This window comes from Dyadobacter sp. OTU695 (assembly GCF_038440355.1).
In the GTDB taxonomy this organism is placed as follows: Bacteria; Bacteroidota; Bacteroidia; order Cytophagales; family Spirosomataceae; genus Dyadobacter.
This window is the reverse complement of record NZ_JASATN010000032.1, coordinates 1-47,694: the sequence shown is the minus strand read 5'-3', so window position 1 is coordinate 47,694 and position 47,694 is coordinate 1. Positions and strand designations below refer to the sequence as shown.

Below are 47,694 nucleotides of genomic sequence, written 5' to 3'. Positions count from 1 at the left end.
CCCCCCCCCCCCCCCCCCCCCCCGGTCAGCGTGAAGGGTCCGATGAAAGTACCGGTAAAATGATCTCCCTTTTTTCGGTAATATTTGAAGCGCATGTCTTTTCTTAGGCATTATCTGAAATTTAATCGCTCCAATCCCGGCCTATCCGATGAAGATCAAAACACTTGTTGCGGCACTTCTGCTCGTTTCTTTCAACGTTTTTTCCCAGAACAAACTAAGCATTGTTTTTATTGGTAACAGCATCACCCAGGGCAAGGGAGGCGATAGCGGCTTTCCGCCACCGACGCATGCCGTCAACTATCTGAAGAAACAAAAGGGCGTCGATAATGTTTTGTATGCCAATGTCGGCCGGAGTGGTTCCACCACTGTCGACTGGCTTCCGGAAACAGGCAGGTATTTCACGCTCGCCACTACGGCTGCCGACAGTTTATATCTTAAAAAAGACCATCAGTTGCTGTTTTCGATGAAATTAGGCACAAACGACAGTGCGATCGAAGGGCCGAACGGCTCGCCGGTTTCGAAAGAAAACTATAAAAAGAATGTACAAACCATCGTCTCGGAGCTGCTTAAACGATATCCGGGCAGCAAAGTGATGATTCACCACCCGATCTGGTACAGTACCAACACCTACAACCGTTCGAAATACCTGGCAGAAGGGTTGGAGCGGCTTCAGACCTATGTTCCGGAGCTTGATGCGCTGATCCGCGAATACAAAACCGCCGAGCCCGGCCGGGTTTTCAAAGGGGATACCAAAGCTTTCAAATATTTCAAAAAACATCACATCCAACTCTTTAAGCCTGAAAACGGGCAGCAGGGCGTGTTTTATCTGCATCCTAATGTCGAAGGCGTGGCGGTACTGGGCGAGTTTTGGGGAAAAGCGATTCGTAAAAATCTGCTTTAACCTGTAATGTACTTCGAAACCGACCGATACCAGGGTAACGGATATCGTTGATTTTCAGTCTTTCCTGACAGGCTTCAGTCCTTTCATGGCCTTCAACCCGATGGCCGGGCTTTGCAGTGGAATGGACAGTAGCCTCTCTTCGGTTTCAGGCTCGATATATTCGCGATAGCCGGCCAGGTAGCGTTCTATGATGAAATTCTCTTCCCGATCGAACTGGACTGAGGGCTGGTTGATGAGGGCGGAAATGTTGTACAGCTTTTTGTGCCAGATCAGGGCGTTCAGGTTGCCGTTGAAGTGATAATGATTTTCAAAGCCACGATCGAATTTGAAAACGATTGGCTTACCCGCGTTGGCGAGCAGGCTCTCCGGCGTGCCCGTGAGCGTGATCGGGATGTAGGTCTTTTTATCGTAAATAAACCCTCCGTGGGTGTTTTTAATATATTCCCGCATTTGTCGCGGGGCGTCGCCTACCAGCAGCACATCCACAAGCAGGATATGCTCCGCGGCGTAAAACTGTCCTGGGTTCTGGATAAGCGGAAGTTGGGAGATTCGGATCATGAATGACTATTCCTTGATGTCGGCGTAAAATTAGTGAACATTACCATCGTCCCAATGATCCCCCAAGGGTATGGATTAAGGATAACAATTTTTATAAAATCATTTGTAGCAGTAAATCCGGCGGAATATATTGAGCGGAAATAAAAAGTCACTATGGTAAAAACATACAGATTTATCGCCCTCCTCGGCGACGGTCGCGAACGGTATAGCGACAAGGAATTGAATGCAGAATGGCCCACCGAGCCGATCGTGATCGATGCTTTCGGGTTTTCGGACGTGTACCGGTATTCGGGAGTGGTTTTTCTAAGCGAAGAATGGTTTGCGAAGTATAGCAAAAACTGGCGCAACGATACAACGGAGATCGATAAGTTGCTCGTGAACCTGATTAAATATTCTGCCAAAGAGGTGCATTCAGAGAACCTGGCCAAAATAAAAAGCTACCTGGCTTCCCCGCCCGAGACGGTGGAAGAGGCCGTGGTCCTTTGGAAAAGCTTTTATGATCCTTCCTTAAAAACGATTTAAATTTTTAGCCCCGGATTGAAACCCCGGGGCTAAAAATTTAATGATTCACCATTTTCATCGCGCCCTCGCTGTAACGTGCCCCGGTGTCGGGGTAGCGGGCTATAAGGGCGTCGATGGCTGTCAGGTCTTCAGCTGAAAGGCTTACTTCGATCGCACCGGCATTTTCTTCGAGGTATTTGCGCTTTTTGGTGCCGGGTATCGGGATAATGTCGTCACCTTGCGCGAGTACCCACGCGAGCGCGAGCTGCGCGGGCGTACATTGTTTGCCCGCGGCAAGTTCGGCAAAGCCGCTCACCAGTTTGGCATTGTTATCCGCCACGTCTCCCTGATACCGGGGCAAGCTGCGACGGAAATCGCTCTCTGAAAGTGCTTCGGTGTTTAATGTATTGGTAACCAGTCCTCTGGCTAGTGGTGAGTAAGGGACAAGCGAAATGCCAAGTTCGCGGACGGTATCGAGTATCGTTCCTTCCACATCCCGGGTGATCACCGAGTATTCACTCTGCAATGCGGCGATCGGATGCACGGCGTGGGCTTTGCGGATAGATGCTGCGGAGGCCTCGCTCAGGCCAAGGTAGCGGACTTTGCCTTCCTTCACAAGCTCTGCCATCGCGCCTACCATTTCTTCTACCGGTACATTGGGATCGACCCGATGGGCATAATAGAGGTCGATGGTATCAATTTTCAGTCTTTTCAGGCTGTTTTCTACGGCTATTTTCATCCAGGCGGGTGAGCCGTCGAAATACGCGCCTGCTGAATTGCGCGGCGTGTTGGCGCTTTCACCGTAGCGGAAACCGAATTTGGTGGCGATAAAAATCTTGTCGCGGTTCGGTACGAGGACTTGTGATATCAATTTTTCGTTCTCACCATCGGCATACATGTCGGCGGTATCCCAGAAATTGATCCCCAGGTCGAGGGCACGGTGTAGTGTGGCAATGCTTTCGGCGTCGTCGGTGGGGCCGTAGGCAAAGCTCATGCCCATGCAGCCCAATCCGATGGCTGACAATTTTTCTTCTGTTTTTCCAAGGCTTCTGTATTTCATTTGTTTGTTGGCTATCGGCCAGGCATTCCCCCGCTTTAAACGGCGGCTTCCGGCCGGGTGGATAATGCATTTGCTCAGGGTAGTCCTGACGATACAAAACTACCTGTTAGTTCCTGCCGCCGGTTTATATTATTCAAACAGATCTTTATAAAAATCACACAGCCCTGGCGCGCATGTTTCCGGGTGTCAGGCCCGTCTGTTTTTTGAAGAAAATATTGAAATAGGCAGGGTACTCGAAGCCGAGGCTGTAAGCGATCTCCGATACGTTCCAGTTGGTATGGTTCAACAATGCCTGCGCTTCCTTGGTAATGCGTGCCGAAATGTGCTCTGTCGTGGTCTTTCCCGTAATTTCTTTTACCGAACGGTTCAGATGGTTGGCGTGCACCGAGAGGCTCTGGGCGTAATCATTAGCGGTTTTCAGGCGTAATGCATTTTCGGGCGTGTCGATTGGAAACTGTCTTTCAAGCAGCTCCATAAACAGCGAAGTAATGCGCGCCGAAGCGTTGGTCTGTCGCTCAAATGTCTCGGCAGGCTGCATTTTCATCGCTTCGTGGATGATCAGGTGCAGGTAGTTGCGAAGCATACCATATTTATGCGGGTAATCCGATTCGATTTCCGCCATCATCTTTTTGAAGATCATCGAGAGCTCCAGTTGCTGCTGTTCATTCACAAAATACACCGGATTTGCTCCGATTTTGAAGAGCGGTGAATCCTGCAAAAAGTCCTTTCGCTCGGCGGGATTGACAAAAGTTTCCGTGAACAATGCAAACCAGCCCAGTTGCGATTCCGAGATCGCTTCCCACGAATAGGGTACCATCGGGTTCGAGAAAAGCAATGCGGGACGGTCTATTTCGATCCATTTGTCGGCATAATGCAGGCGGCCCGTTCCAATGATGAAGGATACTTTGTAAAAGTCGCGGCGACTGTAAGGTGTCTTTTTGTAACACGAGTTTCTTTCAAACACATTAAAGTGCCCGATGCCCGCATTGTTCAGCGACAAGTCCGCCGGATTCGCCTGTGGCACGCGACGGTAAAATTCCTGGATTGATTCGGTATGGCTCATATCGCAATATTATAAAATTCAAATAGCAGATGCCAAGGTGAAAGTTTCAGAAATGCCGGAATTAATTACTTTTTAATTTCGAAGTAAGCGTCTTTTTGGAAAGATTGGACTATTTAAAATATCCCAGAATGGATCACGCCGGTAGTCCGGGTGGGGGTTAATTTTGAATGATTGAATGATTGAATGATTGAATGGTTAAGGAAGTCAGGGTTGTCAAGTATTGTCAAACTTTTTTGTCTTATTTCTCTTCCATAGGCTCATCAAGTTAATAAATCTAACATGACACACTTTTTTGAACACGCTCGTCAAGTGTTGTTTAGATATTTGTTCAAAACCTACTGGTCTACATTAAATCACTCATTCAATCATTATCATTTACTCATTCAGTCATTCAATCATTCCCCGTTCCACGGCGGCTCATTCAATCATTCAGTCATTCAATCATTCAATCATTAAAAATGTCCCACCGCAAACCAACCAGTGAATTGACTCCCAAGGCCTTCGCGGCTGTTCGGGAGCTTGAAAAGTATGTTGCCTCGACGGGGCTTGATAAGGTGCATTATAAATTAATCAAAATCCGGGCATCGCAGATCAATGGATGTGGGTTTTGCCTGGATATGCACGCGCGACAGGCCCGTGAGATGGGCGTGAGCGAGCAGCGCATATATATGTTAAGCGCCTGGCGCGAGGCCAGTATTTATTCGGATGAAGAAAAGGCGATTCTGGCGCTTACCGAGGAAGTGACGCTCATCAGTCAGGGCGGGGTAAGCGACGCAGTGTATAACCGGGCCGTGGAGTTGCTCGGCGAGGAGTATACCAAAGCCGTGGTGATGGGCGTCGTTGCGATCAGTGCCTGGAATCGCATTATGATCACCGATCAGGTATCTGTCGCAGCATCGGTAGCCGTTGAGAGCCATGTTTAACAGTCGTACTATCCGGATGAGCAGTCAGTCGGAGAAGGCCGATTTGCTCAAAAAGCTGCACCACAGCGGTAAAATGCTCGTCCTGCCGAATATCTGGGACGCTGCCGGTGCGGTATTGCTCGAAAAACTGGGTTATCCGGCGGTGGCGACGGCCAGTGCTGCCATTGCCGGTGCTCACGGCTACGAGGATGGCGAGCGGATTCCTTTCGATCTGCTCGTGGCGATTGTGGCACAGATCGTGAAATCTGTGAATGTGCCCGTTACCGTGGACATGGAAGCGGGTTATGCGGCCGATAATGAGACGCTGAAATCAAATATCCGTCGCCTGATCGCTGCCGGTGTAGCAGGTATTAATATCGAAGATACTGATGTCCTGACGCGTGAAATGGTGCCCGTCGATGAGCAGGCGGAAAAATTGAAGCTGATCGGCCGCGTTGCAGACCGGGAAAATACCAGGTTGTACCTCAATGCCCGCACGGATGTTTTTCTGGTGAAACCCGACTTGCCGGAAGACCAGAAGCTCGCCCTTGCGATCGAACGCGGGCGCACGTATGTAGAGGCGGGTGCCGACTGTATTTATCCAATCTTCGCAGCCGAAGAAGAAACGGTCAAAACGCTGGTAAATGCATTGAAAGTGCCCGTAAATGTACTTGCTAAAAGCGGTACGCCCGATCTGGATGTGCTTCAAAAACTCGGCGTGGCACGTGTGAGTTTCGGTCCCAATGTGCATCGCGCAATGCTGCTGTCAATGGAAATGTTACTTAAAAATGTAAAGGAAAGCCTGAGTCATCATCCGGTGACGGGGCTGCTGGCATGATCAAACCATTATTTTACGTATACTATTGAAGTCTCCCGGTCGCCGCAACCGGGAGATTTTCTATTTTTAGACCAAAATTAGGACTTACTTTGTGCCTATATTCAACGAACGTAACCGGTTATCACGCTCAGCGCTATGCAGGAGGACATTCTTTTTCAGATCAGCAATAAGTTAAAAGAGGTCAGAAAGGGTAAGGGCGTTACCCTTCAGGAGATTGCCGATCAGGCAGGTGTGACGAAAAGTCTTGTTTCCCAGATCGAAAACAGCCGTACGATTCCCTCGTTGCCGGTTATGCTGGGATTGATCAAAGCACTGGATATTGACCTGAACGTGTTCTTCAAGGATATCATCTCAACTGCCCCCGGTGAAAGCGTGCTCGTCCGGCGGAAGGAAGAATATCAGCCTTTTACCAAAGAAAATGCGAAGGGTTACTTCTACCAACGGATATTCAGCAAACAATTCAAGGATAACCATATTGATGTCGTGCTGCTGCGCCTTGAAAAAGACGCCAAACGGCCGATGGTTCGTACGAATGCGTTTGAATTCAAATATGTGCTTTCGGGTGCGGTGGAGTATACCGTCGGGAAAAATAAATATATCCTGAACCAGGGCGATTCGATGTTTTTCGATGCCAACGAGCTGCATAACCTCAAATGCCACGAATGCGACGAGGCGGTGTTGCTGGTTATCTACTTCTTCAACGAGGCCCAGTAGGGCTTTTCAATAAATTCTTCTTGTTAAATATTAATTAACATTTGCTTAACTTTTGGCTGGGCTTAGTTCGCTAGTTTTGCGGTGATCAGGGTTTTCCAATGCCTTGTTTTAAATATTAGTTAACTTTTTCTTGTGATTTAAAAGATTTTCGGGTATTTTTCAGCTGTAAATCAATGTCAGCTCCGTGCGCGGGAAATGTTTAAGTTAAATTTCACTAAACATTTCGATATAAAGAGCGCTTGCGGCAAACGGATGGCATGGCTTATGAAAAAGTTCAGTATTAGTTCACCAATTATACCAAGTGAGATGTCGATAGAACTGGTAGTTTTCGATATGGCAGGTACGACTGTCAAAGACAAAAATTTTGTAGGGATCGCGTTTCAGCAGGCCATGCTGTCGCAGGGATATGAAATTGCGATCGAGAATGTGAACCCGCTGATGGGTTACGAAAAGCCGCTGGCCATTAAAATGATGCTCGAAGTACGCGAGCCCGACAAATCGAAGATCACCGAAGTGCTCGTGGATGCCATTCACACGCATTTTGTAAACGGGATGATCGACTTCTATAAAACCACGACCGAAATCGCGCCGCTGCCGCATGTGGAAGAAACTTTCAGCGCGCTTCGCGAGCAGGGGATCAAAATTGCATTGAACACAGGTTTCTCCCGCGATATCGCCGACGTAATTGTAGGCCGGTTGGGCTGGGAAGATAAAATAGATTGCCTCGTAGCGAGTGACGAAGTGCCTTACGGACGGCCTTATCCTGATATGATCCGTAAAATCATGGCCGAATTAGGCGTTGCATCTGCCGAACGCATTGCCAAAGTAGGTGATACCGAGGTTGATATCAATGAGGGAATTAATGCAGGATGCAAATATGTGATCGGGATTACGACCGGCGCATTCACGCGCGAGGAGTTGCTGCCTTACAAACCCACGCATGTCATTGATGATATTGCAGAGGTGCCTGGCATCATTTCGGCAAGCCACGCAATGGCTGTGAACGGTTAATTCACTCACATTCATATCAGATTGAAAAGCATGAGCAAATCTGCGATTGTTATAGGAGCAGGGATAGTGGGCTTGGCAACGGCAAGGGCTTTGGCCAAACGAGGTTATCAGGTGACGGTTATTGAGCGCTCTTCGAAAGCGGTGGGTGCGTCTATCCGCAATTTCGGGATGGTATGGCCGATCGGCCAGCCGGAAGGGGCATTGTATGAAAGGGCATTGCATGCCAAAAGTATCTGGAAGGAAATGCTTGCGGGAGCCAAATGCTGGTCGCAGGAGGCCGGAAGCCTGCATATGGCCTACCAGCAGGACGAGCTGGAAGTAATTCAGCAGTTTGTGGAGGTGAGCCCGTACCGGCCTGTCAGTTTCCTGAACGCGGAAGAAACGCTGGCAAAATCGCCGGCGGTTAACCCCGACGGATTGCTGGGCTCGCTGTATTCGGCGGACGAAATGATCGTGGACCCGCGTGAGGCTATTGCCGCGATCCCGGGTTACCTGCAAGCGGCATTGGGTGTTACATTCATCTGGAATACAGCTATTTCCAAAGTGGCATACCCGGCGGTGTTTTCAGGCGAAAAGAGTTGGTCTGCGGATGAAATTTTCGTTTGCAGCGGGCAGGATTTTGAAACGCTTTATCCTGAACAGTTTTCGTCGGCGCCTTTGACCAAATGCAAGTTACAGATGATGCGTCTCGAGGCTCAGCCCGACGACTGGCGCATCGGTCCTGCATTGTGCGGCGGATTGTCATTTATCCATTACCACGGATTCAAGGCGGCGGCATCATTGCCGGGCCTGAAAGCAAGGTACGAAAGCGAATATGCCGAATACCTCAAATGGGGCATTCATGTAATGGCATCGCAGAATGGTATGGGCGAGATTACAGTGGGCGATTCGCATGAATATGCGCTGACTTTCGATCCGTTCGATCGTGAATTTATCAATACGATGATCCTCGACTACCTGGGCACTTTCGCGCAGTTCAAATCGCCGAAAGTGTTCCAGAGCTGGCACGGGATCTATCCTAAAATGACCAATGGGGCCACGGAGATCGTGATCAAACCGGAAAGCGGCGTGACGATTATCAACGGACTCGGCGGAAACGGCATGACCCTTTCTTTTGGTCTTTGCGATGAAGTAGTTGGCGGAACTTACCGATCCTAAATTCCTGATATATGCTTGCAAAAGTCTCCTGCGTGCTCGCGGCGCTATCGCTGACGCTGGCCGCATTTCATTCGCCAATCGAAAAGGTCCGGTTTGAAGAAGCCGGGCTTGAACAAAAGCGGCTTGACAATAAACCGAAAGGCATCGAACACGTGATCGTGATCGGCGTCGATGGACTGAGTCCGGATGGTATTCGAAAGGCTGAAACGCCCAATATCGATCGAATGACGACCGGCGGTGCTGTGAAATGGAATGTGCGCACGGTATTGACTTCGGCAAGCAGCCAGAACTGGGCGTCGATGATCATGGGTGCGGGCCCGGAGCAGCACGGCATTATCAACAACGATTGGGAACTGGACAAGCATACGCTCCCGCCCATTACGCAGGAGGCCGACGGTCGCTTTCCGACGATTTTCAGTATTTTACACAGAGCAAAACCTAATGCGGAAATCGGTACGGTGTACCATTGGGGCGGTTTCGGGAGGTTATTTCAAAAGAATGCCGTGAATTACGACAAGCATTTCTCAACCGAAGACTCTACTGCGGCTGATTTTATTCAATATGTCAAAAACAAAAAGCCGGTACTAGGCTTCGTGCATTTCGACCACGTGGACCACGCCGGCCATCACGACGGGCACGGCTCCAAGGTGTACTATGAGTCCGTTGCGAAGGCGGATTCGTTGATTGGTAAAATTCTGGCGGGTATTAAAGATGCCGGTATCGCGGAAAAAACGCTGGTAATCCTCTGGGCCGATCATGGCGGAATTGGTAAAGGCCACGGTGGCGCCACACCGCAGGAGGCGGAGATAGCGGGCGTGTTTTATGGTGCGGGTGTGAAGAAAGGCTATTCCATTCAACAGCAGGTTTATACTTACGACCTTGCCTCGACGATCGCGTTTGCACTGGGCGTAGAGCAACCTTATGCATGGATCGGTCGTCCGGTGAAGCCGGTTTTCAAAGGGTTTGACGAGCCTGAAAATCTCTGGCTCGGAGAAAAACCTTAAATTGGTTCGAAAGCATTTAATCCTTAACCCTGCGAATGGCAGCTGTACACAGCCGAACGGAAGGCGACATTAACTTATCATCCGCGCGTCAGGATTGGTATGCGGTCATCAGTGACCCGGAAACATCCGGTTACCTGCATGAGGATGCGGAGTATTTTCTGCACCAGTCGCTGTCCACGCCCTGCCTGGATGTGCTTGCGTCGTGCGAGGGTATTTACCTGACCGACGTGCAGGGCAAGCGCTACATGGATTTTCACGGCAATAATGTACACCAGCTCGGCTACCGGCACCCGTACGTGATCGAAAAGCTGAAAGAACAGCTGGACATCCTGCCGTTTTCGCCGCGCAGGTACACCAACCTGCCGGCTATTGAACTGGCTAAAAAACTGGGTAACCTCATGCCTGGCGATCTCAACCGCGTGTTGTTTGCGCCGGGAGGTACCTCGGCGATTAGTATGGCATTGAAACTTGCCCGCATTGTGACGGGCAAACATAAAGTGGTGTCGCTCTGGGATTCGTTTCACGGTGCTTCGCTGGATGCGATTTCGGCAGGCGGCGAGCTGGATTTCCGGAAAGATATGGGGCCGTTGATGCCCGGCGTGGAGCGCATTCCGCCGCCGATGACCTACCGCGGGCCATTTGCAGCAGCCGGGAATGGTGATGTCCCCTATGCCGATTACCTGGAATATGTGATTGAAAAAGAGGGTGATATTGGTGCATTTGTCATCGAAACCATCCGCAATACCGATGTGCAGATTCCTTCGCAGGCCTATTGGAAGCGTGTGCGCGAGATTTGTACGAACCATAAAGTACTCCTCATTCTGGATGAAATCCCGATCGCATTCGGGCGCACGGGCAAGATGTTCGCGTTCGAGCATTATGGCCTTGAACCCGATATCGTTTGCCTGGGAAAAGGGCTCGGCGGCGGTGTAATGCCAATGGCCGCCATTGTGGCAAGGGATAGTTATAATGTAGCACAGAGCGTGTCGCTCGGCCATTTTACGCACGAGAAAAGCCCGCTTGGAAGTGTGGCCGCATTGGCTATGCTGGATTTCATCGAGCAAAACGACTTGCTGGCCAAGGTAAATGCCGATGCAGAGTTCATGCGGGAGGAATTGGGGAGACTGAAAGACAAATACCCGCTCATCGGCGAAGTGCGTGGAATCGGGCTGCTGTGGGGTGTGGAACTGGTACGGCACCGCGATACGAAGGAAAAGGCTGTGCAGGAAGCGGAAACCGTCATGTATGAATGCCTTAAAAATGGTTTGAGCTTCAAAGTGTCGCAAGGGAATGTGGTCCAGCTTTCGCCGCCACTCATTATCACCCGCGAACAACTGACAGAGGCATTGCAGATCCTGGAAAAAGCCATCGAAACGGCTTCGGTTTTGATATAGAAAACTCAACACTTGACCATATGCGCCTGAAAGAAGCACTTACGCGATCGAATACGTTTTTTATCAGTTGGGCTGTTATTGCATCATTCGGGGCTTATTTCTGTATGTACGCTTTTCGTAAGCCGTTCAATGCCGGACTTTATCAGGGGCTCGAACTTGGTGAAGTGAGCTACAAGGCCGTCCTGATCATTTCCCAGGTGGCGGGTTACACGTTGTCGAAGTTTGCGGGGATCAAAGTTATTTCTGAATTGAAGCATAATGCGCGGGTCAGGCTGGTGATCGGGCTCATCCTGGTGGCGGAATTGGCGCTCCTGTTTTTCGGACTGGTCCCTTATCCTTACAATTTCGTATTTCTGTTCATGAATGGCCTGCCGCTGGGCATGGTTTACGGCGTGGTATTCAGCTTCCTGGAAGGCCGCCGGTTTACGGAAATGCTGGCAATGGGGTTGAATATCAGTGTGGTGGTAGCTTCGGGCATTCTCAAAACGACCTACATCGAAGTGCACGCTATATTTCCCGGGATCCCGGAGTTCTGGATGCCGTTTTTTATAGGCTTAATTTTCCTGCCGCTGTTCCTGATGTTTGTATGGATGCTCTCGGTAATCCCTAAGCCAACTGCCGAGGACATTGCCTTGCGCACAGAGCGCGTGCCTATGACCCGAGAAGACAAGCGGCTGGTAATGCGGCAATTTGGCTTCCCGATCGTCTGCCTGGTTATTTTCTACGCTACGCTGGTAGTCGTTCGAGATTTCCGCGACAATTTTACCATCGAAATCTGGAACGAGATCGATTCGCATTGGGGCAGTAGCGTGCTTACGACCACGGAAATGATCACGGGTATCGCGGTGCTGGTGATCATCGGGGCCCTGGCATTCGTGCGCGACAACCTGACCGGGTTCAAACTTACCTATCTCATACTTTACGGAGGCATTACCCTGATCGGAGTAGGTACCTTATTATTTGAAAAATCGGTGATCAGCGGCTTCGACTGGATGCTGATGGTGGGACTGGGGCTTTTTCTCGCTTACACGGTGCTTCAAACTGTCGTATTCGAGCGCATGATCGCGTTGTACCGTATCAAGGCCAATGCTGGATACTTTGTGTACCTCTGCGAAAGTATTGGTTATATGGGGAGTGTGGGGCTGCTGCTCTACAAAGAGTTTTTTATGAAGGACCTGAGCTGGTCGCGGGTGCTGATGCAGTTCTCCTACCTGCAATTTTGCCTCGGGCTTCTGCTGCTGGCTGCCAGCAATATCTACTTCGATAAATACCGGTCCGGGCGCTCGGCACCGCGAAGCGGTACCCCGTTTGCTGCGGCTTGATCTGTTGGCGGACGGGCATAAAAAAAGGAGGTGCAAGTGCCCTCCTTTTTAACATCTCAATTTCACCTTTTCAATTTTACTAAAACCTATTTCGTCGTTTTAAGCTCCACGATGGCCGCTTTCTGAGCTGGCGTCTGTGTATTATATGGGTTCACTTTTGTCGCTTTCGGGGGCGCCGGCGTTTCGATTACTGGGGTCGATGCTGGTAGCGCGTTTTTGATTGTATTGGTTGATTTATTGTCGTCGGCAAATGCAACTGAACTGGTCAATGCGATAACGCTAACGAGGGTTGTGATCAAAGTTTTCATAGCTCTATTTATTTTTGTTTCTTGTCTTTGTCTTATTTGATGATGCAAATATAAATGGGATTTTATGAATGGTAATATATTTATTCAATGAGTGATCAAACGGTCATATGAATGGTTTTTATTGGTGATGAGTGATTTAATGGCTTTTAGGCTCTTGTTTGGTTTTGAAATATTCAAATATAAACACACATACTAATGAGATGGTTTTTATTTGAAAAGTACAATGTTTGATAAAATTGCATTTCCTGTTGATTTGCTATATTGTCGGCATGGCTAAAATGATCAACCTCAAACCTTTCAAAGAATTTGTACAGTCGGAGTCGCTGGGTGGCCTTATACTGATTGTCTGTGTGATTGTTTCCCTCATCATTGCCAACTCGTCGCTTGCCGGTTCGTTCGAAAACCTGCTCGCTACCGAGCTGGGCTTTCATACCGAAAGCATTCATTTGCGATATCCGGCGCTCTTGTGGATCAACGACGGGCTGATGGCCGTTTTCTTTCTGCTCGTAGGATTGGAGATAAAACGGGAGCTGGTCGAGGGTGAGCTGTCTTCGTTTAAAAAAGCGGCTTTACCCATTTTTGCGGCAGTAGGGGGTGTGCTGGCACCTGCGGCGATCTACTTTTTGCTCAACAAAGGCACGCACACCGCGGCGGGTTGGGGTATTCCGATGGCTACCGACATTGCTTTCGCGATTGCTATCATCACAATGCTGGGCAAAAAAGCACCGGCCTCGCTCAAAATTTTCCTGGCAGCTCTCGCCATTGTCGACGACCTGATGGCCATTCTGGTGATCGCTGTTTTCTATTCTTCGGAGCTTCATTACGATTACCTGTTGTATGCGGGCGGTATTTTTGCTGTATTGATGGTCATGAACCGGGCAGGTGTTAAAAATCTGGTCGCTTACCTCATTCCGGGCATGTTCATCTGGTATTTTGTGCATCACTCGGGCATCCACGCGACCATCGCTGGCGTGCTTACAGCCTTTGCGATACCCACCACGCCCGACGCGCAGGAGTCGCCGCTGGAAAAGCTGGAACACATCCTGATGAAACCGGTAAATTTTATGATCATGCCGGTTTTCGCATTAGCCAATACCAACATCACTTTCGAGGCGGGTATGCTTGCAGGTCTCACCACCACGCTCGGCATGGGTATCGTGCTGGGGTTGGTGATAGGTAAGCCTTTGGGCATTAGTCTGCTGTCGTGGATTACGGTGAAACTGGGCATCAGCAGCATGCCCAGCCAGGCTGGTTGGGCGCATATTATCGGCGTGGGGATGCTGGGCGGGATCGGGTTTACCATGTCGGTTTTTATCGCATTGTTGTCCTTCCCGGGCGAGCAACTGATCCTGTCGGAAGCAAAATTCTCCATTCTTACCGGCTCGGTCCTTTCCGGTATTCTTGGCTATCTGATGCTAAGCAGCGTGAGCAGGAGGTCGGCACGGTAAGCGCTATTCGGCTTTGCTTTTAATGAGAATGTAATCCAGGTGACCATTTTTGGAAAAAGCGGTAATCTGGGTGTATTTCTGGTAGTTATCCCAGGTTTTTACACCGTCCTCGTCAATATTCGGCGCGATGTTCTCGGTCAGGTTAAGTAAGCCGAGAATACTACGGTTTTCGAACGGGTAGTCCGACAAGTTGTTCAGCCTGATCTCGTCGGCGATGTCGCTGATGTAGGTAATTTCCACTTTCCCGTCGCGGTAGCCTACGCGCGGACATTTTTCACAGCCGGCTTTTGCGTCTGTATAATAATTCAGCAGCTGGCCTTTGCCGAGGATCGCTGCCACTTCCTGCTGGTTTCGCATGGCAACCTGCGGCAGGTCCAGCTCGACAATAACGGTCGCGTTTTCGTCGTGTTCTTCGAGCACGTAGAATTTGACAAAAATGGCAATGAGTATTACGATGAACGAAATGAATTTCCAGTTCGCCCATTTGCGTCTGACAGAGGTCTGTTCCATGGAGGTGGCGTAGTTTTTGAAATAGGGTAAATAACTTTCGTCTACAACCACGAAATATCATGCCAGACTCATTGAACCGGATGGTTATCACGCCCGAACTGAACTACGACCAGCTGACGATCGCCGAGGCGACGCTGGTTCAGCAGCAACTACGCGGCCATTTAAATTTGGAACCATTGCAAAAGCAGGTCAGGACGATCGCAGGAGCGGATATTTCCCTGGCCCTTTACAGCGAAACCGTCTATGCGGGACTGGTAGTGCTAAGCTATCCCGAATTGCAACCGGTTGCTTATTCGCTCGATAAAAGCAGCACGATATTCCCCTATGTGCCCGGTTATCTCGCATTTCGCGAAATCCCGGCTATTCTGAAAGCCTATGAACAGTTACCGGTAAAGCCTGACATTGTGATGTTTGATGGAAATGGCATTCTGCATGCGCGCAGAATGGGCATCGCGTCCCATTTTGGTGTGCTTACCGACACCGTCACGATGGGTTGCGCCAAGAAGAAGCTCGCCGGACAATATGCCGAACCAGGCACTTCAAAAGGAGAATACACGCACGTGACCGACAAAGGCGAGGTAATCGGCTACGCATTAAGAACCAAGGATGGTGTCAAGCCGGTATTCATATCACCGGGCCATCAGATGAGTCTCGAAGACAGCCTCACGCTGGCGCTCAAATGCACCGGCAGGCACCGCCTTCCCGAGCCCACGCGTCACGCGCACGAGTACGTGAACCGGTTCAGGATAGGCGCGCTAACCGAAGGCTACCACGAAATAGACAGCTGGACGCTCTTCTGAAAACAAAAAGGGCAGTGCCTGCGGAACGCCCCATTTCTTCCAACCAGGGGTTTAAACCCCTGGCCAGTAAGCAAGATGTTATTTTAACGACTTATCAATCTCGTTGAGCAAGTACTTTTTGGGGTCTGAATCGTATTCCCAGAACATCACCCCACCCAGTTTGTTCGCAAGTACATATTTGCATTTTTCCCGGACTGATTCCTCATCGTCATAGCTCAGGACATCGCCCGTTTCTGCATTCAGGAGGTAAGGCGCTTTTGCCACCGTGTCGCGGTATTCCTTATAACCTTTTTTATTGACCAGACTATCCTTGATATAGGAATAGCCATCAATGTATTGTTGTTTGATCTGCTTTTGTCCCAGCCCCTTTTCCAGTTTGGCGACCGTGAACATCCGGCCATAGAATGGCAGGCCCACCACCAGTTTCTCCATGGGTACGCCCGCGGCATGGAAGCCCTTTACGGCATTATCCACCGATTTGGCCGTTTTGTAGATTTTGGAGGGGTATAAGCTCGCGTGGTGAACAGCTGTGTCGCCCTGAAACAGGTCGTAGGTCATCAGGTTTACGTAATCCAGGTAACGCTGGGCCTTGCCCATTTCTGTTGCTTTCAGGAATTCTACCCAGCCGGCTACGGCAGTGGTGAGCAGTTTTTTCTTGCCTGTTTCTTCTTCCAGCAGATCCAGTTCATTGCGGATCGCGTGGAACATTTCGGTATAGTTCTGCTTGTCTTCGGGACGGAAAACATTGCCTTCCTCACCTGGTAAGCCGGGATATTCCCAATCGATATCTACGCCGTCGAGATTGTATTTTTTGATGATCGCGACACTGCTTTTCGCAAATACTTTACGTGACGAGTCGGTGAGTACCGCATCGGAGAAGTCCTCACTCCAGGCCCATCCGCCGATCGAGATCAGGATTTTCAGGTCGGGATTATCGGCCTTGAGCAGGTTAAGCTGGCGGAAATTGGTCGTGTCGGTTTTTTCATTGCTCAGGAACGCCTTGCCGTCTTTGATGTCGACAAACGCATAATTAATGTGCGTCAGCATCTTGGCTTCGATATTACCGGTGTTGAGCAAGCCGTGGAAGCCGCCGACATAGCCGATCACTACCGGGCGTTTCGTGGTATCCGACGAGCCTTCTTCCTTTTTATCGGCCGAGCAGCCGTTCAGAAGAAGCAAAGGGGCAAGGAAAAGGACCATCAGCAGGGCAATGCCGATGTTGTTTTTAAAAGGGATCAGGCGCATGGTATCAATGTTGGTTTAAAGGGCTAAATTAAGCACACCTTCAAATCATCTCCTAATCCTGCTCTGGTACAGACAACTTTTGTAATACTTTGTTTAATTGAATACCCTTGCCCAGCACGCCCTTGAAAAGATCACCTTTCTTTTCGAGCCGGTCGAAAATGTTTTTGATCGTGAAGTCTTTCGGGCTCAGGCCGTGGGCAACTTCACTCCATTCCAGTGGTGCCGAAACCGTGGCGCCGGGCTTTGGGCGGGCGCTGTATGCACATGCGAGCGTCTGGCCGATGCGGTTTTGCAAATAATCGACGTAAATCTGGTTGTTTTTGCGTTTCGAAAGCGATCGTTCCAATGTGGTAATTTCCGGCAGCCGTTCGGTAACCATGTGCGCAAGCATTTCAGCGAAGTCGCGGGCCTGGTCATAGTCGTATTTTTTTCCAAATGGAATGTAAACATGCATGCCGCTTGCACCCGAAGTTTTGCAGAAGCCTTCCGCACCCATTTCGTCCAGAAGTTGCTTGATGGTCAACGCCACATCGATGACGTCGTCGAATGTATTTTTGTCCGACGGGTCGATGTCCATTACAATATAGTCGGGGTTGTCCAGCTTGTTGATGGTCGAATTCCAGGGGTTCATCTCAATGCACCCCAGATTGGCAATGTACAGCAAGCTTTCCACATCGTTGACCACGTGGTAGTTCACCATTTTCCCCGTCGACTCAGCCAATATTTCAACGGTTTTGATCCATTCCGGTACCGAGTCGCCGGCATCTTTCTGGAAAAAGCCCTCATCTTTCACGCCATTAGGCTGCCTGCGCAGCGAGAGGGGCCTGTTTTTCATGTAAGGCAAAATATAAGGGGCGATATTCCGGTAATAGTCTATCAGCTCGCCTTTTGTGATATGTTCGTCCGGCCAGTATATTTTCTCCGGATGGGTGATCTCCGCTTTCTTTTTCATGATGCTTTTCTTTTAGGCGCACTCAGGCTTTCTTTCAACTGTGCCATTAAATCACGGCTTTTCGAATGCACGACTTTCATTTTGGTAGCAGCCGGTTTTTTGCCTTTGGCTTTGGCCATAATCAGTTTCAGCAGCTTTTCATTATAGGTATCCTTGTAATTCGTAATGTCAAAATCGGTAGTCAGTTGTTCTATGAGCTGCACGGCCATGTTCATTTCGGCGGGCTTGATCTTTACATCGGGGATATTCAACTCGTCGGGGTCCCGGATTTCTTCGGCGAAGCGGATTTTGTTGAGGATCAACAGATCATCCTGCGGCTTGATGAGCACCAGGCTTTCTCGATTGCGCAAAACATAAGTGCCCAGTCCGCATTTACCGGTTTTTTTCAATGCGTCGCGAAGTAGTGCGTACGGTTTAACACCCGATTTTTCGGGTTGGAGATAATAGGGCGTTTCGTAGTAAATGCTGTCGATCTGCTTTTCGTCCACAAACTCGGCGATCTCGATGATCTTCGATTTTTCGGGGCTGGCCTTTTCAAAATCGGTTTCATCAAGGACCACATAGTTGTCTTCCACTTTGTAGCCGCGAACAATGTTCTCCCATTTCACTTCGCGGCCGGTATTGGCGTTGACGCGCTGGAAATGGATGTTCGCGTGATCTTTCTTGTCCAGCATATCAAGGTCGAGCTCGCTAGCCTGGACGGCGCTGAAAAGTTTGACGGGGATATTCACAAGGCCGAACCCGATCGCCCCTGACCATATTGCTCTCATATATCTTTTCGGTTGAAAGTGCATGGTGAGCAAAATCTGTGCCGTGGTATCCGGCCTGACCTGCTTCCGGTGTGATCAAACTGATAGTACTTCCTCAAAAACGGACAGTCCGCCCAATTTTTGAAGTTCAATTTCCACGGTGCCGTTAAATTTTTTGAAAAAAAATACAAATTGCTTGTAATCAACTATTTGAATTTCTATATTCCTTAAAAGTTATCACGTAAGCCTCCCAAAGTTATCCTTATACGTTAGTGGGTTTCCCGAACCTGGCATATTTCTTTCATGTATGCCTCGCGAAACCAATTTCACAACAAGACTAACTCTTAAATCGGATATAACTATGGTAGCGACATTAGGTAACAACCCAGCGAAAAGCTTGAAACCAGGCGCAGTGCTTACCGTTACAGGTGCCACATCTGAAACGGAAGCGCAAAGAGAAGTGGCTGATTTTCTACAATTAAGTAACCGGACTGACCTTGGCTATTTCCTTATTTCGAAGGATTATTTCCTGCTATACCTGAAATCGGGGAATTCGATTGGTGGAATTGCGTAAGCATTAACTTTTCATTCAGGAAGAATTATGGTACAGAAGGGTACATTCAAATTGTTTGGGCAAAAGCTCATTAATATTATCATCCACAAAGAAGACGTTTTGAAGATTACCCCCAATAGAAAGGGACAGGGTTGCATCATTTATCTCAAAAACAAGGTTCCTTACACGGTAAGTGAGAGCGAGAGAGAGGTCTATAAGAAACTGAATTGGGTCGCAGCATGATCTTCGGTCTGTTGCCATGAAAATAAGGGCGGGCTCCGGTGTACAACCGGGGCCCTTTTTGTTGGAACCCGGCCGCCGGGAATGATGTTACCATTGCTCTGAAAGCTCCACACCACAAATCTCATGTCTAAAAAGACTTACTTTTTCCTGATCCTCATTCTGGGGAGCCTGACCGCGCTTGGCCCTTTTTCAATCGATATGTACCTGCCGGGCTTCCCGGCCATTGCGCGTGACCTGAACACCACCGCCGCCAAAGTCTCACAGTCGTTGTCAGGCTTTTTCGTCGGTATTTCGTTGGGACAGTTGCTCTACGGGCCATTGCTCGACCGGTTTGGACGTAAAAAGCCGCTGTTTATCGGGTTGACAGTTTACATTCTAGCCTCGGCAGGCTGTGCTGTTGCGACAACCATCGAACAACTGATTTTTTTACGTGTGATACAGGCGGTCGGCAGTTGCGCAGCAACGGTGGCTTCGGTAGCCATGGTGCGTGACCTGTTCCCGGTGAGCGAGAGTGCCAAAGTGTTTTCGCTATTACTGCTGGTAGTTGGTTTTTCACCGATGATCGCTCCAACGGCCGGTGGTTATGTGACCGACGCATTCGGTTGGCATGCCGTCTTTATCATATTGACGATCATGGGAGTTGCGATTCTCGCAGCCACTGCATTATGGTTGCCGGATAGCTACAAGCCCGACAAAACGATGTCGCTGAAACCGAGGCCGATCATCATGAATTTCCTGGAAGTGTTTCGCCAACCTCAGTTCTATACCTATTCCATTACGGGCGCCATTGCGTTTGCGGGGCTGTTCGCCTATGTGTCGGGCTCGCCGATTGTGTTTATGGAAGTGTTCCATATCGATGGAAAAGTATATGGCTGGATTTTCGCGTTCCTGTCCATCGGTTTTATTGGTTCGGGACAGATCAATACGCTAATGTTGAGGAGGTTTACCAGTGAGCAGATCATCAATGTGGCGCTGATCTGCCAGGCGGTGATCGGTCTTACCTTCCTTGCCGCGGCCCTAATAGACATGCTTACGCTCACGTCCACGCTGGTTTTTCTGTTCCTGTTCCTCTGCTGCGTAGGTTACACCTACCCGAACGCGGCTGCACTCTCGCTCGCCCCGTTCAAGCGTAACGCGGGCAGCGCGTCGGCGCTCATGGGCGCATTCCAAATGGGTGCGGGTACGCTGATCTCCATTGCGATCAGTTTGTTCGAAGTGCCGTCGGTTATACCCATGGTGACTGCCATGGCCGGATCGGCTACGCTCGCCCTCATTGTGCTGGTAATAGGCAGGCGTTTCATTACCGAGAAAGTGGACGTGCAGCAGGCAGCCGATGCCGGTGTGATGCATTAAGCTGCCGGTTTATTTAATTTGTAGATGGATTACTTCAAGCGACTACTCGAATTACTGAAAATAGAAAGGGAAGAAGACAAGCAATCGTATCAGCGATTGATCGAACGGTCTTCCGTTTCCGAGCGCCGGGCCGGTGGGCTGGCGTGGTATCCGATCGCCATCCGTGGCCAGGAAATGAGCCGGGGCGATTACCTCACTGTCGAGGTGGAACGTACTACCCACCAGGACCTTCCCCATCAGCTCCGGTTTGGGATGCCCGCTGTCCTATTCAGCAACCATGAACCCAAAACGGATCGTGTCGAGGGTGTAATTTCTTACCAGGGCGGTAATCGGTTGAAAATTACCCTCCGCACCGACGAGCTGCCCGAGTGGTCGCGCGATGGCAAGCTGGGCATCGATCTGCTCTTTGACGACAACAGCTACGATGAAATGCAAAATGCATTGAAAGCGGCGGATTCGCTCGGCGAGTCGGACAAAGATGGGCATTTGGTCAGAGTGCTTACCGGCGGGAAAGCTCCTTCATTCGACAATGATATTTACCCCATTACCCTCCCCAAACTGAATCCGTCGCAGCAGCGGGCGGTACAGCAAATTCTTTCGGCGAACGAGGTGGCCGTGGTGCACGGGCCTCCGGGTACGGGCAAGACCACCACTTTGGTGCAGGCTGTGAAGGCATTGGTGAAGAAGGATGGCAAGCCGATCCTCGTGGTAGCCCCGAGTAATGCGGCAGTGGATTTGCTGAGCGAAAAGTTGAGTGAAGAAGGGCTGAATGTCCTGCGCGTAGGAAATCCGGTGCGTGTTTCCGAGCGGTTGTCGGCATTGACACTGGACGCCAAAATGGCCTCTCACGCGGGTGTGAAGGATATTAAGGCATTGAAAAAACAGGCCAATGAATTCAAAAACATGGCGCACAAATACAAGCGTCATTTCGGGAAAGCCGAGCGCGACCAGCGGAAAGCGTTGTTCGATGAGGCGCACCGCATTATGAAGGACGTCGCGAATATGGAGCAGTACGTGATCGACGACCTGCTTACCAAAACGCAGGTAGTGACGGCCACGCTCGTCGGCTCGAACCATTATACCGTTCGGAATATGAAGTACCGCACCGTGGTGATCGACGAGGCGGGCCAGGCACTGGAACCGGCCTGCTGGATACCGATCCTGAAAGCGGAGAAAGTGGTATTGGCCGGCGACCATTTGCAACTACCTCCGACGATCAAGTCGGAAGAGGCGGCCAAAGGCGGACTGAGCACTACATTGCTCGAAAAATGTATAGCGCTGCATCCGGAATCGGTGGTATTGCTTGAAGAGCAATATCGTATGAATGAGGCTATTATGGGCTATTCTTCCAAAGTTTTTTACCATGATAAACTGAAAGCCCACGAGTCGGTAGCGGCCCGGGTGCTGTTCCCGGGAGAGGCGCCGTTGGCGTTTATCGATACTGCGGGCTGCGGTTTTGATGAAAAGCTGGAAGGTACCAGCTCGACCAACCCGGAAGAGGCCGCATTTCTTTTCAGGCATTTGACGCAACTGGCAGCAGATTTTACCACAGTTAACCCCAAACAAGAGGAATTCCCCAGCATCGCCATTATTTCACCTTATAAAGAACAGATCAATGTTCTCAAAGACCAGCTTGCACACGCTGCCGATCTGAAACCCTATCTCGACAAAATTGCAGTCAATACCATCGACAGCTTCCAGGGACAGGAACGGGACGTGGTGTATATCAGCATGACGCGCAGCAATACGGAAGGGCAGATAGGCTTCCTCGCGGACATTCGCCGCATGAACGTCGCTATGACCCGTGCGCGCAAGAAACTCGTTGTAATAGGTGACAGCGCAACGCTTTCGGTATTGCCTTTTTATGAAAATTTCATTGCCTATGCCGAGGGCTTGAATGCCTACCAGAGTGCCTGGGAGTTCTCGGATTTGTAACAATATGATGAGCGGATTTTCTTTTCAAAGCAACCGGATTATCTTTAAAAGCATCTAGCTGAATAAAGACGTTCATCCGACCTGCTGAAAACCGTATGCCTAAACAATACCTTTTTACGCTTTACCTCGTTCTTGCGACCTCTTTTGCAGCGCTTGCACAGACGCCCGCCAGCGGGTCGCCGCCCGGCGGATCGTCGCCCGGCGGGATCAGGGGCGTCATTAAAACCAAAAAAGGTGAGCCGCTTCCGTTTGCAGCCATTATAGTCAAGGGGACGAGCATCAGTACTATTTCAAATGAGGAAGGTCGCTACCAGCTTGACCTGAAACCGGGTTACTACGAAGTGATCTTTCAATACCTGGGTTACAAAACCGGGCAGAAAAACTTTACCGTCGAAGGGAAAATGGAAACTTTCGACCTGACGATGGAAGAGCAGGCGCTGAACCTCGGTGAAGTCCGCATTGGTGCCCGCGACGAAGACCCGGCGTATACGATTATGCGGAGCGCCATTGCCAAAAGCCGCTATCATTTCCTGCAAGTGGATAGTTACACGGCCAAAGTGTATTCCAAATCGTCGTTTGTAATCACCGACCTGCCTTTGGAATTTCTTTATAAAAAGGAATTGAAGGAAATGGAGAAGGAGGCTAATTTCAAAAAGGGCGTTCCAATGCTGAACGAGACCGTTTCGGAGGTTACTTTCCGTCAGCCCAATGTGTACAAACAACGGGTAATTGCTACACGGAGCAGTATGGATAAGAATATCGCCGATCCAAATATGTACCTGCTGGCGAGCTTCTACCAGCCGGAAGTGGTGAAAGCCGTTTCGCCTCTTTCTCCCCGCGCATTTGCCTATTACAAGTTCGAATACCTGGGTGCATTTCGTGAGAATGGCATTGAAGTCAATAAGATCAAGGTGACCCCGCGCAACTGGGGCGAAGGTGTTTACCGCGGTACGATCCAGATCATCGACGGTGAATGGAGCATTTACAGCCTCGATCTGCAAACGGTCAATACGGGTTTCCGGCTCGACATCAAGCAGGTTTACAGCCCTGTTCAGGGTGTCTGGCTGCCGATTAATCAGCAATTCCATGTGGAGGGAGGTATTTATGGTTTGAAAGGCAAAGGCGATTTCGTGATCTCGCAGTCGTTCTCGAATGTAAAAATCAACCCAACATTCAAGCCGGATATCGTCGTGATCGATGATAAGAAATATGCTGAGGAAGCGAAGAAAGTACGATTGACGGGGCGGGAGATCAAGACGCAAAGCATGGAACAGGTCGTGAGCAGGCAGAAAGAATTTTCAGCCAAAAACCTTCGGAAAATGATGAAGGAGTACGAAAAGCAGGACCTTAAAGAAAAAGAAAAGAAAGGGGAGGATATCGATCTGAAAATGAGCCGGGAAGATTCGACACAGGTGGACTCAATGGCTACCAGGCGGACTATGGCATTCTGGGATTCGTTACGGACCGTGCCGCTCACGGTGGCGGAAGTAAAAAGCTACACGCGATTGGATAGCCTGGTGATCATCCATGAAGGTTCGGAAAAGCAGCGGGATAGTTTGAAAACCAGCAAGAGCGATACGACCAGGTCGAAAAAGGGGAGCAAATTCGGTTTTGGCGACTTGTTTACCGGGCGTCATTTCCGGCTGGGTAAGGAGAGCCCTTTTCGGTTGGACTATATTGGCCCGTTGCCCGGAGTGCAGGTAAATACGGTCGAGGGGCTGGTGCTGAACGGTATGGGACTGAAACTGCGGCATTCGGGCATTCGCAAGAAGCCTACCGGCGACGCTGGCGGTAAGTCAGAAGTGGTCAGGAATAGTCAGGCGTGGTCATTGGGAGCATTGACACGTTATTCGTTCGGTCGCAACAAACTTCTCGTGACCGGCGTGGGCGATTATGGTTGGACCCGCAATGTGATCAGCGTTTCGGGTGGGCGCGGTATTGCTCAGTTCAATGGGGAAAGCCCGATGCATCCACTGCTGAATACGCTTACGACGCTGTTTTTGGAACAAAATTTCATTAAAGAATATCAGAAAGATTTCCTCCGTGTTGACTTTAAGAACAGTCAGGAAAACGAACATTTTGAAATTAAAGCCAGCATTGAATATGCCGACCGCACCGCATTGTCCAATCTCGAAAAGACTTCGCCGTACCGATGGATCGATTGGAAACGGCGGGAATTTACTTCCAACATCCCCGATAACGCAGAGTATCGGACCGATGCGGCCGTGTTGCCGCCGCCGATGAAAAGCCACCAGGCACTGACCGTCGGAATAGCAGCTTCCTACAAACCCTGGCAGAAATACCGGACGCGGAGCGGCAAGACTTCCTATTACGACGACGATTCACCAAAGCTTTCAATCGGCTACCGAAAGGGAATCCACAATGCATTCGGCAGTGACGTCGATTTCGATTTTGTACGGATCGGCATTGAACATGGCTTCGAAACGGGTATACGCAGCAAATTGCGTTATAAGCTTGCGGTTGGCAGTTTTCTCAACAGCGACAGCCTTCAATTTCCCGACTACCAGCATTTTGCGGGCAACCGTTTCTTCTTCCAACTTGGCGACCCTGTCGGTACCTTCCGCATGCTCGATTACTATAAATACAGCACTTCCAAGCGTTTTTTCGAAGCCCACGTCCTCACCGAACTCCGCCAGTTCCTGCTCACGCAAATTCCGTGGTTCCGCATTCTGGGTGTGAAAGAGAATTTTTTCCTGCATTACCTGGCCACACCGTCGTCTGACAACTATACCGAGCTCGGATATGGGCTGGACATTGGCATCCGCTTCCCGCTGCGTGTGGAGGTGGTCAACAGTTTTGAAGGGTTTAAATACAAGAGTACTGCGTTCCGGGTAGGGACTACGATGAATATTAGTTGGGGAAAGAATTAGAGGATGAACACTTTTCGGGAATAGATTAATAAAAAGTTAAACTCCTCAATTTTTTTTTTACGCGGTATTGGGGACTTATGCCGCCCGATGATTTATATTTAACCCATTAAAATCTCCTGATAAAATACCAGACAAAACCACAGAATCGAGCATCGCTCTTCTGTGAATGCCCGGGTTCTTCGCCCGGGACACTTTGTTGTATTCCAAATTTTATCAAAGAGAAATGAAAGCAATGCAAAAAATCGCTGTGATTGGCGGCGGGGGGCGTACGGGCCAATATCTTGTCAATCAACTCATTGAAAAAGGTTATTCACTGAAATTGTTGCTCCGGCATCCGGAGAAGTTTACTATTCACAGTCCGCTGATAGAAATTGTGCATGGCGATGTGCTTGATCAGGAAGCTGTCCGGATGCTGCTGGATGGCTGCGGCGCGATTTTGAGCACGGTGGGGCAACGAAAAGACGAGCCGCTGGTGGCGAGCCAGGCGAGTTTCAATATCCTGAATGCGATCGGTGACCGGCCGATGCGGTATGTGGTACTGGCTGGTTTGAATGTGGACACGCCGACGGACCAGAAAGGCGAGGAAACGTTGAAGGCTACGCAGTGGATGAAAGTGACGTTTCCTACCATCCACAACGATCGGCAAAAGTCCTATTCGGTGCTTGTCGAAAGCAATACGGAATGGGTGATGGTGCGGGTGCCCTACATTGAATTCAATGGAAACCGTGCCGGGGTGAAAGTAAGTGCAACGGAGTGCCCCGGAAGCAAAATTGACGCCGCGGATATTGCCGGATTTATGATCGGTCAGCTCACGGATGATACCTGGCTGCGCAAGGCGCCGTTTATCTCCAACTAACAGCAATGGCCGGCAAAATTTCGTTTGCCGGCCATTTTTTATTTAATCAAATCTCTTTAAATCAATGCATTCCAAAGTATTTCTGCCGGGTGCAGCGCCTTCCTGCCTGTTCCGTCGTGGATCTGGTGGCGGCAGCTGGTGCCGGGCGCCGCGATGATCACTTCTTCGGGTTGCTGGCGAACCGTGGGGAATAGTACCAGTTCACCGATTTGCATCGAAATATCGAAATGCTCTTTTTCATAGCCGAATGAGCCCGCCATGCCGCAGCATCCCGATGGAATAAGTTGTACCGTATAATTTTCAGGCAGCGAAAGCATTTTTTTCGTCGGTATCACGCTCGAAATGGCTTTTTGCTGGCAATGGCCGTGCAGCTTGATGAGCCGTTTTTCTTTCGTAAACTGGTTTTTCGAAATGTTTTTCAGCTCGATTTCACGGGCAATAAACTCATCGAATTGGAGTGCATTTTGCGCCACCATTTTGGTGTCTTCTACCAGTTCGTCGCTTACGAGGTCAGGGTATTCGTCGCGGAACGTCAGGATCGCCGATGGTTCAATGCCTACCAGCGGCGTATCGTGCGAGATAATGTCTTTCAGCAATCGGATATTCTCTTCCGCGATTTTCTTCGCATCTCTTAGTAAACCTTTCGAAAGCTGCGGACGCCCGGAAGGTCCGTGATTTGGAATAATTACCTCATAACCCAGCTTTTCCAGCGCGAGAATGGCAGTTTTACCGATCTCAACATCGTTATAATTGGTGAATTCATCGCAGAACAAGTATACCTTCCGTTCCGATTTCGGTGCGTTTTTCTTGCGCTGATCGTACCATTTTTTCAAGGTCGTGCTATGCAGCAACGGCATCGTGCGCTCCGGGTGGAAACCCACGACGGTATTCGCGATTTTCCGGAGCGGGGCATTCTTGAAAATCAGGTTATAGGCCCACGGCACGTAGCTGGCAAGGCCGGTCATTTTGGAAAAATTGCCAATCAGCCACGACCGTACCGGAATGCCGTTGGCGTCGTGATATTGCTGCAAAAACTCCATTTTCAGCTTCGCGACATCCACATTGGAAGGGCATTCGCCTTTGCAACCCTTGCAGGCGAGGCAGAGGTCGTACACTTCCTTGATCTCCTCATTGTCGAAGCGGTTTTCCTTGGGCGAGCGCGTGAGCATCTCGCGCAGAATGTTCGCACGGGCACGGGTAGTATCCTTTTCATTGCGGGTAGCCATGAAGCTGGGGCACATGGTACCACCGCTCAAATGCGTTTTCCGGCAGTCGCCCGAGCCGTTGCATTGCTCGGCGTGCTGCAAAATGTCCTGGTCGTAGAAACGGAAGTTCGTTTTGAATTCCGGCGTTTTTTGGTCGGCCTCGTAGCGCAGGAATGTATCCATAGGCGCCGTATCGACGATTTTACCCGGATTGAAAATGTTATTCGGGTCCCAGGTTTTCTTGATATCCTTGAAAAGCTGGTAGTTATGCTGGCCCACCATTTTCGGGATAAACTCCCCGCGCAGACGACCGTCGCCGTGCTCACCTGATAGCGAGCCGTCATATTTTTTTACAAGATCTGCAATCTCCTCCGCGATCATCCTGAACTGGCGGTGTCCTTCGCTGGTTTTCAGGTTGATAATGGGCCTTAAATGCAGCTCGCCGGAGCCCGCGTGCGCATAATGCACGGCCGACATTCCGTGTTTTTTCAGGATTTCGTTGAACTCGCGGATGTATTCCGGCTGGTCGTACACGTCGATCGCCGTATCCTCGATCACCGCTACGGCCTTTTCATCGCCGGGGATATTGCCCAGCAATCCCAGTCCTGCTTTTCGAAGCGTCCATATCTTCTTCGTATCATCCCCGAAAAGGAGCGGGTAATGGAAACCGATACCGGCTTCCCTGAGTTCTTTTTCCATATCCGCAGCAAGCTGCTCCACTTCCTCTTTCGTTTCCCTCGAAAGGTCGACCACCAGGATCGCAGGAAACTTGCCGTCGGGCTTATTCTTTACAAAAAATGCGTTTTTCCGCTGTTCGACATTGGTGGCCGCGCATTCGAGAACGTACTCATCGATAAGCTCCACCGCGTGCGGGCCGTATTTGAGCGTCAGGATTGTTGCCCGCAGTGCCTCGTCGATGGTATCGCAATGCACACACACCAGCCCCTGCGTTTTGGGCGGCAGCGGCACGAGGTTGACTTTGATCTCCGTAAGAAAACACAACGTCCCTTCCGATCCTGCGATAAGGCTGCACATATTGAAAGGCCTGTCCGAAGCGGTGCCTGTGGTGTAAGGCGCCATGTTCAGCAGCATATCGAGGGCGTAACCCGTATTACGGCGTTCTACGGAAGGTTTCGGGAAGTTTTTCCGGATCTCGGCCTGGTTTTCAGGTGAGTTCAGGATGGCGTCGGTTTTCAGGTATATTTTGTCCAAAAGCGATGCGCTGCCGTTTTTCTGGCGGGCATTGCTCAGGAGTGACTGCAATTCGTTACTGTTTACATTCTTGAATTCCGCATCGCTGCCGTCGGCCAGAATTGCCTTTACTTCCAGCAAATGCTCCCGCGTGCTCCCGTATACGATGGAGTTAGAGCCGCACGAGTTGTTGCCGACCATCCCTCCGATCATCGCGCGGTTTGCGGTGGAAGTTTCGGGGCCGAAATACAGTCCGTAGGGTTTCAGGGCCATATTCAACTCGTCGCGAACAACACCCGGCTGTACGCGCACCCAGCGTTCTTTCGCATTTATTTCGAGGATTTTATTGAAATTTTTCGAAACATCTACGACAATACCATTACCCACAACCTGGCCCGCGAGCGAGGTACCGGCGGTGCGGGGGATCAATGAAACTTTCTTTTCCGTAGCATACGAAATGAGCGTTTTCAGATCGCCGATCGATTTGGGTATCGCCACGGCAATCGGCATTTCGCGATAGGCAGACGCATCGGTTGCATATAACGTCCGCATGGTATTATCGTAAAAGAGGTCACCATCAAGGCGTTGGGCAAGCAAGCTCAGATCGGCATCTGATACTGGAGACAGGGATGTCATAAATGCAATTAACTGGAAAAATATCGGATTCAAAGTTACGCACAACCGGGGTGGAAGTCCAGCAAAAAGTTGGGCAAGTGCGATAAACTAGCAGGCGACAGATTAAAAATGCCTGGTCAAGTGCCCGTATTTGTACTTCTCAAATATGTGATTTGGACTTAAAATGGATATGTGATCTTAGTTTAAAAATAAATGGCTTTCCGGGCACATATGTGGTTGTTTTGTATTGCATTATCCGAGTATTTTATATTATTTTGTACAAGGTGTGGTGTGAAATTCACATTTTTTCGTGCTAAAATTCAGTAAAAATGCTTTTTTAAGTTGTTAGTGGCATTTTTTCGATGAAGTGTAGAGAGAATGTCAAAATGATACAACACTATCGCCTTACAGACCTAATTATATATAACCTATGATGAATTTATCCTTTCATGTACTTCGTCAGCATGAGCTGCCTGCCGCGCGGGCTCCTCGCTCAAAGACAAAACCATTTCATTCGAAACTGAGAATTTTTGCCCTGCTGATTGCTCTCTTCACGATGAGCGCGGAACTGCGGGCGCAGGACGTAAATGTGACCGGTAAGGTTACAGACCCTAAGACAGGCGGCATTCCCGGTGTGACCATTACGGTAAAGGGAACGACAAAAGGGACGAATACGGATGTGGAAGGAAACTACCAGATCAGCGTGCCCAGCAGCGCAACCCTGACCTTCAGCGCGATCGGCTATGAAACGAAAGATGTTGCGGTTGGCAGCAAATCTGTGATCGATGTGGTACTCACAGAAGATATCAAGGCTTTGGAAGAAGTCGTGGTGGTAGGTTACGGTACAGTGAAGAAAAAGGACGCGACCGGTGCGGTTTCTGCATTGGGTTCGAAGGACTTCCAGAAAGGTATCGTAACATCGCCCGAGCAGTTGATGCAGGGCCGGGTGGCGGGTGTGCAAATCACCCAGTCGAGCGGCGAGCCGGGGGGTGGTATTAACGTGCGCATCCGGGGTACGTCGTCTGTGCTAGGGGGTAACAACCCGCTATTCGTCGTCGATGGTGTGCCTTTGAGTGGAGACAACACCTCCAGTGGTGGCGATAACCAGGGTGTAGGTCGCCAGCCTGCGAAAAACCCGTTGAACTTCCTCAACCCGGACGATATCGCCAGTATGGATATTTTAAAAGATGCCTCTGCGACAGCAATTTACGGTTCCAGGGGTGCGAACGGCGTTGTTTTGATTACTACTAAGAGAGGTAAGGGTAAAGGAACACTCGACTACGGGTATTCGGTAGGTTTCAGCAAAATTACTAAAAAATATGACCTGCTGAATGCAGCAGAGTACCGCGCGGCAGGCGGTCAGGACCAGGGCGCAGATACCGATTGGCAGGACGAGCTGTTCCGCACTGCATTGACGCACCAACACAACCTGTCGTACGGCGCAGGTGATGCTTCAGGCAACTACCGTTTCTCATTGGGTTATCTCGACCAGGACGGTATTGTGAAGACCTCTAATGTGAAACGTTACAGCGTGGGTTTTGCAGGTACTAAGAAGTTTATCAATGACAAACTGACGATCGGCAGTAACTTCAACTTCGCCAACACTTTGGATACCGGCGTGCCTATTTCTGAAAACATCGGCTTTGAGGGTGATTTGATGGGTAGCATTCTGAAAGCAAATCCAACTCGGCCGGTTTATAAAGGCGATTCCCTGAATCAGATTTCCACTACAGAACCGAACCCGGTTGCTTTTGTGAACTTGTCGCAAGATAAAAGCAATACACTTCGCGCTCTGGGCAACATCAATGCGGAACTGGAAATCTTCAAGGGTTTGAAATTCAAAACTGTACTTGGTTTTGACAAATCAATATCCAGCCGTAAACAGGCATACTCAAGGGATCTCGTGGTATCGGGTATCCAGAACATCGGCCGCGTGTACATCCGTGACGTAGAAGCCAATAACCAGTTGTGGGAAAACTACTTTACATATGATAAGGAATTCGGAGGTGTCAGCCTGAACGCATTGCTTGGGTATTCTTACCAAAGCTTTGAGCAGGGCAGCAAAAACGTGGCGGCAGCCAATTTCCGTACAAGTGATCTCGACCTGATGATCAACAATCTTGGTATCGCCGGTACAACGGAAATTAAGAATGAGACCTCGCTGAAAAGCGTAGGGTCGGTGGTTCAGAATTCGAGCTACTCCAAAGATGAGCTCCAATCGTACTTCGGCCGTGTCAATCTGGGCTTTGGTAACAACAGCAAATACCTTGTGACGGGAACGTTGCGTATCGATGGTTCTTCCAAATTCGGGGGTAACAATAAATATGGCTACTTTCCGTCGGGAGCAGTTAAATGGAAACTGGTGGAGGAAGAATTTATTTCCAAAACAACTTTCACAGATCTCTCTTTGCGCGTAGGTTATGGGGTTACGGGTAACCAGGCCATTCCCCACAACGTGTATGACCGTCGCGACCGTTACAGCGACTATGTGATCAACCAGGCTGGCGACGGTATCACAGGTGGTGGTCTGAATGCCGTGGCCTTCAACAATCCCGACCTGAAATGGGAATCGACAGCTGCATTGAACATCGGTCTCGACTTCTCTATCCTGAAAGGACGTTTGGGCGGTAGCATCGATGTGTATCAGAAAAGTACCAAGGACCTGCTTTTCAAAGTGGTAGCAGCACAGCCTGCACCCAATCCATTCGTTTACCGCAACCTGGATACCGATATTCAAAACAAGGGTATCGAACTTTCATTGAACGCGGCGATTATCGACGGCAAAAAATTCTCCTGGGAAGTACTGCTGAATGCATCTTATAATAAAAACCTGGTGAAAAACCTGATCGGTACTTACGATACAGGGGAGATCAACGGTCAGGGACTTTCAGGTGCGTTTGCGCAACGCCTGGCAGAAGGTCAGCCATTGTTTGCTTACTTCCTTCGCCAATTCGGCGGGTTTGACGAAAACGGAAACTCGCTTTATCCAAACGGGGACTTTCAACAATTCCTTGGAGGTAAAAGCCCGCTGCCGAAAGTTACCGCCGGTTTGACGAACAACCTGCACTATGGAAACTTTGACCTGAACCTGTTCTTCAATGGTGTTTTTGGACATTACATTTATTCCAACACCGCGAACGCATTCTTTACACAGGGATCATTTGCCAACGGACGTAACGTAACCAAAAATGTGATTGGCAATGGTGAAGGAGCATTGAATGCACCTGACGTATCAACGCGCTTTCTGCAAAAAGGAGACTTTGTTAGATTGCAAAACCTGACGCTGGGTTACCGGGTGCCTATCAAGAGCAGCAAAATTATCAGTAGTGCCCGGCTTTTCATAACTGGACAAAACCTGTTGACGTTCACTAAGTATGATGGTCAGGATCCGGAAGTAAGTACCAACAAGTCGTTGAACGACATTCCTTCGTTCGGAATAGACTACACAGCGTATCCAAGGGCGAGGACCTGGACAATCGGTGTTAATGTTTCCTTCTAATTCCTAACTAGTTATCAAATGAAAACGAGTAAAATATATAGAATAGTAGTTGCAGGGGTGAGCATCGCTATGCTTTCTGCATGTACCGACCTTGTGACTGACGAGAAGGATTCTGTAGTGAACAAGTCAGCTGACGGCAAATTCGCGCCTGTGAATGTGGTGGAAGCGCTCGCATCTGCGTACAAGGATTTATCGACGTATTCCGATCAGGCAGGTATTTACGCGCTCGGCGAGCACGTAACGGCCGAAATGATCCCGCCTACCCGCGGCGTCGACTGGGGTGACAATGGTGTCTGGCGTACGCTCGACCAGCATACCTGGGATGCTTCACACTCCTACATCCTCAGCGCATGGAACGCATTGAACCAACGCGCCTATAAAGCCACTGAAATCCTCGCGTCCAATCCTAATGCCAGCCAAAAGGCGCAGGCGCAATTTCTCAGGGCATATAATATGTACTGGGTAATGGATTACTGGGGATCGGTCCCTTTCCGGGAAGTAACACAAGGGGTGAACGACCTGCCGAAGGTACTTACCCGTTCGGAAGCATTTGACCTGATCCTGAAAGATCTGGAAGAGGCATTGCCAAACCTGCCCAAAGCCGGACCGTCGATTTCAAACGGTACCGCAAGCAAAGCCGCAGCGAACTTCATGTTAGCTAAAATGTACCTGAACAAGGGCGTTTACAAGTCTGCAAAGGCAGAAGGACCCTACACGTTCGACAAGGCCGACATGGATAAAGTTGTGGCACACGTAGATGCGATCACTGCCGATGGCTATGCTTTGGAAACCGATTACTTCAACGCATTCTCAGCTTCCGCGAAATCGGAGGTGATTTTTAACGTTCAGGAAGGTACTGCCCAAAACCGTTGGTTTATGACTTTGCACTATGGGCAAAACCCGTCGGGCTGGAACGGATTTGCGACCCTGGCTGATTTCTACGACACATTTGAAGCTAAGGATTCCCGTATTGGTAAAGCTGCGAAGAAAGATGGCTCGCAATACTCCGGTATTGGTTTGGGCTTCCTGATCGGCCAGCAATACGACGACAAGGGTAAGGAGATTATTGACTCGCGGACGCTGAAACCGCTTAAATTTACACGCGACGTTCCTTTGGCCGGTGCTGCTACCGATAAAGGTATCCGCGTGATCAAATACCACCCTGCAAACTCCGGTAAATATATCCTGATGCGCTATGCAGAGGCTTACCTGATGAAGGCGGAAGCAACCTTGCGCGGTGGAAATGCTGGGGGTGCATTGACGCAGATTAACGCGCTTCGTGCAGCTCGTGGTGCTACCGCACTGGGCGCACTCAACGAGGAAAGCCTTTTCGCGGAAATCGGTCGTGAGCTCTACTGGGAAGGTTTCAAAAGAACCACTGAGGTTCGCTTTGGCAAGTTTACGAGCGGCGCAGGCGTTTCTGTGAAGGAAGCATATACCGTGCTTTATCCGATCCCTTCTGCGGCCTTAGTTTCGAACTCAAACCTGGTCCAAAACCCGGGTTACTGATAATTTAATTTTGAAATACCGTCAAAAATGCTCGATTATTCGAGCATTTTTGTTTTTTAATGTCTGAATGAAAATTGTAATACGATTAGCAGGGATGTTTTTTTTGCAGGCTGTTATGGCTGGCTGTCAGACGCGAGACGGGTCGGCGAAGGAGGAGGCGGAAAAATATTTGGCCGGATTGAATGATAACCAGGCTCGTATTGTTGCGACGATCGGCGGGAAGCCTTTTTATGGCGATGAAAGTATTTTTGCCGGTCAGGTGATTATGTCGGGAAATGTGCTGAATGTAACGCTGACCGACCAGTTCGACGGGCGGACGATCATTAACCTTGCGGGCGACAAATGGTACAGTCGACGCCCGGTCGCCGACAGGATTGAGAGTTACCAGGAAAGCGCCAGCAGTCTGAAAATGGGGAAACTGGTCGACCGCGAGAAGTTGATTGGTGAGGGGTATATGCTCACCAAAGGTGATATAGTTGCTGTTACATTTGAAAAGGACAAGATGGTTTTCGAAATCAAAGGCGAGGTGGCAAAATACAGTGATTTTGCTCAGCCAGACCAATATTTACCTTTTGATGGACTGATAGTGTATAAAAAGCCGGCTATCAGTCTGGGCGGCATCAACGAACAAACAATTTTTGGTTCCACTCATTCAAACTAATGACGACAATCCGTTCAGCTATGTACAGGGCCTCATTGTTTTTTGCCCTGATCTGTTTACTGTTTTCGTGTAAAAAAGACGAAGGAAATCCCGATGGCCTTTTTGAGGAAATGAACGCCTCCGAAATTGGCGTAGATTTTGTAAATAAAGTCGAAGACCGCGAGGATATCAACATATTTAACTACCGCAACTTCTACAATGGCGGAGGAGTGGCGATCGGCGACATTAACAATGATGGGCTGGCAGACATTTATTTCACCGCCAATATGGGTGAAAACAAGCTGTATCTCAACAAAGGCAATTGGAAGTTTGAGGACATTACCGACAAAGCCGGCGTAGCGGAGCCCGAAAAATGGAGTACCGGAGTGGTCATGGCCGATGTAAATGGCGACAACCTGCTTGATATTTACGTATGTAATGCCGGTTACCAGAAGTTTTTAAACAAGCAGGGCAACTCGCTGTATATTAACAACGGCGACCTGACTTTCACTGAATCGGCCAAAAAATATGGCCTAGACGAAACTGGTTACTCCACTCATGCCGCATTTCTGGATTATGATCTGGATGGTGACCTGGATTGCTATGTACTCAACAACAGTTTTATCCCGGTCAACACCCTTAACTATGCTAACGACCGCAATCTCCGCGCCAAAGACTGGCCCGTGAAAGATTTTCTCAAAGGCGGCGGTGCCAAGCTGTTTCGCAACAATGGCGGAAAATTCGAAGATGTGAGCGAGGAAGCAGGCATTTACGGCAGCCTCATCGGCTTCGGACTCGGTGTCACGGTGGGCGATATCAACGGCGACCTTTACCCCGACATCTACATATGTAATGACTTTTACGAGAAGGATTACCTGTATATCAATCAGAAAGACGGGACTTTCTCCGAGGAACTTGAAAAGCGTATGAAGCACACCAGTCTCGCTTCGATGGGGGCTGATCTTGCAGACATTAACAACGACGGCTATCCCGAGCTGTTTGTCACGGACATGCTCCCACGCGACGAATACCGCTACAAAACAACGACTTCATTTGAAAACCATTACCTCTTCAACCTCAAAAAAGAAAAGGGTTTTTATAACCAATATATGCAGAATAGTCTGCAATTCAATAATCAGGACGGGACGTTTAGCGAGATAGCCAACTATTCAGGTGTGGCGGCGAGCGATTGGAGCTGGGGCGCATTGCTCTTTGACGCCGATAATGATTCCAAAACGGATATTTATGTCTGCAATGGCATTTATCATGATATCCTGGATCAGGACTTTATTGACTTTTTTGCCAACGAAGTGACACAAAAAATGGTGATGTCGGGGGAAAAGCAGAATATGCAAAACATCATCGACCGCATGCCTTCGACGCCCATCGCCAATAATTTCTTCCACAACGAAGGCAACCTCCAATTCAAAGAGAAAGGGAAGGAATTTGGTTTCGGTAAGGCCTCGTTTTCCAATGGTGCTGCCTACGCCGACCTGGATAATGACGGTGATCTCGACCTGGTCGTGAACAATGTGAACGAGCCATGTTTTGTTTATAAAAATAAATCCGAAGCCGCAAAAGAAAGAAACCATTACATCAAGCTAAATCTGAAAGGGCAGGGGATGAATACCCGCGCCGTAGGCTCCAAAGTGGAAGTGTATGCGGGTGGACAGGTTTTTAGCAAACAAGTGAACCCATCGCGTGGATTTCAGTCGAGCACGGAATATCCGTTGACGATTGGTCTGGGCAAAATCTCCCTCATCGACTCCATACGAGTGTTGTGGCCGACGCAGAAAGTGACCAGCATGCGTAATGTGAAGCCGGACACGTTACTGACCTTTGCTATTAATGATGCCGTGGAGGATTACATTGTCCCGTCCGGCAAGCGTGAGGAAATGCTTACCAACGTGACGCCTAAAGGCTTGGGCGCCCATATGGAAAACAAATACGAGGATTTTTTTAATGAACGGAATATCCCGGTCATGCTTTCCCAGGAGGGGCCTAAGATGGCGATCGGCGATGTGGATGGCGATCGTGCAGACGATATCTATATTTGTGGCGGTAAAGGGCAGGGCGGGCAGTTGTACCTCCAAAAAGGGGGCCAGTTCGTGAGATCCCAGCAGAAAGTATTCAGCGATCTGGCGGGCTTTGAGGATACGGCCGCGTTGTTTTTCGATGCAGACGGCGATGGTGACCGCGACCTTGTGGTAGGCAGCGGTGGTAACGAAAGCCTCGTATCAAGTCCTGATCTGCCTACGCGTTTGTACCTGAACGATGGCAAAGGGAATTTTGTAATCAATACGCGCGCATTGCCGCCTAATGCTATGAATACTGCGGTGATTGTGGCGGAAGATTATGACGCCGACGGGGACTTTGATCTTTTTGTGGGGAGCCGGAGTGTTCCGCGCGAATATGGTTCAACACCAACGAGTTATATCTATGAGAACGACGGTAAAGGCACTTTTAAGAGTGTTGCCAAAACGATCGCACCCGAACTGGCTAAGGCTGGCATGGTAAGGGATGCAAACTGGGCCGATATAGATGGCGATGGAAAGAAGGAGTTGCTCGTGGTAGGCGACTGGATGGCACCTTTGGCGTTCAAGTTCTCTGCCGGGAAGTTTCAGCGGATTAATACCGGATTGGAAGCATTCACTGGTTTCTGGGGCTCGTTGAAAATCGCAGATTTCGACGGCGACGGCGACCAGGATATCGTGCTCGGCAACATCGGGGAGAACTTTTCGCTGAAAGCGAGTGCCAAAGGGCCGTTGAGAATCTGGATCAATGATTTCAACAAAAACGGGACTATTGAAAAAGTAATTTCCAAAACGGTCGATTCTAAGGATCTTCCTGCGCTTTTGAAGCGTGAATTGACTACGCAATTTCCTTTCCTCAAAAAGAAAAGCATCAAGCACTCGGAATATGCTGTGCTGACGGTTCAGGACCTTTTCCCCGAAGAACTGCTGAAATCCGCAGTGGAGAAATCGGTAACTTATTTGCAATCCGGCATTGCAGTAAACGATGGTAATGGTCGGTTCAAGCTGGTACCATTGCCCTATATGGCCCAGTTCTCCTGCCTGAATGCGATCGAGAGCGAGGACGTGAATGGCGACGGAAAGCTTGACATTATCGTGGGTGGGAACTTCACCCATTTCATACCACAACTGGGAACCTTAGATGCCTGTCGGGGCAATGTCCTGATCAACAAAGGCAATATGCAGTTTGACGTTTTACTGGCCAATCAGAGCGGTTTTTCGCTTGATGGTGAGGTGAAACAGATCAGCCCTATCAACATAGAGGGAAAACCTTACCTGATCAGCCTTATCAACAACGCAGCGCCGGTTTTATTCAAAATCAACAAACTGTAATTGTTTTGCCGAACTTCCTTTCATTTAATGGCTTACTGAAAAAACTCTGGCTCGTCGCGTTCATAGGGGCTGTATTAGGCTGTTCACCGCAAAAGGATGATGCGGATTATGACTTCGAACTCCTCACTTCTGACCGTACCGGGATCAATTTTTCGAACACGCTCAAACCGACCAGGGACCTTAATATATTCTATTATATGTACTTCTATAATGGGGGAGGCGTTGGAGCCGGGGATTTGAACAACGACGGACTGATCGATCTTTGTTTCACAGCCAATCAGGAACCCAACCGCATTTATCTCAACCGATCGGGACTGAAGTTCGAAGATGTGACAGCTAAAGCAAATATCGCCGCGGACAAGGGCTGGTCGAATGGTGTTTCTGTGGTAGACATCAATCAGGATGGAATGCTCGATATTTATATTAGTCAGGTGGGCAACTTCGAGAATATGAAGGGGCACAACCTCCTGTTTGAATGTCAGAAGATTACACCGGAGGGCATACCGGTTTATGAAGAAAAATCCAAAGATTATGGGCTGGATCTCGTCGTTTTTGGAACTCAGGCGCTTTTTTTTGACTACGATCTCGATGGCGATCTGGACATGTTCCAGCTGAATCATTCAGTGCATCAGAACGGAACTTTCGGCCGTCGTGACCTTTTTAAAGGCACTGTCCATCCACTTGCGGGCGACAAACTATTCAGGAACGACGACGGGAAATTTACCGAGGTTTCCCAGCAGGTCGGGATCAACAGCACCGCGCTGGGCTACGGGCTGGGGCTTGGTGTAGGAGATGTCAATTTCGACGGCTATCCCGATATGTATATTGGGAACGACTTTCACGAGAACGATTATTTGTATATCAACCAGCGCAACGGCCGGTTCAGCGAGCAGCTGGATTCGTCGATGATGCATACCAGCCAGTTCTCAATGGGCGTCGATATCGGCGATTTAAATAATGATATTTTCCCGGAAATCGTGTCGCTTGATATGCTTCCGTCCGATTACGAGATACTGAAAAAATCGGAAGGGGAGGATATGTACAGCATTTTCAGATACAAAATCAGGCAGGGTTACAACTATCAGTTTGCCCGAAACAACCTTCAATTCAATAATGGCAACGGTACTTTCAGCGAGATTGGCGCCTTTGCGGGCGTGCATGCGACGGACTGGTCGTGGGCAGCATTGTTTGCGGATTTTGATAATGACGGGTTAAAGGACCTTTTCATTTCGAATGGCATTCCGAAGCGGATGAACGATACCGATTATATCAGGTTTGTGTCCGATGATGTGATACAGGCCAGAATTCGTGATAAAAATTTCGATGAAAACGATCCCGGATTGGCTGACAAGCTCCCGGAAATCAAGCTTCCTAACAAGTTTTTTCATAACGAGGGCGACCTGGCATTCGACGATTTGGCCAAAAACATCAAAAATGACCAGATTTCTTATTCCAATGGTTCGGTTTATGCAGACCTCGATAACGACGGCGACCTCGACATTGTCACGAACAATATCAATGAAAAAGCATTTGTTTACGAAAATCTCAGCAGTGGGAGGTCTTCCAAAAACGGTTTTTTGCGGCTCTATCTAAAAGGCAAGAAAGGCAACCTGAATGCGATAGGTGCCAAATGCCTGGTATTCAGGAAAAGCAATGTGCTCAGCTATGAAAAATTTCCCGTCCGTGGTTTCCAGTCGAGCATGGAAGTGCCATTGAATGTAGGTTTGGGAAAAAAATCGGAGGTGGATTCGATGATTGTGATCTGGCCTGACAACCGCTATCAGGTGGTAAACACTGCGAATTTGAAAGATTCCCTTTCCCTTGCTTACATGGAAGGCCTACCTGTTTTCGATTACCAGAAATTCAAAGAACAAAAGGCAAGTAAATCTTATGCATTTCGCGATATCGCTGCACAAGTAGGACTGGATGTGCGGCATGAGGAGAATAATTTTGTTGAATTTGACCGTAATTCCCTCATTCCATTCGAAGTGACTGCGGACGGTCCGGCACTGGCCATTGCCGATATTAATCACGATGGACTGGAAGATGTGTTTGTAGGTTCATCCAAATTGCTACGCAGCCATTTGTTTGTTCAGAATGCTGATGGAAGGTTTAAAGAATCCGTTCAGCCTGCTCTGGCGCTGGATAGCGCTTACGAAGAGGTGGACGCCGACTGGGTGGATGTGAATAGCGACGGGCACCCTGACCTCGTCGTAGCAAATGGGGGCAACGAATTCAGTAACAATTCGCCCTACCAGATGCCGCGCATTTACCTGAACGACGGCAAAGGAAACCTGTCAGCCAAAAGCGACGCATTCTCCAATATTTTTGTGACGGCTTCCTGCATTGTCCCATTTGACTTTACCGGCGACGGGCATGTCGATCTGTTCATTGGCGGAAGGGCTGTCCCTTTAAATTATGGCGAAATACCGCATTCCTATTTGCTGCAAAATGACGGGAAAGGAAAGTTCACTGACGTTACTGACCGCTATGCACCGGATGCGGGTTCAATGGGTTATGTTAAAAGTGCACGGCTCGCCGACATGAATAAGGATGGAAAACAGGATCTGCTGTTAGCATTGGAATGGGGAGGGATAGGGGTTCTTGAAAGGCAGGGTAATGTATTCCGCGAGAAAATGCTGACCGACCGCAAAGGCTGGTGGAATTTTGCCATGCCTTACGATTTCGACGGAGACGGCGATTTGGATATTCTGGCTGGAAATCTGGGGCTGAACAGTCGGCTGAAAGCGACCGAACAGGAACCGGTAAAGATGTATATCAATGATTATGACGGAAACGGGCGCACAGAACCATTGCTGACCACTTACCTCAGTGGCAAAGAAATGCTCTTTCCGACCAAGCAGGAAATGGAAAAGCAAATGCCGGCGATTCGCAAAAAATACATTTACGCATCCGAGTTTGCCAAAGCTACATTGGCCGAACTGGTCGGGAAGGACAAGCTGGAAGAAGCACAGGTGCTTGCAGCCGATTATTTCCGGAATGCGATACTCGTCAATAACGGGAACGGAGATTTCGAAATCAAAGCACTGCCTTACCGTGCGCAATGGACGCCTTTTTACGATGCTCACATCATCGATGCCAACGGCGACAAGCTGCCAGACGTGCTGCTGATGGGCAACTTCTACGGCTGCAACATCCAGATGGGCCGTTACGACGCCGATTATGGGACTGTGCTCATCAATAAAGGCAACTGCAATTTCGCCCCGGAGCCAATCAATGGCCTGCCAATTCGCGGCGAAGTAAAGCGGTTGAAGGAAATCAATCTCAAATCCGGGAAAGCGATCATAGCCGCCCGGAATGATAATAAACTGGTGGTAATAGCTCGAAAATAGCTGAGATTATAATCTGAAATAGTTATTACAAACTCTCCGTCCTCCCCCCATCCACAGCCAGACTCACTCCACTAATACTACCCGCTGCCGGACTGGCCAGAAAAGCAACCGCGGCGGCTACTTCTTTGGCTTCGCTGAAACGGCGGATGGGAATGGAGGCCTTCAATTCTTCGGCGACCTGTTCTCTGGTTTTACCCTGGTTTTTACTTCGCATTTCGAGGACAGCGTCCAGTCGCGCCGTTTCGGTGTAACCCGGAAGTACATTATTGACCGTTATGCCGTATTGCCCGAGTTCCAGCGACAACGTTTTGGCCCAGCTCGCAACGGCGCCACGAATGGTGTTGGATACCCCGAGGCCGATGATAGGCTGCTTCACCGAGGTGCTGATGATGTTGATAATGCGGCCAAATCCCTCCTTTTTCATCGAAGGTACCACTGCTTGCGCCAGAAACTGGTTGTTGATCACATGCATTTGAAAGGTCTTCAGGAACTGGTCGGATGTTGCCTCGATGATCGGACCGCCGGAGGGACCGCCGGTGTTGTTGACAAGAATATGTACCTCCGGGCAGAGACGAAGGTAATTTTCAATCGCTGATTTGACGCTTTCATGATCGGCGAAATCGGCCACCACGTACCGGTGAAGCTGCCCGAGAGAGGTGTCCAGATCTTCGACGGCTTCCCGCAGCTTTTCTTCATTTCGGGCCACGAGAGTCACATTTGCACCCAGCAATGCGAGTTCAACGGCGGCGGCGAGCCCGATGCCCTGCGTGCTTCCGCATACCAATGCTGTTTTTCCGGTCAGGTCGAGGTTCATGGTTTTGGCTTTTTAAACTTGGTTTCAGAATGATAACGTTTTGATTTTCGTCTGTTCCGCTGCCGACTTCGTTGATTTTTCGGCTATCTTTGCGGTTTATTTTCAACATGGGACAAGCCGAAATGCCGAATGTAAGCAAAATCCCGCATTTGTAATCTTAGAGCAAACGTTGCACAATGTCTAAAAAAATCCAATCCGCGCTTATTTCTGTTTATTACAAAGACGGTCTTGAGCCTTTGGTCCGCCTCCTGCACGAGAATGGCGTAAAGCTGTACTCTACCGGGGGAACTCAGACTTTCATTGAAAATCTCAACATCCCTGTGACCGCAGCCGAAGAGCTGACCGGTTACCCATCGATTTTCGGCGGGCGTGTTAAAACGCTCCATCCGGCCATTATGGGCGGTATTTTGTACCGTCGCGACGATGCAGGTGATGTAGCGCAGGCAGAGCAATACAATATCCCGGCTATCGACATGGTGGTAGTGGATCTTTACCCTTTCGAGGAAACGGTGGCATCTGGTGCGAGCGAGGAGGATATTATCGAAAAAATAGACATTGGCGGCATCTCGCTGATCCGCGCAACGGCGAAGAACTTCAAGGATACATTGATCGTTTCATCGCGGAGCCAGTATGCGGAAGTTGTTGAACTGCTGAATGCGAAAGCCGGCTCTACGGATATTCAGGACCGTCGTTACTATGCCGGTCTGGCGTTTGGGGTTTCATCGCATTACGATGGCGCGATCAACAGCTTTTTCACCTCCGGAAAAGAAACGACGGATAAAGAGCTGTTTGATTTTACCAATCTTGCTTCGCAAACGCTGCGTTACGGCGAAAACCCGCATCAAAGCGCTAAGTACTATGGTGACCTCGAAGGCATTTTCGAGAAACTGCACGGAAAGGAACTTTCATACAATAACCTCGTGGACGTGGATGCGTGCGTGAGCCTGATCGACGAGTTCACTGATGCCCAGCCTACATTCGCGATTATAAAGCATACCAATGCCTGCGGTATCGCCACGGCGCCGACGGCGAAAGAGGCGTATGACAATGCGCTGGCCTGCGATCCGGTTTCGGCATTTGGTGGGGTGGTTATTACCAATACAAAGGTCGATCTGGCTACTGCCGAGGAGCTGAACAAGCTGTTCATGGAAATCCTGATCGCCCCTGCTTATGACGAAGACGCATTGCAGCTTTTGAAATCGAAAAAGAACCGCATTCTGCTGAAACGCAATGCTGTTGAATTGCCGCAGATTATGTTCAAAACCATTCTGAACGGCGTTTTGGTACAGGATAAGGACCTCGCAACGGAAGTTGCGGCACAGTTTACGACTGTTACGGAAAAGGCACCGACGATCGACGAGGTTTCAGCATTGGAGTTTGCATTGAAAGTCTGTAAGCATACCAAATCGAACACCATTGTACTGGCTAAGGAAAACCAGTTGCTGGCGAGCGGTACCGGCCAGACTTCCCGCGTGGACGCATTGCGTCAGGCGATTGAAAAGGCGAAAGCATTTGGTTTTGATCTGAATGGAGCGGTCATGGCGTCGGATGCATTCTTCCCGTTTGCTGACTGCGTCGAAATCGCACACCATGCGGGCATTACCGCCGTGGTTCAGCCGGGTGGTTCTATTCGTGACAAGGATTCTGTGGATTATTGCAATGCGAACGGGCTTGCGATGGTGACTACGGGAGTTCGTCACTTTAAACATTAATTTTTATGTTGCCACTGCAGCCGCGGACTGTGAGGGCACGGATGAGCACGAATTCGTGAATCTTCGTGTCTTCACGGTCCGCCGCTGCGGTGGCAAAAATAGATTCCCTTGAACCCACTCCGGAAAGTCACCAAATTCCTTCTGACCGGATTAATAGTCCTGGCGGGCAGCCTCTTTTTTCTCTACCCGCAAATCTTCTACTGCGAGCTTATCGCATTCTCCAGTTTCAAGTCGAGCGATAAAAAGGTCTATTTCAGTCCGGATATCCACGCCAATAAATACAAAGTCCTCAAAAATACCGTAACGCTGGCAGAGGCGCGCGTTGACTCCTTTTACCAGGGGAAAATGTCCAACCCCAAAATCATCATTTGTCAGACAGCGCAACAGTACAAAAAATATTGCAGCAGCACAGAAGGTGCCGGTTGCAGCATCGGCACGCCCTGGGGCAGTTCTTACGTGATCCTGAATGCACAAGGCATGAACACGGACGTGATCGCCCATGAAATGAGCCATATCGAACTGCTGAGGCGTATTGGCTGGTGGCGCACCACCAACGACATTCCACAATGGTTCAACGAAGGGCTTGCATTGATGCTCGACCGACGCTTCGTAAGCGAAACCAGCGCGCGTGATCGATACCGCGCGTATCGTTACGAGTGGCGGTACTACACGCGCAACGGCCGCGACCTGCTACTTTTGAAGGACATTTCCACTATGCGCGAGTTTTTCGGAGGCGACCAGAAACACGTCATGACAGCCTATATGACGGCCGGAATGGAGGTTTCTTACTGGCTCTTGTTACGAAAAGAGGCTGGTTTGCAGCGTTTTATCAGCCAAATGCGGGAAGATATCCCTTTCCAGGAGGCTTATGGCCCCATTGGCCCTCACCATTTTAAAGATTCAAAGAAAATATCAGAGTAAAGCATTATCAATATGTGCTTGTAGGCTATATTTATGGGCTAATCGAGCTGATATCTCATTCATTCATCTATTTTATTATTTGAAATGCAACAATTACAAACCCTGGATTATGTCGTCTTCTTCTTTTACTTCATTGTAGTCTCCGGTTACGGTTATTGGATTTATCAGCGGAAAAAATCAAAAGTTGAATCTACAAAAGACTTCTTCCTCGCAGAGGGCTCGCTGACCTGGTGGGCGATCGGCGCATCGTTGATCGCTTCGAATATTTCGGCGGAACAATTTATAGGGATGTCGGGGAATGGCTTCTCGATGGGTCTCGGGATCTCCACCTACGAATGGATGGCGGCGGCGACACTGGTTATAGTAGCCGTTTTTTTTATGCCTATTTATCTCAAAAACAAGATTTACACCATGCCGCAGTTCCTGAGCCAGCGATATAACCAATCGGTGAGCTTAATCATGGCGGTGTTCTGGCTGGCATTATATATTCTTGTTAACCTTACTTCGATCCTGTACCTGGGTGCCCTGGCGGTTTCAGGGATTTCAGGGCTTGATTTCCAGTTCTGTATGATTGCGCTGGCGGCTTTTGCCATTATCATTACGATCGGCGGGATGAAGGTGATCGGTTTTACAGATGTAATTCAGGTGTTTTTCCTCGTGATCGGAGGTTTGGCTACTACTTACCTGGCGATCAATCTGGTATCCGATAATGCAGGCGTTGAAGGCATTGTGCAGGGTTTCAAAGTAATGCGCGACAACCACGACGATCACTTTCATATGATTTTCCCTAAATCCAGCCCGTTCTATATGCAGCTGCCGGGTCTGGCGGTTTTGCTTGGCGGTATGTGGATCGTGAACCTGAACTACTGGGGCTGTAACCAATACATTACACAGCGCGCATTGGGAGCGGATCTTAAAACTGCCCGTAATGGTATCCTTTTCGCCGCGTTCCTGAAATTATTGATGCCGGTGATCGTGGTATTGCCTGGTATTGCGGCTTACGCATTGTACAGCAAAGGCATGTTCCAGGCAGAAATGCTCGGCGAGGATGGCGTGATCAATGCCGACAAAGCGTATCCCGTGCTCCTCAACCTGCTTCCGACCGGTTTGAAAGGGCTTTCTTTCGCTGCGTTGACGGCAGCCGTGGTGGCATCTCTGGCCGGTAAAGCGAACAGTATTTCGACAATCTTTACACTGGATATTTTCAAAAACTATATTGGTAAGAATGCCGACGAGAAAACACTCGTTCGTATCGGCCGGGCTGTCGTTGTGATCTCGATGATCCTCGCAATTATCGTTTCGCCTTATATGGGCATCGACAAAAAAGGCGGGTTCCAATTTATCCAGGAAATGACAGGTCTGTTGTCGCCGGGTATTTTCGCGTCGTTCATCATGGGCTTCTTCTGGAAACGAACCAACTCGGCGGGCGCATTGTTCGCGATCGTCGGCGGTTTCCTGATCGCATTGGCGATGCACAACAATTACTTCCCGTTCGCCGACTGGACGCAAGTTCCGTTCCTCGACCGCATGGGCCTTGTGTTCCTGATTTGCGTGGCGGTAATGATAATTCTCGGTCTGATATTGCCTGACGAAAAGAAGGGCCTCGCAATCGATGCGTCGATGTTCATGCCGCACCGGACTTTTGTGATTGGAGCGGTAGTTGTGATCACGATCATTTCTTACCTGTACGGCCATTTCTGGTGAGATAGCCAACATATACAAACACGAAGGGGGCGGAATGTTGATTCCGCCCCCCTTTTGTATTAATGGAGAAAAGCTTACGCCTGTTCTTCGATAATCGTGATCTTCTGGATCTTGTCGCCCTGACGGATCAGGTCAACCGTTTCCACACCCTCCACCACGCGACCGAAGCAGGTATGGTTCCTGTCGAGGTGTGCCGTGTTGTTACGGCTGTGGCAGATGAAGAACTGAGAACCACCAGTATTGCGTCCCGCGTGTGCCATGGAAAGGACACCACGGTCGTGGTATTGGTTACCGCCTGTCAACTCGCAGTCGATCTTGTAGCCAGGACCTCCACGGCCGGTGCCGGTAGGGTCGCCGCCCTGGATCATGAAATCGGGGATTACACGGTGAAAGATCACACCGTCATAAAAGCCTTTTTTAGAAAGATCAACAAAGTTTTTCACCGTATTGGGAGCATCCTCATCGTAGAATTCGATAAGCATCGTACCCTTGTCAGTGATCATTTCCGCTTTTGTCATGTCTGAAATTGAGTATTAAAATTAAAAGAAGGTATTACCGGGGGATGTTTTGGCCGATGCCATAACAACACAAAGAAAAGGATCATGTATCCTTAGTTGTTGTTTTTGATTTGTATATGACTTGCCAAATATCAGTTGATTGATTGGGTTATCGCCGTTATGAGCAGTCGGCCGTAAACTATTCGTAGACGCAAATATTTGTTCAGATTTCTATAAATCTGATTCAAAGGTACAAAATACATGTTAGTCTTGGTAGTTGACCGGTTAGCATTTATCATATGATTACAAGCCGTAGATAGTACGGTATAAAAGCGCGCATTAGTCTGACCGTTATTTCAATGCATAGGTGTGGTAGCCACCATCAGCTACAACCTCTGTC

Annotated in this window: 36 protein-coding genes; 25 read left to right on the top strand and 11 right to left on the bottom strand. The window is 49.3% G+C overall.

The window, feature by feature from the left end; genetic code table 11:
* Positions 1–148 precede the first annotated feature (148 nt).
* Entirely contained in the window at positions 149–901 is a 753-nt protein-coding gene (locus AAHB90_RS30985) for an SGNH/GDSL hydrolase family protein (RefSeq protein ID WP_342089208.1), read from the top strand.
* 54 nt (positions 902–955) lie between these two features.
* Here AAHB90_RS30985 and AAHB90_RS30980 read toward each other — a convergent pair whose 3' ends face one another.
* Positions 956–1,459 (bottom strand): hypothetical protein, encoded by a 504-nt coding sequence (locus AAHB90_RS30980; protein ID WP_342089207.1) that lies wholly within the window; start codon positions 1,457–1,459, stop codon positions 956–958.
* Positions 1,460–1,612: 153 nt separating this feature from the next.
* Here AAHB90_RS30980 and AAHB90_RS30975 point away from each other — a divergent pair, with 153 nt between their 5' ends.
* Positions 1,613–1,981 (top strand): hypothetical protein, encoded by a 369-nt coding sequence (locus AAHB90_RS30975; protein WP_342089206.1) that lies wholly within the window; start codon positions 1,613–1,615, stop codon positions 1,979–1,981.
* A gap of 37 nt (positions 1,982–2,018) precedes the next feature.
* Here AAHB90_RS30975 and AAHB90_RS30970 read toward each other — a convergent pair whose 3' ends face one another.
* Both AAHB90_RS30970 and AAHB90_RS30965 read right to left on the bottom strand, forming a co-directional pair.
* On the bottom strand, positions 2,019–3,020 hold the full coding sequence (locus tag AAHB90_RS30970) for an aldo/keto reductase (protein WP_342089205.1): 1,002 nt from the start codon (positions 3,018–3,020) through the stop codon (positions 2,019–2,021).
* 154 nt (positions 3,021–3,174) lie between these two features.
* A complete protein-coding gene (locus AAHB90_RS30965; protein WP_342089204.1) occupies positions 3,175–4,083 on the bottom strand; it encodes a helix-turn-helix domain-containing protein in 909 nt (302 codons plus the stop codon).
* Positions 4,084–4,541: 458 nt separating this feature from the next.
* On the opposite strand from AAHB90_RS30965, the gene AAHB90_RS30960 reads away from it, so the two are divergent.
* The 8 genes from AAHB90_RS30960 (at position 4,542) to AAHB90_RS30925 (ending at position 12,426) form a co-directional block, all read left to right on the top strand.
* The gene (locus AAHB90_RS30960; protein ID WP_342089203.1) at positions 4,542–5,006 is read left to right on the top strand and encodes a carboxymuconolactone decarboxylase family protein; all 465 of its coding nucleotides are present in this window, start codon (positions 4,542–4,544) and stop codon (positions 5,004–5,006) included.
* A gap of 16 nt (positions 5,007–5,022) precedes the next feature.
* Positions 5,023–5,823: an isocitrate lyase/PEP mutase family protein gene (locus tag AAHB90_RS30955; RefSeq protein WP_342089202.1), complete on the top strand. Its 801-nt coding sequence runs from the start codon at positions 5,023–5,025 to the stop codon at positions 5,821–5,823.
* 135 nt (positions 5,824–5,958) lie between these two features.
* On the top strand, positions 5,959–6,537 hold the full coding sequence (locus tag AAHB90_RS30950; protein ID WP_342089201.1) for a helix-turn-helix domain-containing protein: 579 nt from the start codon (positions 5,959–5,961) through the stop codon (positions 6,535–6,537).
* Positions 6,538–6,843: 306 nt separating this feature from the next.
* On the top strand, positions 6,844–7,548 hold the full coding sequence (locus AAHB90_RS30945) for an HAD-IA family hydrolase (RefSeq protein ID WP_342089200.1): 705 nt from the start codon (positions 6,844–6,846) through the stop codon (positions 7,546–7,548).
* A gap of 9 nt (positions 7,549–7,557) precedes the next feature.
* On the top strand, positions 7,558–8,706 hold the full coding sequence (locus AAHB90_RS30940) for a TIGR03364 family FAD-dependent oxidoreductase (RefSeq protein ID WP_342089209.1): 1,149 nt from the start codon (positions 7,558–7,560) through the stop codon (positions 8,704–8,706).
* 11 nt (positions 8,707–8,717) lie between these two features.
* Positions 8,718–9,710: an alkaline phosphatase gene (locus AAHB90_RS30935; protein ID WP_342089199.1), complete on the top strand. Its 993-nt coding sequence runs from the start codon at positions 8,718–8,720 to the stop codon at positions 9,708–9,710.
* Positions 9,711–9,745: 35 nt separating this feature from the next.
* Complete coding sequence (locus AAHB90_RS30930) at positions 9,746–11,104, top strand: aspartate aminotransferase family protein (protein ID WP_342089198.1); 1,359 nt, start codon at positions 9,746–9,748, stop codon at positions 11,102–11,104.
* 20 nt (positions 11,105–11,124) lie between these two features.
* Positions 11,125–12,426 (top strand): DUF5690 family protein, encoded by a 1,302-nt coding sequence (locus AAHB90_RS30925; protein ID WP_342089197.1) that lies wholly within the window; start codon positions 11,125–11,127, stop codon positions 12,424–12,426.
* Positions 12,427–12,512: 86 nt separating this feature from the next.
* On the opposite strand, the gene AAHB90_RS30920 is transcribed toward AAHB90_RS30925, so the two are convergent.
* Positions 12,513–12,734, bottom strand: coding sequence for a hypothetical protein (locus AAHB90_RS30920; RefSeq protein WP_342089196.1), 222 nt, complete (start codon positions 12,732–12,734; stop codon positions 12,513–12,515).
* Between the two features lie 269 nt (positions 12,735–13,003).
* On the opposite strand from AAHB90_RS30920, the gene nhaA reads away from it, so the two are divergent.
* Entirely contained in the window at positions 13,004–14,182 is a 1,179-nt protein-coding gene (gene nhaA, locus AAHB90_RS30915) for a Na+/H+ antiporter NhaA (protein WP_342089195.1), read from the top strand.
* A gap of 3 nt (positions 14,183–14,185) precedes the next feature.
* Here the strand turns inward: nhaA and AAHB90_RS30910 are convergent, their stop codons facing one another.
* The gene (locus tag AAHB90_RS30910; protein WP_342089194.1) at positions 14,186–14,692 is read right to left on the bottom strand and encodes a hypothetical protein; all 507 of its coding nucleotides are present in this window, start codon (positions 14,690–14,692) and stop codon (positions 14,186–14,188) included.
* A gap of 59 nt (positions 14,693–14,751) precedes the next feature.
* Here AAHB90_RS30910 and nfi point away from each other — a divergent pair, with 59 nt between their 5' ends.
* Positions 14,752–15,492 (top strand): deoxyribonuclease V, encoded by a 741-nt coding sequence (nfi, locus tag AAHB90_RS30905; RefSeq protein ID WP_342089193.1) that lies wholly within the window; start codon positions 14,752–14,754, stop codon positions 15,490–15,492.
* Between the two features lie 78 nt (positions 15,493–15,570).
* On the opposite strand, the gene AAHB90_RS30900 is transcribed toward nfi, so the two are convergent.
* The 3 genes from AAHB90_RS30900 to ku are packed head-to-tail and all read right to left on the bottom strand — an operon-like array spanning position 15,571 to position 18,459.
* Complete coding sequence (locus tag AAHB90_RS30900; RefSeq protein ID WP_342089192.1) at positions 15,571–16,737, bottom strand: glycoside hydrolase family 18 protein; 1,167 nt, start codon at positions 16,735–16,737, stop codon at positions 15,571–15,573.
* A 52-nt stretch (positions 16,738–16,789) separates the two neighbouring features.
* Entirely contained in the window at positions 16,790–17,689 is a 900-nt protein-coding gene (gene ligD, locus AAHB90_RS30895; RefSeq protein WP_342089191.1) for a non-homologous end-joining DNA ligase, read from the bottom strand.
* Positions 17,686–18,459, bottom strand: a complete 774-nt coding sequence (ku, locus tag AAHB90_RS30890) for a non-homologous end joining protein Ku (protein WP_342089190.1) — start codon at positions 18,457–18,459, stop codon at positions 17,686–17,688. The genes ligD and ku overlap by 4 nt, the downstream gene beginning before the upstream one ends.
* A gap of 340 nt (positions 18,460–18,799) precedes the next feature.
* Between ku and AAHB90_RS30885 the strand changes: the two genes are divergently transcribed.
* The 5 genes from AAHB90_RS30885 to AAHB90_RS30865 all read left to right on the top strand — a co-directional run bounded on the left by AAHB90_RS30885 (position 18,800) and on the right by AAHB90_RS30865 (position 26,269).
* Complete coding sequence (locus AAHB90_RS30885; protein ID WP_342089189.1) at positions 18,800–19,012, top strand: hypothetical protein; 213 nt, start codon at positions 18,800–18,802, stop codon at positions 19,010–19,012.
* A 345-nt stretch (positions 19,013–19,357) separates the two neighbouring features.
* On the top strand, positions 19,358–20,587 hold the full coding sequence (locus tag AAHB90_RS30880; protein WP_342089188.1) for a multidrug effflux MFS transporter: 1,230 nt from the start codon (positions 19,358–19,360) through the stop codon (positions 20,585–20,587).
* A 24-nt stretch (positions 20,588–20,611) separates the two neighbouring features.
* The gene (locus AAHB90_RS30875) at positions 20,612–22,522 is read left to right on the top strand and encodes an AAA domain-containing protein (RefSeq protein WP_342089187.1); all 1,911 of its coding nucleotides are present in this window, start codon (positions 20,612–20,614) and stop codon (positions 22,520–22,522) included.
* 95 nt (positions 22,523–22,617) lie between these two features.
* Positions 22,618–25,413, top strand: a complete 2,796-nt coding sequence (locus tag AAHB90_RS30870; RefSeq protein ID WP_342089186.1) for a DUF5686 and carboxypeptidase regulatory-like domain-containing protein — start codon at positions 22,618–22,620, stop codon at positions 25,411–25,413.
* A 223-nt stretch (positions 25,414–25,636) separates the two neighbouring features.
* Positions 25,637–26,269, top strand: a complete 633-nt coding sequence (locus AAHB90_RS30865) for an NAD(P)-dependent oxidoreductase (protein WP_342089185.1) — start codon at positions 25,637–25,639, stop codon at positions 26,267–26,269.
* Positions 26,270–26,325: 56 nt separating this feature from the next.
* Here AAHB90_RS30865 and AAHB90_RS30860 read toward each other — a convergent pair whose 3' ends face one another.
* Positions 26,326–29,301 carry an FAD-binding and (Fe-S)-binding domain-containing protein gene (locus AAHB90_RS30860; protein WP_342089184.1) on the bottom strand — a complete coding sequence of 992 codons (2,976 nt, stop codon included), beginning with the start codon at positions 29,299–29,301 and terminating at the stop codon, positions 26,326–26,328.
* A 409-nt stretch (positions 29,302–29,710) separates the two neighbouring features.
* Here AAHB90_RS30860 and AAHB90_RS30855 point away from each other — a divergent pair, with 409 nt between their 5' ends.
* The 5 genes from AAHB90_RS30855 to AAHB90_RS30835 all read left to right on the top strand — a co-directional run bounded on the left by AAHB90_RS30855 (position 29,711) and on the right by AAHB90_RS30835 (position 41,646).
* Positions 29,711–32,779: a SusC/RagA family TonB-linked outer membrane protein gene (locus tag AAHB90_RS30855; protein WP_342089183.1), complete on the top strand. Its 3,069-nt coding sequence runs from the start codon at positions 29,711–29,713 to the stop codon at positions 32,777–32,779.
* An 18-nt stretch (positions 32,780–32,797) separates the two neighbouring features.
* On the top strand, positions 32,798–34,288 hold the full coding sequence (locus AAHB90_RS30850) for a RagB/SusD family nutrient uptake outer membrane protein (RefSeq protein ID WP_342089182.1): 1,491 nt from the start codon (positions 32,798–32,800) through the stop codon (positions 34,286–34,288).
* Between the two features lie 67 nt (positions 34,289–34,355).
* The gene (locus tag AAHB90_RS30845; RefSeq protein WP_342089181.1) at positions 34,356–34,949 is read left to right on the top strand and encodes a hypothetical protein; all 594 of its coding nucleotides are present in this window, start codon (positions 34,356–34,358) and stop codon (positions 34,947–34,949) included.
* A 20-nt stretch (positions 34,950–34,969) separates the two neighbouring features.
* Positions 34,970–38,293 (top strand): VCBS repeat-containing protein, encoded by a 3,324-nt coding sequence (locus AAHB90_RS30840; RefSeq protein WP_342089180.1) that lies wholly within the window; start codon positions 34,970–34,972, stop codon positions 38,291–38,293.
* 5 nt (positions 38,294–38,298) lie between these two features.
* Positions 38,299–41,646 (top strand): VCBS repeat-containing protein, encoded by a 3,348-nt coding sequence (locus AAHB90_RS30835; protein WP_342089178.1) that lies wholly within the window; start codon positions 38,299–38,301, stop codon positions 41,644–41,646.
* Positions 41,647–41,671: 25 nt separating this feature from the next.
* Here AAHB90_RS30835 and AAHB90_RS30830 read toward each other — a convergent pair whose 3' ends face one another.
* Positions 41,672–42,460, bottom strand: a complete 789-nt coding sequence (locus tag AAHB90_RS30830) for an SDR family oxidoreductase (RefSeq protein WP_342089176.1) — start codon at positions 42,458–42,460, stop codon at positions 41,672–41,674.
* 176 nt (positions 42,461–42,636) lie between these two features.
* Here AAHB90_RS30830 and purH point away from each other — a divergent pair, with 176 nt between their 5' ends.
* From purH to AAHB90_RS30815, 3 genes are all read left to right on the top strand, one after another.
* Positions 42,637–44,172: a bifunctional phosphoribosylaminoimidazolecarboxamide formyltransferase/IMP cyclohydrolase gene (gene purH / locus AAHB90_RS30825; protein WP_342089175.1), complete on the top strand. Its 1,536-nt coding sequence runs from the start codon at positions 42,637–42,639 to the stop codon at positions 44,170–44,172.
* Positions 44,173–44,280: 108 nt separating this feature from the next.
* The gene (locus AAHB90_RS30820) at positions 44,281–45,093 is read left to right on the top strand and encodes a hypothetical protein (RefSeq protein WP_342089173.1); all 813 of its coding nucleotides are present in this window, start codon (positions 44,281–44,283) and stop codon (positions 45,091–45,093) included.
* A gap of 84 nt (positions 45,094–45,177) precedes the next feature.
* The gene (locus AAHB90_RS30815; RefSeq protein WP_342089172.1) at positions 45,178–46,797 is read left to right on the top strand and encodes a sodium:solute symporter family transporter; all 1,620 of its coding nucleotides are present in this window, start codon (positions 45,178–45,180) and stop codon (positions 46,795–46,797) included.
* Positions 46,798–46,871: 74 nt separating this feature from the next.
* Here AAHB90_RS30815 and AAHB90_RS30810 read toward each other — a convergent pair whose 3' ends face one another.
* On the bottom strand, positions 46,872–47,315 hold the full coding sequence (locus tag AAHB90_RS30810; protein ID WP_342089171.1) for a peptidylprolyl isomerase: 444 nt from the start codon (positions 47,313–47,315) through the stop codon (positions 46,872–46,874).
* Positions 47,316–47,694: the final 379 nt, after the last annotated feature.

Coding starts and splice junctions, on each gene's coding strand:
- nhaA (WP_342089195.1), top strand. CDS start 13,004: ATGGCTAAAATGATCAACCTCAAACCTTTCAAAGAATTTGTACAGTCG.
- nfi (WP_342089193.1), top strand. CDS start 14,752: ATGCCAGACTCATTGAACCGGATGGTTATCACGCCCGAACTGAACTAC.
- AAHB90_RS30955 (WP_342089202.1), top strand. CDS start 5,023: ATGAGCAGTCAGTCGGAGAAGGCCGATTTGCTCAAAAAGCTGCACCAC.
- AAHB90_RS30925 (WP_342089197.1), top strand. CDS start 11,125: ATGCGCCTGAAAGAAGCACTTACGCGATCGAATACGTTTTTTATCAGT.
- AAHB90_RS30865 (WP_342089185.1), top strand. CDS start 25,637: ATGAAAGCAATGCAAAAAATCGCTGTGATTGGCGGCGGGGGGCGTACG.
- AAHB90_RS30920 (WP_342089196.1), bottom strand. CDS start 12,734: ATGAAAACTTTGATCACAACCCTCGTTAGCGTTATCGCATTGACCAGT.
- AAHB90_RS30950 (WP_342089201.1), top strand. CDS start 5,959: ATGCAGGAGGACATTCTTTTTCAGATCAGCAATAAGTTAAAAGAGGTC.
- AAHB90_RS30970 (WP_342089205.1), bottom strand. CDS start 3,020: ATGAAATACAGAAGCCTTGGAAAAACAGAAGAAAAATTGTCAGCCATC.
- AAHB90_RS30860 (WP_342089184.1), bottom strand. CDS start 29,301: ATGACATCCCTGTCTCCAGTATCAGATGCCGATCTGAGCTTGCTTGCC.
- AAHB90_RS30830 (WP_342089176.1), bottom strand. CDS start 42,460: ATGAACCTCGACCTGACCGGAAAAACAGCATTGGTATGCGGAAGCACG.
- ligD (WP_342089191.1), bottom strand. CDS start 17,689: ATGAAAAAGAAAGCGGAGATCACCCATCCGGAGAAAATATACTGGCCG.
- AAHB90_RS30845 (WP_342089181.1), top strand. CDS start 34,356: ATGAAAATTGTAATACGATTAGCAGGGATGTTTTTTTTGCAGGCTGTT.
- AAHB90_RS30815 (WP_342089172.1), top strand. CDS start 45,178: ATGCAACAATTACAAACCCTGGATTATGTCGTCTTCTTCTTTTACTTC.
- AAHB90_RS30965 (WP_342089204.1), bottom strand. CDS start 4,083: ATGAGCCATACCGAATCAATCCAGGAATTTTACCGTCGCGTGCCACAG.
- AAHB90_RS30910 (WP_342089194.1), bottom strand. CDS start 14,692: ATGGAACAGACCTCTGTCAGACGCAAATGGGCGAACTGGAAATTCATT.
- ku (WP_342089190.1), bottom strand. CDS start 18,459: ATGAGAGCAATATGGTCAGGGGCGATCGGGTTCGGCCTTGTGAATATC.
- AAHB90_RS30840 (WP_342089180.1), top strand. CDS start 34,970: ATGTACAGGGCCTCATTGTTTTTTGCCCTGATCTGTTTACTGTTTTCG.
- AAHB90_RS30850 (WP_342089182.1), top strand. CDS start 32,798: ATGAAAACGAGTAAAATATATAGAATAGTAGTTGCAGGGGTGAGCATC.
- AAHB90_RS30880 (WP_342089188.1), top strand. CDS start 19,358: ATGTCTAAAAAGACTTACTTTTTCCTGATCCTCATTCTGGGGAGCCTG.
- AAHB90_RS30960 (WP_342089203.1), top strand. CDS start 4,542: ATGTCCCACCGCAAACCAACCAGTGAATTGACTCCCAAGGCCTTCGCG.
- AAHB90_RS30975 (WP_342089206.1), top strand. CDS start 1,613: ATGGTAAAAACATACAGATTTATCGCCCTCCTCGGCGACGGTCGCGAA.
- AAHB90_RS30930 (WP_342089198.1), top strand. CDS start 9,746: ATGGCAGCTGTACACAGCCGAACGGAAGGCGACATTAACTTATCATCC.
- AAHB90_RS30980 (WP_342089207.1), bottom strand. CDS start 1,459: ATGATCCGAATCTCCCAACTTCCGCTTATCCAGAACCCAGGACAGTTT.
- AAHB90_RS30900 (WP_342089192.1), bottom strand. CDS start 16,737: ATGCGCCTGATCCCTTTTAAAAACAACATCGGCATTGCCCTGCTGATG.
- AAHB90_RS30935 (WP_342089199.1), top strand. CDS start 8,718: ATGCTTGCAAAAGTCTCCTGCGTGCTCGCGGCGCTATCGCTGACGCTG.
- AAHB90_RS30870 (WP_342089186.1), top strand. CDS start 22,618: ATGCCTAAACAATACCTTTTTACGCTTTACCTCGTTCTTGCGACCTCT.
- AAHB90_RS30885 (WP_342089189.1), top strand. CDS start 18,800: ATGGTAGCGACATTAGGTAACAACCCAGCGAAAAGCTTGAAACCAGGC.
- purH (WP_342089175.1), top strand. CDS start 42,637: ATGTCTAAAAAAATCCAATCCGCGCTTATTTCTGTTTATTACAAAGAC.
- AAHB90_RS30810 (WP_342089171.1), bottom strand. CDS start 47,315: ATGACAAAAGCGGAAATGATCACTGACAAGGGTACGATGCTTATCGAA.
- AAHB90_RS30945 (WP_342089200.1), top strand. CDS start 6,844: ATGTCGATAGAACTGGTAGTTTTCGATATGGCAGGTACGACTGTCAAA.
- AAHB90_RS30855 (WP_342089183.1), top strand. CDS start 29,711: ATGATGAATTTATCCTTTCATGTACTTCGTCAGCATGAGCTGCCTGCC.
- AAHB90_RS30985 (WP_342089208.1), top strand. CDS start 149: ATGAAGATCAAAACACTTGTTGCGGCACTTCTGCTCGTTTCTTTCAAC.
- AAHB90_RS30875 (WP_342089187.1), top strand. CDS start 20,612: ATGGATTACTTCAAGCGACTACTCGAATTACTGAAAATAGAAAGGGAA.